The organism is Synechocystis salina LEGE 00031, from assembly GCF_015207985.1.
Classification (GTDB): Bacteria; Cyanobacteriota; Cyanobacteriia; order Cyanobacteriales; family Microcystaceae; genus Synechocystis; species Synechocystis salina.
Genome location: NZ_JADEVV010000031.1, coordinates 1 through 50,198, shown reverse-complemented (window position 1 = coordinate 50,198; position 50,198 = coordinate 1). Strand labels below are relative to the sequence as shown.

The following is a 50,198-nucleotide window of genomic DNA, read 5'->3' as shown; positions in this document are numbered from 1 at the left end:
TCTATCAATCCAGCCACTATCCCTAGATGATCTAGATTCTCTACTTTCATTGCAGGCTCCATACACCCTCTTCATTATTAATACATCCCAATTATATCAGTCCCCGCTTTTAATAGCGGAATGTAAGGTGTAATCTTCAATTTATGGCTCCCAACACAATGGCGCTCAGGAGAGAGCCTATGTTGGCGATCGCCATTTGTCAATATTGAGAGAAGCTGGGGGCCACAGTAGACGATTTAAAGTAAAGACCGTAAACGTTGTAAACTTTGAGTGAAATCATCGTCATAGCGAAAAGTAAAGACAAAATAACCAAGTTCTGTTTCTAAGTCTGAACGTATTTGATGATCTTTTTGTTTTTGGGATTCAGAATCATGGACAGAGCCATCACAGAATACAGCTATTTTTTGTTCCAAATAAATAAAATCTGGTTTACAGTTGACTATTTCAATATAGGTTTGACTAGAGTCGGGTAAGGGCAAGTTACTATCATATATTAATTGAAGAAAAGTTTTTTCTAGTTCAGATTGAGGGTCGGTTTGTTTCATCAAGACTTCAAAGTGTTGTTGACGATCGCCGTATTGTTGATTATGTTCTGCCAGTTTAATTTGGCTATGGCTAAGTTTTTCGAGGTAGGAGTGAATTAAATAACGATTGATGAGGGGATGATCAAATTGATTGCGATAGGATAATAGGCATTCATAACAAGCCTGAATGCAACTCTCTTTGGGCTTGTTGAAATGACAAATGTCTAGGGCCGTAGCGGCGATCGCCTGGAATGCGGTGGGATTGTCAAGGATTTGGGAAAGGACACCAGCCCCTCCCTCGGCAGATTCCCAAAACATTAGCCAGTGCCCTTTGCCTAACCGTTCTGAAGCGAGTTCATCGGGTTCAAGACGATAAACAGTCTGGATTCCCCTGGCGATCGCCTGTTGGAAGGTGACCAAAAATGCCTCGTTGTCCTCTTCAGGAACTAGTTGAGGTTGGATAATTAGGACGTTAGAAGTATCTGCAACCTGTAAATAAATTTCTCGATCAGTATTTTCTGGATCAGTGCTGTAGTTTTCATTCTGGGTGCCATTCCATTCCCCTGTGGTGCGGTCAACAGCAAAGCCCTTATCTTGAGAGCGTTTTAACCCTTGATTAATACGCCAGATACTAGCAGTATCACCATAGGATAGGGTTAGTAAAATCTGCCCTTGTTCATCGATAACAGTGGCATTTTTTCGTTGTCCTTGGGCAAAGCGATAGTGGGTTTTAACATCATAACCATACTTTAATCGTTCTTCTTCATCACAAGTAATGCGCTCCCGTCGGTAGCAAGACATGGTATCCATAGTGAGGATACGGTTAATTTTACTAGATATTCCTTCGTTGCTGGTAATGAGCTTAGTCCCACAATTTTCACAGTAATTAATAGTTTCACTGTGTTCCCCTTCATGAAAATAACCACATTCATAACAAATAGCCGCTTTATGATAATCGGCTTCCACCCCCCGAATGGAGAATTTTGTTTTGGCAATTTGAAAAGTATTGCCCTCGTAGTAAAGAATATTGCGAGGGGCTAATTCCCGAATGGCGACAACTTTGGGACGGGAAATAAAATTCCCCCCATTTTTAGCAGGAATAAAAGCTCGCACTGGGAGACGGGGAAAGTTAAAACCTGGCAAAAATCCTTCCGCCGCCAAATAACGATAGGGATAAAACTCAAATTCGCTAACAGACCTGTTTTGGCTGGAATGTCCCACCAATAGATCAATTTGACGTTGAGCTTCTTTTTGTTGACGCTCTGCTTGATCCCGTTCCTGTTTGGTCATACTGCCAGAAGCAGACTTGGCAATAATTTGAATAGCTTCATCTCGTTGGTTGACAGCATCTCGATATAATTTGCGCCACCGATCGCCAGCTCGGTCAAAGGCGTTAATAGCTTGACTCAGGATTTGGGTAATATAGCTAGGGCTGTACCATAGGGTTTTATTTAGGTCTTGGTCACAAAAGTAATCCGCTAGAATTTCGGCGATCGCCTGGGCGCAATTATCCAAAGCAGTTTGATTAAGGGTTAATTGGGATTTTAGATCTGGTTTTAGAGGATAATCATGGATCTCCAAATTTAAAATTTCATTCATGGAATTCCCCAACCTAGCCCCAGTGTGGGAAAGCCAAACGGAATAAATATGGGAGCGGATTAAATCTTGATTACCTAATTCCAAAGTTGGGGGAGCCACTGACCCTGCCACCATCTGGGCCTGACGTTGGAAAAAATATTGATCATGGCCACTGCCCACGGATGAATAGGTCATCACCAAAGCGGCCTGCCCTCCCCGACCAGCCCGACCACTGCGCTGGGCATAATTAGCAGGGGAAGGAGGCACATTGCGGAGATGCACAACGTTTAAATCGGCAATGTCAATCCCTAGTTCCATGGTGGGGGAACAAAACAAACTGGCTAATTTACCCGCCCGAAATTCTGTTTCCCGTTGCTGGCGATCACCGGAAGTAACTTGTCCAGTATGTTCTCGCCCTTCAAAATTACGAATAGCGGTCGCATTGCGCTCATAGAAATCTTGGAAAAACTGGTTTGCTGGAAGAGGACGGGACTCACTACCCTCAAGGCTTTTGCGGTTGAGAGGGTCTGATTCAATCACTGGCACTTTTTGGGATTGCCAAACCATGGTGCTGACACAAAGCTGTACCCGTTGATTTTCCTGGTCATAAAGCAAATAGCCTGACTTAGCCAGAATCATGATAAAGGTTTGAATTAAGCTTTCGTAGTCTATTTCTGATAGGGGTTGAGTCAAACTAGACCAGGTAGCCGGGTCGCGTAAAAAACGCCCCAGTTTACTGCGGGGAGTTAGTTTAATAGTTTCTTTACTCCGTCGAGGATCATTATTAGTCGTTAAAGAGGCCCAGATTGCCGAGCGTAATCGTTCTTGGTCGCCAAATTTCCATTGGTCATTTAATCTTTGATTAATTTCTTTGGTAAATTGCTCTGTTTGCTCCGGTTGCAATAATTCCGCATCCACCGCCAATTCTCGCCGTAGGTTATCAAGAAGAACTTTTGCAGTTTGATACCTTTCTTGGGGATAACTTTGTTGCAATATGGAATTAGGGTAAGCCTCCCATGGTTTAGGATCATGGCAAACATCTTCCAAACCAGAATAATCAATCTTGAGCAAACCACATTGCTCTAAGTTAGGTTGGACAATACGCCAACCCCGCCGTAAATCTTCATAGAGACGATATTCAACCAACTTTTTGAAAGCCTGTTCATTTTTCTTAACATTGACACCAAATTCCACCACTTCCTTGGCGTAATCAGTTTGGCTAATCTCCATCGCAGAAACCACCGCCGCCGCTAACTTTTCATGGGTGAGTTCACCATGGTTTTTCAAGGCACGGTTAAGACTAGCTCGAAGAAAGCTGGTTTGAACAAAATCGTTAAAGTGCCCTGCTTGTAAGGATGCGTCTTGACGATTATCCGTAAAACTCAGAATTTTTGCCGATTCGGGTTCAATGGCTGGTTCCTCTTTTAAACGGCTAACAGTGGAAAGACAGAGGAGCGTAGTGGAGGTACTGCGGCCTTCGTTGCTGAGACGGGCTAATTTACTATATTCATTTTTCTTTTTGGTATGGACAACACCACAATTAAGGCAAACCAGAAAGGGTTGGGCCACAAACCAAGCGGAAACAATATCTTGATCCTGTTCCTTGGCCACTGCCCCTTGAACAACCTGCCCATTGTTGTGGAGCCATAGTTTTTGGGGAATGTGATTGAGATACTTATCTTTGGGAGTTCTGCCATTACGTCTGGTGACGTTAAACCAGGTATCTGGTAAGCGGTCCATACTTTCTTCGTCCCAAATTTCAGGGTCATTGAGGGCTAGGTAACCCTGGTGCTGGTCTGTTTCGATATCGTAAATATTGGGGAGTCGAGGAGTGACAATGTTGCGAGTTGCGTCATACTGCACCATATAGTAGTCTTGACCGCATTCACGACAAAATACCAGGGGATAGAGGAGGCGATCGCCGTCGGTTTTGTATTGTCCTTCCAGAGTCAGTTGCCGTTGTGAGGGTTTTTCGAGGGTGGTATAGACACTGCCCCCTTGAGAGATAAATTGATGAAGGCGAAAGGCTAATCCTTTGGTTTCACTGCCCCAGAGGAAATGCTCTCGCAGTTTTTGTAAACAGGTTTCGAGATCAATGCCCGTTTCTTGATGGAGTTGACTGGCCCCTTCCATGAGGGTTCTAGGAGTACGGCGGACAAGGTGTTTATTTTCCCCTTCTTCTTGCAAACCGAAATTATTCTCTATCCAAGCACTGAGAGGATAGCTTAAAAAGTTGGCTTTCGTTCTCTCTGACGGTATTGGTTCCTTCAACACTGCTTGTAATTGACCAATGGAAGGGGGGGACAGGGGAATGGCCTTTTCTAGGGTTTCGTCAATGACCTGCTCTGGTGCAACGGCAGTCCCAAAAAGTTTACTCGCCACCTGGGCTACGGTTTGGCGGCGATCGCCTCTGGTTCCTTCTGTGGCCATGGTTGCCGAAGTACCAATACAGAGAAAATTTTGCCCACACCGCTGCCGTAATTTACGAACCACCATGGCTACGTCAGCCCCCTGTCGTCCTCGATAGGTGTGAAGTTCATCAAGTACCAAAAATTTTAAAATGGGCGATTCTACAAAAGCTTTTTCATCTGTGCGACTTAACATTAACTCCAACATTACATAGTTGGTCAGTAAAATATGGGGTGGATTATTTTGAATCTCATTTTTTTTTGTTAATCCTTCCTGGCCTGTATATTGTTCAACCCTAATTGGTGTTTCACCAGCAATTTGAGCATAGTTTTTAAAAAATTTTTCAAACTCTCCTTTTTGGGAGTTAATTAACGCATTCATGGGATAGACCAAAATGGCTCTCAAACCACTTAAATGGGGGTTACGGTGTAAATCGTCAATAATGGGCACAACATAACTCAGGCTTTTACCAGAGCCTGTTCCGGTGGTTAGCACATAGGGTAAGTTTTGGTGATAAGACCGAAAAGCTTGTTCTTGGTGGTAGTAAAATTGAAAATTTGGAAAATATTTTTGGCATTCAGGATGGAGAATATTTTGAGCAACTAATTGATTAATATCTAGGCTTTTTTTATAAGCAGGATTAATTTGCACTAAAGGGTCTGTCCAGAGTTTTCCTTGTTGTAGTTGTTCATGAACAAAGGCTTCTATTTTTGGGTCTTTAATTTGCAAAAAGCTGGTGATATAACTGTGATAGTCATTAATAATTTCATCCCGTAACTTGAAAATGTCTAGATTGGGAAACGAAGTATTAGAGGATGGAGAATAATGACGTAATGTATTGCTATTCTTTGGATTATTTTCTACTTTTGTTTCTTTGTTTAGTTTTAGCCAAAGTTGTTCCCCTAATTTTTCGCTTAAAGCATCTCCACCAAAGGCAGTAGCAATTTCTTCTATCCCCCAGTTTTTCGGCAATAATGCCAATAGACGTTCTAAATCCTCATCCGCTATCGCCTCATAGCCAGTACAGTCAATAAAAGCTGTTCCTAGGGCAATGAGGTTAATTATTGAAGAAATTTCAACTTCACTAGCTTGAAGTAACGTGGACAGAGGAACTGGGATTTTCATAACAGTTATTTATTTAGGTCAAAAGAGGCGAAATCGTTTCCCAAGCAGGGGGACAAAGATTTTCAAAGAAGTAAGCCGCTCCTTGGGGTAAAGTAACCAGCAATGACCGCATGGCCCGGGAGCAACCAACATAAAGTAATCGTCTTTGGGTGTTTAAATAATCATTTTGTTCTTCTTCTGGCAGGACATAGGGAAGCATTTCTGGAAAAGTACTCCGAGCTAGGGCGATCGCTACAAAGGGAAATTCCAGGCCTTTGGCAGAATGAAGCGTCAATACTTTAATGTACGGTGCTTTAAGGTCAATGTCCTGCCCACTTACAAATTGAGCGGGTAATCCTTCCTCACTGAGTTGTTTGGCGTAAGCCCTCCCGATCTGATTGGTGGGGCAGAGAATGGCGGTGCTGGTGATGGGGAGGCGATGTTTTTTAGCAGCTCGGTGCAGAAAGTTTTTAATAGCTTCGGTTTCGGGATGAGGTAAACGGAAGGGGAGTAATTGAGGTCGATCGCCGTGGTATTTGGAGGGGGTTTGCTTAACGCAATCAGGGTCACCGGCTTCAGAGTTGGCCAGAATTTGTTCACAGGCCAGGGTTATTTCTTGGGTGTTGCGATAGTTGCGTTTCAAGAGCAGAGTGCGCCCCGTTACTTTGAGGTCTTGATGGATTTTTGTCCAACTAAAACCTTTTTGATACAGGGATTGGGAGGCATCGGCAGTAAGGTAAATTGCCTCGAAATTGGGTACTAGGGCCAAGAGAAAGCGCAGGGCCACTGGAGATAAATCTTGGGCTTCATCAATCAAAATGGCTTGGTAGGGTTTTTGGTCAGGGGGAATTTTTTCGGCGATCGCCAGGGCAAGACTGCGTACCTGTTCAAAGGTGACAAGACGATTTCGTTTGAGTAGATCGCCCCAGAGTTCATAAACTATCCAAACTGCTTCTCGTTGCATTTTCTGGAGTGGACGACCTCGACCCCGACGAGCGATCGCCAAATAATCTTCTAAATTTGTAACTCCTTGGTCAAGAATAATAGTCTGGATTTCTTCGAGTAGATAATCAACGCCTAATTTTTCTAGAATTGATCGCCTTGCCCCACGGGTCAAAGGATTTTGCCCTAGTTTATTTTGGCTAACGGCTTGCTTAATGGCTTGTTCCACTAAACTTTTTTGCCGGCCAGATTTAGCAAATTTTGGTTCCCCGTAGCGGCTTTTGTAGTATTCCACCGCTAACCAATCCACCGTATTGACTGCTACGCCTTTCCTAGCAGGATCGACTGCCAATAGTTGGGTCAGTAGTTGTTGGGAATAGTTGACCAGGGCATTGGTGTAGGTGGTGAACAGAATGGATTGATAACCATCTTGGATCAGTTTTTCGACCCGATACAGGGCCAAGGTTGATTTTCCTGCGCCGGGGCCACCTGTGCCAAAATCCTTGAGTTTTTCCTGGTCGGGGTCAAGTTTGAGCAAAAAGTCAGTAATATCCCCTTCAATAAATTTGTCGAGGTCTGTAGAGTTGGGCAAAACCAAACCGGGTTGGGCTTCAATTTCTTCAATGGTGCGGGGGAAAAGGTTATCTAAAATGCGGTTCAAGTATTTTTCGGGTAGGGCGCTATTCAGTAACGCTTCTTCGGTTTGAATTTGTTGTAGTTGCGTCCAGTATTCCTGGGGAATCAGCCATTGCTGGAGTAATTCTTGGCTGAATTGTCGGGGCAGAGAGGTTCCATCCGGTATCGGTTCAGAGTCAGGTTCTGGAGGGGGTGTAGTGGGAATGTCGTCGGGTAGGGTAACTGCTAGGATTTCTGGGTCAGTAATTTTGGCTGTGGGTAGGGGGTCGGTGCTATCTTGGGGATTTCTGTAGGTTTGATCGTCCCGTTTACGGACTGTGAGGACTTTAACCACGTTTTCGCCAATGGTGTAAAAAATGCGGTAATCCCCCACCCTAACCCGATAAATATTCTCGCGGTCTTGAAGTTTTTTTGCGTCTCCCTCGGCGGAATAGGGATCAGTTTCCAGGATTTTTATTTTATTGGACACTCGTTTACTGACTTTGCGGGGTAAGTCTAGTAATTCGTTGAGAAAAGTGGGGGAGAGGGTAGTAATCCAGAACATAGTATTTTACCAATCAATAATTTCAGGAAATTCAATAAAAAAAGGATTAATACTAGGTAATCTTTGCCTCTGTCTCTTGATTTCATACCAAACGCTGGGATAACGCATTTTTTTAAAGTCCCTTACGAAATTATCTAATTTCTCAGACGTTAAGATTGCTTTGTTTGCTTTGTAATCAAAAAGTCTAGCTCTAAAGTTAAGCGCGGCTTCCTTTCTACCAGCTAGTAAATATTCTTTATTAATATTTAAAACGGTAATTGTATATTCTGCCCTAATAAATTCAAGACTATTTTCTTCTAGAAGATATTTAGGTTGATACAGGAAAGTTCCATCTTCAATATCATCCCCCAAATCCAGTTCAATGAAGTCTAATGGATTGTCTAGTCTGGGATTTAAGAAAATATCTACTCCAGATGGCGGCGCTTGATTGGTAGATATAATCTGAAATTTTTGATTATTAACAAAAATGGCATATTGATTATTTTTCTTAGTATTACATTGACCACACGCATAAAGATAGTTATCCCAAACAAAAACAAATTCAGGGTAAAGGGATTTCGGTTTGATATGCTCTACTTCATCAGCAACGGAGTCTTCACAGTAGTTACAGCGTCTATTACCCGAACATATTTTATCTAAAATTTCGCAAACGTGTTGAAAAGTTTTTGTCCGTCTTTTGCTAGCATATTGTTTTTTAGCCTGCTTAACTTTATCGGCAAAGGTGACAAGTTGATCAATTTCAGATTGCCAGGTTTTTAGATAGTTTTCATATCTTTTTTCTAGGGGCAGGGGGGAAATTTTGAGCATAGGTAATCATTGATAGTTTGTTGTGTCGGGGTTAGTGGGCATCATTGCTTTTAATGCGGTTCTTTCTTGAGATTCTTCAGGTGATAAGGTTTCATATTTAGCTTTTTGATTAAGCTTAGCTAATTGTTTTAATTTTTCTTGGGATAAATCAGAACGAGAAACATTTTCACCAAAGGCTTCTGTACCATAGGCATCTAAGACATTGCCATAAAGCAAACGGTCTAATTGTTGCCCGGTAATCATTTCACCATTTTCATTGGTGCCAGGTTTAGGAAGGCGATAAACACTGCCAACTGTTGCGGCTTGGCAAATTAGGGGACTATGGGTAGTTACAATAAATTGGATATTAGGAAAATGTTCTCGAAACCAAAAACCAATCCTTCGTTGCCAAGTAGGATGTAAATGCACGTCTATTTCGTCAATTAAAACAACACCCGGAACAATAATCTTTGTCGCATCTTCAGGATCAAAAATTTGATCTTGACCATAAACTCTAACTAATTGCTGAATAAGTTCAAAAGTCAGACTAAGGATAGAGCGGTAACCATCACTCATTTCTTCTACGGGAATCGTGCAACCGTTACCATCAATAAAGGTAACGCCATCGGACGAAATAGAGTCAATGCGAGCATTAAAAGGTAAAAATTCGCTCTGATTAACAAATTGAATAATTGAATCTAATAATTGACCTTCTTCTGTCCGATCTTCTAGTTGTTTGAATTTTAAGTTTTTTAGCCATTTTAAGCATTCAGTAAATGCAACATTTTCTCCAAAAATTGATAAATGTGCAGCTAGTCTGGGATGGGATTCTACTAACGATTGGTAAACTTCATCACCGCCTGTAAATCTCCTAAAGGGGCCATACGCAGAGGAAAATAAACCACGACTTTTTTGGGCAGAGATAAATCGACAGGGATGGGTTTGATTGTGAGGATCATGTAGGCGATCGCCAGCAATAACTTTGCCATTAATATTTTTCAAAAGTATTTCTAACTTAAAAGGATTAGGTGGAATCAATGCTTGCTGTTCAGATAAAACACTCGTAAAATCATCAAAATCTTCATCATGAATTAAATCTAAAAATATTCGACCATCTTCACTATTTTTGCGTATCCAGTAATCAAAGCTTTCCCGAAGTGCAGGGGATTCATCAAAAATTAAAATTAGAGAGATTGCCCTGAGAAATGTTGATTTTCCTGAACCATTATCACCAATAATGACGTGCCAACCAGGATGTTGATCATTAGGCGGTTCCCAAGTTAGTGATTTAATAGAACGAATATTTTCAATTGAGGCTTTTTTGATATACATTATGTTTACTCCAATAAATTTTGAAAAGGTTGTTTATTTTTCCAACGATAAGTATTAAAATCTCGTTGATCAACAGAGAAAATACGTCCATGTCCTAGATGCTCGGCTAGAATAACGAGGGAAGCATCCGCTAAATCCATTGGCAAGTCTGCGTATTGAGTCATTAATTGACTAATTCTATTGCCATGATGAGGTTCGAGATTAAAAACGCTAAAGAGTCCTTGATTGAGTTGATCGATAAATTTTATTTGGGTTTGAACTCCTTTATGAGTTAGCAATAAATAGCAACTTTCCGTGATAACGCACCAAGTTGTAATTAAAGGTTCGTCATATTTTTTTAATGCTTGATTAGCTTGTTGATGATAGGTATCTTTTTTGTCCAGTAAAGCAACCCAAAATCCTGTATCAGCGATGATCATATTTTTTTGCCCATCCTTCAGCTAATACTTGCTTGTAACTTGTTGATAAATTTTCTTCAATTTCTACGCATCCAATTAATCCACTTTGTAAGAATTTTTCGTAGGTTCCTGTTTCAGGGGCTGTTGATTGAGAATTATTTTCTTGATTGACTTGATCAATAAATTTCAATACTTGATTGAGTTGTTGATCAGAGAGGTGATCAATTTTTTTTAAGAGTTCTTGGCGGAGTTCAGTGGTAGTCATGGCTGTAAGTTTTGGTGAGGTTTGTTTAATAGCCCATCATATCCCAGGCGGCTAGAACCAATCGTTGGGTGCGATATTCGCCGTATTTCTTGATTTCGTTGTTTTTCAGGACTCGGAAGGTTTCGCTGGGGAAGTCTGGGCCATAGACATCGGCGGGGTCGAGGATGTAGCGCAGTTCGTCACGGGTGAGGCCATAGAGTTTGGCGTATTTGGCATCGAGTTCGGCCCGGAGGATCGCCCTTCTGTTTTCATCCCACACAAAGGGATCGCCGTGGTAGCCCATATCCTCTGCGAAGGGTTTCATGTCCCAGGCGGTGTAGGTGAGTTCGAGGACTCGTTTGCTGATGTATTCGATGTCTTGGGGGCTGTAGGCTTCGGGGGGAATAACGGGGAGTTGTCGCATTGTAAAATACTTAAGATGATTTCCTCCCACTTTTTGTCTAGCAACAAAATCGAAAATGATTGTGTTTAAATTTACATATAATAGTCCTAAAAGAGTGATTTTTTTGATATTAGGAAACATTAAAAGGACTGTATCAGAACAAGCTGATTTGGGAAGTAAGGAAGATATGACCGTTCGTTCATTATTTGCACTTGCAATATCTCTCCAAGCTAAAAGATATGATTTATCCCATCTTGAAGAAAGTCTAGCGTACAAATCCTTATAATTTACCCAATAACGAGGCGTAACAGCAAAATTAAAATCTTGTTTCATTTCTGGGGTTGTTTGTGGCAATCTCCCAGCATTCATATCAGCTTGAGTTGCATTTTCATAAGTTGAAAAGCGGTGATCAAATTGGTGGAACATTTTTGCTTCATAGAGAGGTAATAAATTTTCTCCTGGTTCATTTTCAAATAAGCCACTATCATTAGCCATATCAAACATCCGCATAAATGAAATTCCCCAAGGATTAACCCCGGTGGCGTCATTTTCTAAAACTGGAACTTTACGATATATTTTCTTAGTAATTTCTGCATCTGGATTAGTTCTAAAAATTGGACAAGTGAAAGTATTTGGATTAATTAAAGCAATATCTTGAGAGCTTAGGCTAAAATGACGTTTTTTATTATCCACATCTTTAAAATAGCGACAAAAAAAGATAAAATCTGTGTCACCAAATTTGACTGATTTTCCTACCATTGACAAATTACAAAACTTAAAAGCATTATGCACGTCTGAAAAAATAAATGCTTCATTTTCATAGCCGGTTAAACTGGCAAGGGTTTTTGTTTTAATTAAATCTCCAAAGAAGTTTTTAGTCGTGTTATCCGTAGCAATTCCAACAGGGACAATAATTCCCGTTCTCCCATGATCATTAATCACTTCCCGCACCAATTCTGAAAAAATCGCATAGGTATTAATATCCCCCACCGCTGTTAACGGAAACCGCCCCGATTGCCTAATAAATTTGCTTTGGGCCTCCGCTTCATGTTTTGCCGCCTCAAACGCCTTTGCCAACTCAGGTTTACGATCCGGCAACGTTTTAATTAACTTTTCTCGCTCTGCCTTATTTTGAGCCGTTGCAATATCAGGATCACGAGAGCCAAAAAACTCCTTTTCCTGTAACTTAATTCGTTCCCAAGGTGGATTCCCCAACACACAATCAAAACCAGACCGCTCAAACACTTCTGGAAACTCCAATGGCCAATGGAAAAACCGATGATTAGCCGCCAACTCATTGGCCGCTTCCACAATTTGTACCACCCCAAACGGCGTAGACTTCGACGTTTCTCCCCCCGCAAACAACGAACCTTGCTGAACTTCCCGCTGTTCCCGTTGCCCCGCCTCCCGCAATAACCGCTTCAGCGCCTCCGTCGTCGGAATTAACCGCAAATTTTGCTCCGTCAACGGCATAAAAAACGCCGCTGTCCAGAGATTACAAGCCGAAAAATCCTGCCACCATTGGGCATTAGCGCGTAAATGCTGATAACGTTCCTGCTTACGCTTGTAACCCTCCGGCGTTAACTCCTCAATCTCATCCACGGCCAAGGCCGCTGCCGCATAGGAACCCTGACGCACCGCAAAATCGATATCAAACAACGACAACTGCCCTGACTGCTCCCGCTCCTTTTTATTGCGTTTCTTGAACTGCGTCCCCAACGTTTTGTCATCCCCCGTCACCGGCTTAAACGCCTCATCAGGAATGCCCTCCCGCAACACCTCCAAATCCATCACCCCCACCAACGAATTACCACACTTAATGCGGTGATCCAGGAAATTCAACGACATCCCCCGACAAAAGCCCTCAATCCATAACGCCACCTTGCACAAATCCACCGCCAAGGGATTAATATCCACCCCATAAATACAATGCTGAATCACATCCCGGATCGCCTGCCGTAACGGTTCCGGGGGCGGTTGAATTTCCCCCGTTCGTACCCTGGCCAGTTCCTTACCAATGCGCCGCGCCGCCGCCAACAGGAAATGCCCCGAACCACAGGCAGGGTCACAAACCTTGAGGGATAAAAGAGCCTGTTCTTGGGTAGTTTGACCCCCATCCCCAGCCCCTTTTAACCGTTCCTCAATCACCGGCTCCAACGCCGACTTGATTAACTGGGCCACCAACTCCGAAGGCGTGTAATAACTGCCCGTCGTCTTGCGATCGCTCCCCGTCACCAAATCAAAGCAATAAATCCCATCCTTTACCGTCACCTGGGGCGTAAAATCCAGCAAACTTTCATAAACACTGCCCAATTCCTCCACATCCAAAGCTTCATAGTTGACCCGCCGCAACTGCCCCTGATTTTCGTACAACGATAAACCCCGCACCGCCGACAGTAAATAATGGTTATCCAAACCACTGTCATTTAAAACTGCTAACGTTTCCGCTCCAAATAAATCCCCATTCAACGGCGATAATCCCAATAAATTGCCTTTTTCCCCCTCCTCAAATAAACCAAACGTTACCTTCAACCCCTGCCATAAATCCTGAAACCCTTCCGGTCGATACGTCAGGCGATCGGAGAAATCCCGCAATCGTGAAAAACTGTAATATTGCTGATAAATCGCCGCCTTTTCCCTGTCTTCGGCCGCCAATAGTAAATTACGGGACTCCGCCACCATTAAAAACAGACAACGGTAGATCAACATCAGCAACTGTCGGTAATACTGGGAATCCGTCAACGTTCCCGCTGCAAAATGCTCACGTAATCCCCCACTCCGGGGATGTCGCAAAAACCCATTACCCAAAATTTTCAACGCCGCTTCCACCCCGTCCCGTAACTTGTCCCGTACCCGTCCGCCCTGGGATAAAGACTCCTGGTGATAATGCTCCAACAAACACTTATCGGAATCCTCCATGCCCTCCGGTAGGCGTGATCGATGGAATAGGCGGAAAAAGAGCCGAAATTCAGCAAAATTCTCATTCTCAAAAATCTGCCCCAGGTCAAACTCCACATAGGAGAGCCGGGTCATCAAAGAGCAATCTCGCAACAACCGCCATTGATAACCATTGGTGGTAATGCCCCATAAATGCTCGGTGCGGTTCAAATATTCCTGCACCAAACCATGGGCCGATAACCGGGGCGTTCCTGATGGTGGCCGCTTATCCAGACTCAACCGACAACCAATGATGTGAACCGGCGGCGTTTCGCCCTGTCCCTCACCCAAACCCTCTCCTTCGGAGCGAAGGCTTTCCAGTTGTCCGGCTCGGTGGGAAATAGCAAAGGTCTGATTATCAATCAACTCTGCTTTGGCCTGATAACTAGGCTGATAACCCAATAATTCCAGCAACGGCACAACCCACTGTTCCCGGGTTAAGCTCGTCCCGGTTTCTCCCTCTGGCGATCGGGCTAAACGACCTTGAAAAATAGCCCAACGACTTTTGGCTTCTGACCAAATAAAGGCAATTTCATCCTCTAACTTGTCGTTAGCTTTTAAACCAAAATCCTGCGCCTGTTGGCCTTTCACCTCTCCTGCCACAATATCCGGCAAAAGATCCGCTGAAATCAAGTTTCCTTCGATGTGAAAAGCGTTGGTGGTCATAGGGATTTTCAGCAAAAACAGGGATTAAAGGGGAAATGATTTTATTACTGGGGCTGGAAAATATAGAAGCCTAAAATATCCATGGGCAGTTGGGCTTTCACAGTGACCCGCCCCTCTTTGGTAATTTGTCTCACCCGACGGTGGGATACTTCCAGTTGTTTAGCTTGTTCAACGGCGATCTCCATCAAGGCCGGTTCCAGGTCGGGAAAAGCGGTTAGTTTTTGCTCCAAGGTGATTTGTTGACGGGCTAGGGGGTAATCTTTTGTGGGTTTAGTCGTGGCCCAAAGTTGCTGGGTTGCTTCGGGGGATAACCATTGGGGATTGTCAAAACTGCCCGTAAAGGCCCGGATTAAACATTCCTCTGCCAATAATTCAGTCTTAGTTTTGTCCTTGAGCAAATAGCGTGATCGTAACAGTAACAAATTGGTTGGTTTTTGAACCTGATCCGTCACAATAAAGCCACAACGGGCGGCGATCGCTGTTTGATGTTCATCCAAAGCCGTTTCTAGTAAATGTTGGGCTAGACCTTCCACCAGAGGATGATTCCGTCCCACATATTCCACACCGTCCGGGGCTGGGGTGGTGAAGGTGATTAATCTAGGGCGATCGCCTAAGGTGGGTTGCAAAAATGGGGGAATGTGGGGGAGTGACCACCCTTGTTTTTGCTTAACCAGGGAACAATGATGACGGGCACAGGCAGTGATCACAAACTGCTCTACATCCGCCTCACTGCCCAAAATGCGATCGGATTCTTCAAGTTCTTGCTGAACTTCCTCTGGCTTAATGGCCCGCTGGGCAAAACGACTACGATTAAGCTTTTCCCTCTCCACAGAACGATCCCAATTTTTCTCGATTTCCACCAGAGGTTGATTGTTATCCGTAAGCAGGTCAAAAATATTTAATTGCACCGTTTGCGCTTGCTTAACCCGTTCAAAGAGGGATTGAAAAATAGCGGTTTGGATGCTGGTACTATCCATAGGTATCGGCACGGTAATGCCCAGAGTGCGGTGAATTTTGACCGCTTTCCGCAGCAGCACATCTAAAACCGCCCCATCCATGGGGTTATTGTCGCCATAGAGCAAAATGCAATCCACCGTTTGGGCTGTTTGGCCGTAGCGATCCACTCGGCCTTCCCGTTGCTCCAAGCGATTAGGATTCCAGGGCAAATCATAATGCAAGACAGTGGTGAAATGGGTTTGCAGATTAACCCCTTCACTTAAGCAGTCCGTAGCTACTAAAATCCGTTGAGAAAAGGATTTTAATTCCTCTAAGCGAATTTCCCGTTCATCCTCCGACTGTTCCCCGGTAATCCCAATCACCCGCAGGGATTTACCCTTTTTTTCAAATTGTTGGCGTAACTCGGCGGTTACATAATTGGCGGTGGCAATATATCGACACCAAATAATCGGGTGATGGCCCGCCTTGAGCCAATCGGTCACTAATTTAATGGTGGTTTGCAATTTGTGATCCTTTTGTCCTCGTAATGCTTCTGCCCCTTGAATAAATTGCCGCAGTTGTCGTTTTTCCCGGTCACTAAAGGACTGCTTACCCTGCTCAATGACGGCGATCGGTAGACTATCGACGGATTTTTCCTGGTCGGTGTTGTCATACACATGGGAGACAACCCATTCATCATCTAAATCTTCTAAACCGACAGTTTCCGTATTTTTCAGCAGTTGCTTGGACAACGTTAACACCGCCGCCGCCGGGGAAGACATCACACAGCGAATAATGGCCAACGCTGACCAATACCGTCCCCGCTTTTGGGCATAGCTTAAATTTTCTACATCCGTCACTAACCCCCTGGCAAAGTCATAGACATCGCTAAATAGGGCATTGTAGTCTTTGGACAGTTGATAAACGGCTTCTAGAGAATTACGGTCTGGGAACGGGGTATCCGTATCCATCCATTGGGTCACATCCTGCCGCCGTCGTTGCACAAAATGTTGAGCCAGTTCAATCCGTTGTTGTTCATTTAAGGTATCCAATGGCAACAATTCAAACTGGGGTTTTAATAGACCCAATAATGAAAGAAAAGATGCTTCAATACCGTTGTGGGGCGTTGCGGTGAGTAAAACCAAATGTTGATTGGTTTTTTGAGCAATTTCCTGTAATAACTGATGGCGTTGCTGATAATTTCCTTGGGATTTACCACCATTGCTACAGGTATGAGCCTCGTCCACAATGACTAAATCAGGGCAATGGGCAATAAAACTGGCCCGACGGCGATCGCCCTTCGCATAATCCAGACTGATGATGGTGTGGGAAAAATAACTGAAAATATGACTGCCATTGGGGATTTGCCGTTCTAGCTTTGCCACTGTACCCGAACGAATAACCACCGCATCAATGTGAAACTTTTCCTTTAATTCTCGTTGCCACTGGTCACATAATTGAGGGGGGCAAAGAATCGCACTGCGGCGGATTTCCCCCCGGTCGATCATTTCCCGCAAAATTAGCCCCGCTTCAATAGTTTTACCAATCCCGACATCATCAGCAATCAGTAAACGAATGGTCTCCAACCGTAAGGCCATCAATAAGGGGACAAGCTGATAGGGTCGGGGTCGCACCGATAACCGCCCTAAACATCTCAACGGCCCTGCCGCACTCCTCAAGCTCAATCGGGCCGCTTCAAACAGTAATTGACTCGCCTCATGGTCTCCCAACTCCTTCACCCCTGGCATAGGAAATTTTGCCTCGGCGATCGCCCCTTCTTCCAACGGTAAGTAAACACCACACACCTGGGATTCACTACCACTTAACGGTCGCAAACGCACCAAATCCCGGTGGGTGGAGGGCAATACAACCCATTGACGATCACGACAGAAAACAACTTGGCCCGGAGTGGTTTGCATAGAAATAAAACTGGCAGTAGTAACAATATAGAGTTGTAAATATTTTTATTCCTTAGTAAAATTTTAGCGATAATTGCCCTAGTGAAATATTCCCCTGTTGCCTGCGGTGGTAGTGAAGATGACAGGAGGAACAAAGAGCCATCAAATTACTAGGGGAGTTATTACCTGGATCATAATCACAATGGTGAACCGCCATCCTAAGCCTATACCGTTCTTCCTTTAGCAGACCCTTCCCGTCCCCAGGCTTAAGACATTGCACCCCGCACCGTTCACAGACCCAACTAACGGACTGCTTTTTGTCCAGAGCTAACTGAGGCCAGTCTGGGGGATAACGGCTATCTTTCATCCCAAACCCCTAGTAATTTTTGTGACATCGGTCACTATAACCCGTAATAATTTCCTGAAAGCTATATTTGGCAAGACTTTCAGTTAACTGTCCAGTAAGTAATAAACAGTGTCTAGTGGGCAATTGATAGCCCTAAATATCATCGGGGTTCAAGATGCGGGTTGCAATTTTCATCGCCTTTTCATTGACCATAACCTCGATGTGTTTGGGGCCATCCCAGAAAGTATAGCGATAGAGTTCATCACTCACTTCCTCCGGCACTTCAACATTCTCGATATTGCCAGGGTAAACCGTCACCAAAAAATCAGTGATGGATTGAATCTCGTCGGGGGTCAAATCGGGAGAATCATTCATGGAGTTAATCTAAGTATCTATTTGCTCAAACCCTTAATAATCAAGGCTTTCAAGCAAGTATCTAGTGAGTAATATACAGTGTCCAATGGTCACTAGACAGTAACATTACTGGGCTTCCACAGACCGTAAACCGGTAGTAATTTTTGTCACAGACCATTGGGCTTCCCGTCCTGCTTTCCCCTGACGACTGAATAGAAACCCTTGGCGATCAAACTGTTCACCTCTGGGCTTAACCCCTAGTAATTTTTCGATCTGGGTGGTGGTGAGTAACCAACCATAACTGACCGCATCTTCTAAATCTCTGAGATTATCCAACGGCGATCGCCGGGATTCCATCAACTGGATCAGGGCCATCATGCCGGGGTCAAAAGGCAACAGGTCAGACTCGACGGTGACGGGTTCAATACTGCTTCCCACCGTGGTCACTTCGGAGGAAGGTACAAAATTGTTTAGGGTTCCGCCTTCGGCTAGATGTTCATCTAACTGATCAAGTAACTTAACCGCTTCATCATCAAACAAAACCTTATTCCCCTTACGGGTCGGTTCAAGCCCCAAAGCATTAATGCGGTTGTAGAGGCTCTGGCGGGTCTTTAAGTTATAACGGATTAACAAATCGGCGATCGGCAGCATTGGATTCTTACACGGGTGAAATGTCTATTACTGTCCAGTGACTACTAGACACTAGCAATGTTCCGATACTTCACGCTGTCCAGTGATGACTAGACATTTAAAATGCTTGCCCAGAAAAGATTCTGAAAATACACCTCATTATTGTCTCCTGCTTACTAGACAGTTGAGAAAAAATCAAGAATAGACACTATCAAGTAGTTAATAGACACCATACTAGACAGTCTTAAAAAATTACCGAAGCTTACAATCCCGGCGTTGTCTGGGAAAAAAGGCTAGCAAAATCCCTCGTAACAGTGCCCGTAGGATCGGCTTCTGGCTTGGAAATCACATCAAAAGCTTTGTTACGGGCTTGAGGTTCAATAATTGCCCATACCACTAGTTCCGCAACATCAGCACGGGGAATAGAAGTCGGAATACCATCCGGTGGCTCAATCAGTAATTGATCGTCCTTCCCCACCAAAAGCTCTCGCTTACCCCCAGGCTGATCCAATAAACCGCCTGCCCGAATAATCGTGTAATCGATGCCAGAATCAATCAAGTATTGCTCAGCTTTACGTTTCCAGAGCAAGATATTGCCATCACCAATCTTATTAAGCATGTGATCTGGATTGGTTCCTCCCATCGAACCCACCAGAATAATCTGCTCGACTCCAGCCACCTTAGCCGCTTCAATTTGATTCACCTGACCATGATAATCGACATCCTCCGGCATCTCTCCCGTCAAAAAACCAAGGGGAGGGCGTTGCCCAGGTTCTGGTTGTCCAACCACCACAGGAATCGCACTGGTTAAGATGACCAAAACATTACAGCCCCGCAGAGGCTCGACTAAAGTTTCTGGTTTGCGTATATCTCCTACAAAACACGTCGATTGCTCCCCGAGCACCTGTTGCTGTTTCTCCGGTGATCTCCCTAATCCTCTGACAGTAAAATATTCCGGCTGAGCCTGTAATTTTTGGAACACCAATGAACCTGTACGTCCAGTAACACCAGTGACTAAAACGGTTCTGGGAAAGGCAGAAGTGGACATTCGGAATTATTCTCCATACCAAGCTATGGTTATTCTCCAACCATGGTAAGTCGGTTATGTAACCAGACCTCAAAAAATTACTAGGGGTTCACAGCCAGTCCTCGAATTTACAACTGTCCAGCAACTAGTAGACACATAAATCCTGCGGCTACTTCACGATGTCCAGTGCTGACTAGATAACTTAAAAGCTTACTCAGCAGAGATTCTGGAAAAAGCAAAACTAACTGTCTCCTACTAACTAGACAGTTAAGAAGGGAATAAAACTAGACACTATCAAGTGGTTAATAGACAGTTTCCGCAATGCGTTTAGATCCCCCAGACTGGATTCTCACAGCGAATACCGACAGGGGAGATTTTTTCAAGCTTTTCCGTTTGTCGATTGGCCCGCCAGACTTGTTTAAATTCCGTGACCCATTCTGAGTCTGGATCTGTAGTGTCTCCAATAACAAAAATTTCTGGATCTTGTTCACCGTTACGCTCACATCCACGCAAAAGATAAAATTCCCCACCGGGCAGTTGCACCGCATCCAAAACCAAAATGGTTTGATGATTCTTTAATCCTTTGGGGCGTTCCGTAATTACATTAGAAAGAATTTTCTCAAACCACATATAGTGAACATCGCCCAGGCGATACCAGGAAACAGCCAAGGGTTGGGGGATATCAACTTCACCGACTATGGAGCCACCTTCAGAAACCATGCCCGCTGGAAGGTTTTTATAAACCAAGGTTTCAAGGTCGGGATCTGAGATAGCTTCATAGCGTAACCCGACAAATGGGAGGATAACCTGAGCCACCACAGGCAAAGTGGACATTAAAATACTGGCAACAATAGGAAAAATAGGTAAACGCATGGGGTAAACGCTGGGAATATGAACAATTCTGGCAAACCCTGTAACAAAATCCATTGGCTGTCTATTAGGAGCTTTACACTGTCTTGTATCCACCAGACAGTCCTAAAAAAATTACTAGGGGTTTAGAGTCAATCAATCCGCACCAGTTCACTGGGGGGAGTTAACCGATCGCCGTTGTTGGGGTCAACTAGTCCATCACCGATGAACTTGAAAAATAGGGCCTGTAGGATGGCAACATCATTGGCGCAATAGTCCAAGACTTCCTGTTGTTTCCCCAATTGCCAAAGGATAGGAGCCAGGGTCCCATGGCCTGTTTTGTGGAAACCCAGATTAGCTTCCGCTAGGGCATCCAGTTTGTAGGAATAACCGGGGGGTTGATCTTGCCAAGAAGTTGAACCATAGGCCGCTAACTTAACCATTTCCAACAGGTCAACACTTGTCACTTTCAGCCCATGGGCCGCCAGCAGGCGATCATCAAAGCTACGGGAATTGAAACCAATAAGTTGATAGTTCCCACTCAAGGCCATTTCGACAAAATTTAGATCGGGCCAAGACTCTGCACAAGCCGGGGCAAGTTCTACTGCATAGCCAACACAACTAATACCCATATTGGCAAAGTCACGCCAACCGGCACAGACCTCCAGTTCAGGATAACGGCGATCGGGTTGGATTAATTTGATAATTTCCAGGTCAAAAAAGAGTCGTTTCATTAGTTCAAGATTTCTCGAAAAGTGAGCTGTCACCGGCGGTGATTGAGGGAGCTGTGGCAGATAGTACAGACCAGGAAAAATATGGTTGTCTAACGGTGACTTTACATTGTCCATCAACCACTAGACATGGAGTTGAGTTTACAGTGTCCATTGCTAACTAGACAGTCTTGCCAAGGTATTGCAGAATGAAGGTTACATCGAGTTTTTTTCTATCCCATTCCTGCACCACATCAAGCTTATCCTTGGGAATATAGGCAGAGCGTTTAACCCGTTTTCCCCCCACTTCAAGCTCATAATGGTAATAGTACTGCTCATAGGATTTTTTGCCGGAGCTTTAGTGAGGAAGGGGGCAAAATAAGACTTTATAAACACATTGTAATAATCAATTGATTGGACTAAGCATCAATACTAGTACACTAACAGACTCATCAACAAGACTGTTAGTATTAAACAATACCTAATTTGCCACTACTGACCGGCAGATATCATCTTGTTGATGCAGTGGAAAGAGGGTTTTCCATAGCACGGTTTAATGAAAGGTGTTTCTGCCAATTTAATCTAGCCCGTCCCCCAGAGGTTCCACGCCAATGTCTAGTATTGTCGTCACCCGCCATGCCATCCAACAACTAAGAAAACTGCGCTCTGCGATGAACAATCGAGTTATCCCAGAGATTTTTGGTCAATTATCCTTGGATAACACCGCAGGGAACCAAATTCTACGCGATAGTCGGTGTACTGAGTATCAAAAAAGAGGACTGGGGGGAGGCGGTTACCTACGTCTATTTTTTGACGACCATAGTCCCAGCCACTATACAGTGATTGCCGCCGTCCTGCGGGATGATCACACCTATGACCAAGATTTTGATGCCCTACCTAGAAATCCTTGTTACCAATGGCATGGGGAAACCGGTGTGGAATGGGACTGGTTTATCAACGACGGTTACCTCTATTCGGCCCAACGCAGTGACCAACAAATCAAGGATGCAGACGAAGCAGTCAACATCTACCACCACCATCCCTACGATCGCCGTAACCATCCTGATTACCATTACGTCCCCTACCATTCCACCATTCATCAATCTGCCCCCGGCACTGGCAAAACCCTAAACGCCGCAGAGAAAGCTTGTGAATTAGCCTATGCAGGACAAAATGTGGTCTTTCTTTTGCCAGAAGCCTTAATTGATCAACAGGTAACTAAATACCGCTGTATTCGTCAAATTCGCCAAGAATCGGCCGGGGAAAATTTATTTATTGGTACTTTTCAGCAATGGTTAGCGGAAGCCTTTCCCCAATTGCCATTCCAAGCCGCCCCCCCAGCCAAAGAGTTGCAAGTTCTGCAACAAATAGCCCAGCAACATCGCCATTGGGGAACCAGCGGCCGGGACCCCATTACCTATCGAGATGTTTTGCTTTACCAGCTTTACGTACTCAATGAAAATTATCAGGAGGATGATGTTTTTAATGATAATAAGAATCGAATTAAAGAGTTACAAGATATTCGACCCCAATGGTGGCAAGAAGCATGGTCAAGGCAGGAGTTATGCCGTCGGGATTACACCCTAGAATTACTGCAATATATCCAGGAAAATCCCCCTGGTTGCCTTATTCCCGGTTGGAGCACCACTATCATTGCTGATGAAGCCCAAGATTACTTGGTGGAAGAAATTGAGATTATCAAGCAACTATGCCACCATTGGCAAACGGAAGTGAATCATCCAGTTAATCTATGGCTTTTGGGCGATATTAACCAACGGATTGCCCCCGTTGACTTTACCTGGGGAGGATTGCACCTTAATAAAACCAAGGAATTGCCATGGGATAACTACCGCACCACCGAATCGATTCTGACTTTGGCTAACCGCTTTCAGTTAAGGGCAAACGATTCCAGACCATGGGGCGCAAGACAGCTACCCAAACCAACAGATCCTAAATTCTGTTTTGAAAAACCTGGTGATGCAGTCAAGCTTTTGGTTTACCCTGATCGAACTACGGCGGAAACCTTTTTAGAGCCCCTGGTGGCGACTGTTTCCCAACAAATCAGCGAATGGCAGGAAAAACATTCTCTACAATGGCGTTTAGCGGCCCGGGCCAGGCTATTTTGCAGTGACCATTACCATGTCAGCCCGGACCGGGTTAGATTTCTAGAATTTATGCCCGTTTCCCAAGCTAAAGGGCGAGAATTTGACTCCTGCATTGCCTTTTGCCCCTTTGATCTACCTCAAAACGGTGGGCGCATGGAGGCCTATACAAAATGGTACACTCAGCTCACCCGAGCCCGTTCTCGTTTGCTGATTGTCACCACGAAGGCACAGTTAGCAGAACTGGGAGAAGAAATTTTTCAGAATCTTATTATCAGCAAAGATGGAGAAACTTTTAATGCTGTCGAGCAACTGAATTATCAAAATCAGGAGCAGGTTATCGAGGCTCTACGGTGGATTACGGAATTAACCAGCAGTCTGGACACCTCAGAAACAGGAAAACAGGGGCTCAAAAGCATTATTCTGGAAGGCGCTTCACAAGCAGATCCAATACTTTATTATGACCTCTATAACATACTGAAAAACTATGCCACTAGCAGTCAAGATACCATGGCAATCGAGGCAGATATTGTTAAGCTTTTCTTCGGAAATTTAGAATCGCATGCGCCATTAAAAGCATATTTTGAACAACCGGAAGTACGAGAAGTTCCCCGCCTACAAACATTAATTTATCGTTGTCTTGGCCAATCTTGGCAAGCAGCAGAAGTAGCCCAGTCCCTACGGCAGTCTGATCCTAGTATTTATGAAGAAGTTATGGCCGGTATCCAAGAGGATTTACGTCACCGCTGTTTGCCTTTAGAAGCCGATCGCCTGGCAAGCTTTTATGGACTAGTAACCACCAATCGCTGCAATAACTTCCCTTGGCTCAAGACATCAGACAACCTCCTGTCCATACTTAAAACCAGAACGGAACAACGGCTTAAGGTTGGTTAACGTCAATTTATTAATATTTCCCTAACCATTAATTTTGATCTAGTAAACTAATGAAAAATCAAAACTTCACTTCTGACCAAGATACTATTAACGCTCTGGAGCAATTAACTGATTTAATTCGCCAGGGGCTAGAAAAAGCCTGGGATCCGAATATCATTACCCAAGCCAAAGCTGACCTTAGTCAGACCACGGAAACTTGTAAAAAACAGTTTGATACTATTCATCAAGAGGTACAAGAGTTACAGCACTCCTTGGTGGCAATTAACCAAAGAAGTGAGCAGTTAAGGGATGGCGTTAAAACAGCAGAAAAGGTAACTGAAACCATTAACCAGATGGGTGGGCCCGACCAACTGCGCCAAGATTTTAATCGCTTGGAAGAACTACGCTCCGTAACCGGGCAGATTGGCGAAGCTCAGGCTATGGCCCAGCAGTTGCAAAGCCAAACGGAACAGTTACGCACCGATGGCGATCGCCTGGGACAAACCCTAACCCAGCTAGGGGGGGCGGAAGCTTTGTTGGCCCAATTGGCCCAGTTGCAGGACATTGCCTCCCAGTTGGCCGGTTTAGACGGCCGCATTGACCAAACCACAACGGCAGTAATTGACCGTTATGTACCGGATTTTGAAGCGGGAAAAGAGCTCATTGCCCAATGGCGATCGGACATTGAAGGTCAGTTAGGTTCTACGCTTACCACCATAAACCAACAAAAGCAAGAACTAGAAGAATTAATGGGGGATTTGACCGCCCAAAGTCAGCAAATCCGTTGTCAATTGCAGGAATTAGAACAACAACAGCTCAGATTAGAACCCCTACTAACGGCGATCGCCCAACTGGCCGATCAGTTAGGGGAACAGGACTTATTGCAAAAGGTAGCAGCGGATCTCAAGCTTGTAGACGAAAGCATTGCCCAACAACAGCAAGAATTAGTTAGCCTCAAAGCCGATCTGCGGGCTGAATTTCAACGGATGTTTGATCAGGAATTAGAACAATTTAAAAACGAACAACTACAGGTTAATCGACGTTTGCTCTCAGAAAATCGTCAGCTCAAGGAAGAAATTGCCCAAATGTTCCAGGAGTTAAACTACAATGCCGATCAGCTACGCCGTCTCCAAGCAGTCAAATGTGATCGCCCAGTCTGGACTTTGAGCAACCTCCGTCGTCCCACCCTTCCCTACACCGAATAATTGATGGATGTCCCTATGGTGGATTTGTTCACACAGAGGGCATTGGGAATATCTAAACGTGGACTATCTGAAGCCCATGGTTCTGATCAAAGGTCATTAGCCGATGGATATCCTCAACTTTTACCGTCCAATCATCCGCACTGTTCTGCAACCTGATCAAATTCGTACCTGAGACTTGAGCCAACGCTGGTGGATCAGTCGAGGACAAATTATACAAAGTATAATTAAAGAAAAATCCTGAGGATAACGTTATGGATATTCCCCTCAGAAAGTGGGGTAATAGTCTGGGACTCCGAATCCCCCATAAGTTAGTTGAAAGCCTAGCCTGGGAAGAAAATTGCATCGTCGAGCTACAAGAAATGGAGCAATCCCTCGTCATTCGTAAAAAAACAGCACCCCTGGAACTCGATCAACTCCTAGCCAGTATCCCCGCGGATTTTCAATATCCTGAAGATGCCCAGGACTTTGTTGATAGTCCGATGACGGGCCAAGAAATGATATGACAGAACTGATTTATCCCCAACGGGGGGAAGTCATTCGGGTTCAGCTTAATCCAACCCAAGGAAGAGAACAAATGGGAGAGGCTCGCCCCTGTTTGGTGCTTAGTCATACCGCTTTTAATCAGGCCAGGAACGGGATTGTAATTGTTTCCCCCATTACTGGCACCATTAAACCAGAAGTAAAAACTTTGCTCCCCATCCCCGCAGGCTACAAGATAACGGGCTCAATAATTGCTGAACAAATTCGCACTTTAGACCTGAGCCAACGCTGGTGGATCAGCACGGGGGAAATCATGCCAACACCATTGATTGAACAGGTCTTAACGGTTTTACAAGTAATCATCGCCTAACTTTAAGCAATTACTTTCCATGAAACTTACTGAGTTTCCAATCAATTAGTTTCTCCTAGGAATGGAGAAAAATGGTAGTCGACTGCCTCGCGCGGTGGGCTATCGAGTTTCCAATCAATTAGTTTCTCCTAGGAATGGAGAGCCGCCAGGGGTTTTTCATGGAAGGCTGTGTTAGTTACGTTGGTTTCCAATCAATTAGTTTCTCCTAGGAATGGAGAGCAAAGATGTCAGTTACCCTGATTACCATGGACAAGAGTTTCCAATCAATTAGTTTCTCCTAGGAATGGAGAGAACATGGAGATGCTACCGCTCTAAAGAGTAGATAATGTGTTTCCAATCAATTAGTTTCTCCTAGGAATGGAGAGAACTTCTATAGCGCGTGCTGAAAAGTATGCTGACCAGAAAGTAGTTTCCAATCAATTAGTTTCTCCTAGGAATGGAGAGTAAGGATGTAACTCCCGGTTAAACGCATTAATCGGTTTCCAATCAATTAGTTTCTCCTAGGAATGGAGAGCTGTGGTGGTCTGACAGTGTTGAATACTGTCCTGAGGCCGTTTCCAATCAATTAGTTTCTCCTAGGAATGGAGAGTAAGCAACAAACCAGTGTACCGGGTGAGCGAGGTTTCCAATCAATTAGTTTCTCCTAGGAATGGAGAGTAAAGGATTGATTTTCATGAAACACGAAATAGTTTTGTTTCCAATCAATTAGTTTCTCCTAGGAATGGAGAGTTGTTGACGCTTTAACTATTAACATCGATCCCCAACATGTTTCCAATCAATTAGTTTCTCCTAGGAATGGAGAGCTCTCTCTTGAATTGGTATTCATCCTGAAACAAAACAAAGGGTTTCCAATCAATTAGTTTCTCCTAGGAATGGAGAGACATATCCTTTGAACCTGCCTGGCCCTGCTAGGCATTGTTTCCAATCAATTAGTTTCTCCTAGGAATGGAGAGACGCGCGCCTAACTCTGTCCAATCAGGCAGCTATTTGTTTCCAATCAATTAGTTTCTCCTAGGAATGGAGAGTAAGCAACAAACCAGTGTACCGGGTGAGCGAGGTTTCCAATCAATTAGTTTCTCCTAGGAATGGAGAGTAAAGGATTGATTTTCATGAAACACGAAATAGTTTTGTTTCCAATCAATTAGTTTCTCCTAGGAATGGAGAGTTGTTGACGCTTTAACTATTAACATCGATCCCCAACATGTTTCCAATCAATTAGTTTCTCCTAGGAATGGAGAGCTCTCTCTTGAATTGGTATTCATCCTGAAACAAAACAAAGGGTTTCCAATCAATTAGTTTCTCCTAGGAATGGAGAGACATATCCTTTGAACCTGCCTGGCCCTGCTAGGCATTGTTTCCAATCAATTAGTTTCTCCTAGGAATGGAGAGCCCCGAACGGATCAAAGTGGTCAATGACCACATCTGGATCGAGTTTCCAATCAATTAGTTTCTCCTAGGAATGGAGAGCTTGCGGGTCGCCCAGTACAGTTCGCCCTACGGCAGGTTTCCAATCAATTAGTTTCTCCTAGGAATGGAGAGGCCGAGGAACAGAACGCCAACCGTCGCCCCTACTGGGGTTTCCAATCAATTAGTTTCTCCTAGGAATGGAGAGTCAAATTCTATTGTTTCCTTATTGAAAGATCCCTCCACCCGAGTTTCCAATCAATTAGTTTCTCCTAGGAATGGAGAGCCAGATTTATAACGGCACCCCAATTTCTTTACAACCTGTTTCCAATCAATTAGTTTCTCCTAGGAATGGAGAGTAGTGTTCGCATCAGCCGTTTGACCATCACCTTGGGGGTTTCCAATCAATTAGTTTCTCCTAGGAATGGAGAGAGGGCGGTTGAAAATTGCTTGCCGGTCAATTTATGACGTTTCCAATCAATTAGTTTCTCCTAGGAATGGAGAGTAAGATGAAAGCGTCATCGTTATACGATATACAGAAGTTTCCAATCAATTAGTTTCTCCTAGGAATGGAGAGAATAAGGGTAGTTACAAGTGTCGCCCACGGAAGAAGTTTCCAATCAATTAGTTTCTCCTAGGAATGGAGAGTTAATTAAATTAGAAGGGGTCGTACTCAGTAGCCGTTTCCAATCAATTAGTTTCTCCTAGGAATGGAGAGATTCTGCGTTAACGTTGCCCATTCTCAAGCAATGGGTTTCCAATCAATTAGTTTCTCCTAGGAATGGAGAGTTGACGTACGTGATGGATTTACTGTGATTACATTTACCCTGTTTCCAATCAATTAGTTTCTCCTAGGAATGGAGAGTAGTCTCCCTCCAAGGTACGGATACTATCGTTCACCTGGTTTCCAATCAATTAGTTTCTCCTAGGAATGGAGAGGTGTCCATACTTCTGGGCTAAGTCTTCCAGTGAGCCTCCGCGTTTCCAATCAATTAGTTTCTCCTAGGAATGGAGAGCCATACAGCAGGCGGGTTACAGGGTGTTACCCTTTACACTTGTTTCCAATCAATTAGTTTCTCCTAGGAATGGAGAGACAGTAAGGGTTCTTACCCGTGGGGCGTTGCACCAGTTTCCAATCAATTAGTTTCTCCTAGGAATGGAGAGTAACCGGGTAGGTTTTTTTGTGTCCTAAAATAGTCGGTAGTTTCCAATCAATTAGTTTCTCCTAGGAATGGAGAGTCGCCATGAAATGTGACTGTGGAAGCCCTGACCGATGGGCATGTTTCCAATCAATTAGTTTCTCCTAGGAATGGAGAGTCGCCATGAAATGTGACTGTGGAAGCCCTGACCGATGGGCATGTTTCCAATCAATTAGTTTCTCCTAGGAATGGAGAGAACTAACACTAAACAAGGATGAATTATGTCTAATCTAATCGGTTTCCAATCAATTAGTTTCTCCTAGGAATGGAGAGAACTAACACTAAACAAGGATGAATTATGTCTAATCTAATCGGTTTCCAATCAATTAGTTTCTCCTAGGAATGGAGAGCCCAAAAAGCCGCTGAAGTCAAAGTCAATAAGTATCGGATCAGTTTCCAATCAATTAGTTTCTCCTAGGAATGGAGAGCCCAAAAAGCCGCTGAAGTCAAAGTCAATAAGTATCGGATCAGTTTCCAATCAATTAGTTTCTCCTAGGAATGGAGAGTTTTTTTGCCTTTTGTATTGTATGGAATGCCGGTTGGGGAGTGTTTCCAATCAATTAGTTTCTCCTAGGAATGGAGAGGACGACATCATGGTCGGACGTGGATTCCCTGCCGTGTTTCCAATCAATTAGTTTCTCCTAGGAATGGAGAGTCAACGAAAGCAATTCCAACTTCGTCCGGTGTGAATGCTGGAAGTTTCCAATCAATTAGTTTCTCCTAGGAATGGAGAGATGATTAATTCAAGCGGTCAAGGAACCGCCCAGGGGGTTTCCAATCAATTAGTTTCTCCTAGGAATGGAGAGACGTCTACAACGAAATGACCGCCGGCCTTGCCGAGGTAGGGTTTCCAATCAATTAGTTTCTCCTAGGAATGGAGAGTTACTTGGTACGAAAAGATCCTTAGTCAAGAAGAAATGTTTCCAATCAATTAGTTTCTCCTAGGAATGGAGAGTTCCCAAAGGGTCACAATCCCCAAGGTAACTATAAATGGCCATGAGTTTCCAATCAATTAGTTTCTCCTAGGAATGGAGAGATTGCAATGGACAATTAGTGGCAAATTTTGTCACCTATGGGGTTTCCAATCAATTAGTTTCTCCTAGGAATGGAGAGAGCCTGATACTTCCCCAGCATGGGCCACACCGATCAATGGTTTCCAATCAATTAGTTTCTCCTAGGAATGGAGAGCACTTTTGGAATGTCGTTGCAAATGCGGGGCTGTCAAGGTTTCCAATCAATTAGTTTCTCCTAGGAATGGAGAGTCGCAAAAAAGTGATTCTTGTTAGCCTTAGTTATGGGTTTCCAATCAATTAGTTTCTCCTAGGAATGGAGAGAGGAATGGAAGGATCAAGACAACCGGGCTTCTTGGTTTCCAATCAATTAGTTTCTCCTAGGAATGGAGAGCCGGTATCAAGGTATTAGTAGGGGACCTTGATTGATCGGGTGGTTTCCAATCAATTAGTTTCTCCTAGGAATGGAGAGCCAACAGACATACCCAAATGTCTAGGTCAGGCCCTGACAAAGTTTCCAATCAATTAGTTTCTCCTAGGAATGGAGAGACTACTACCCGTGATTGGTGTGACGGTTTCATCATCACGTTTCCAATCAATTAGTTTCTCCTAGGAATGGAGAGTGCGGAGCTTATGCTTCCTGGCATCCCGAATACGGATCAGTTTCCAATCAATTAGTTTCTCCTAGGAATGGAGAGAGGCTGAGTGTAGTCAATGACCACATATTCCGCGAGGTTTCCAATCAATTAGTTTCTCCTAGGAATGGAGAGTATGCCATGTATGCCTGGGAGTTAACCTTTAGCCAGTCGGAAGTTTCCAATCAATTAGTTTCTCCTAGGAATGGAGAGAGGAGATCAAGACATGAGCAAGAAGAAGACCACTGCCGTTTCCAATCAATTAGTTTCTCCTAGGAATGGAGAGAAGGGGGCTGTTCAGTTTGATAGCTGCGACCAGCTTCCTGTTTCCAATCAATTAGTTTCTCCTAGGAATGGAGAGTTCTCCTATTGCCCAGATGAATAGGCACTCACCCCAAGTTTCCAATCAATTAGTTTCTCCTAGGAATGGAGAGCAAATGTCTCAATCAAGCCTTGGTCAACTCCCATGAGTGTTTCCAATCAATTAGTTTCTCCTAGGAATGGAGAGTCATGCCTCCTGCCGCACGTAGCGGCTATATAGGTCAGTTTCCAATCAATTAGTTTCTCCTACGAGTGGAGAGACGTTATCTCAGTGGGTCTAAACGGATCAGCCACGGCAGTATTTGTTTCCAATCTATTAGTTTCTCCTACGAGTGGAGAGTAATACCTGGAGCAATCAACCTCCCTTCCTCAGGTGTTTCCAATCTATTAGTTTCTCCTACGAGTGGAGAGTTAATGGAGCAATGTTAGCTGATGTCGCATTTAATCAAGTTTCCAATCTATTAGTTTCTCCTACGAGTGGAGAGTGGGCCTGGGCCAGGACCCGGGTCAGGTCGGGTCGGGTTTCCAATCTATTAGTTTCTCCTACGAGTGGAGAGTCCCCCAACAAGACCCCCAGAGGGTCTTTTTTTTTGTTCATTTTTCCTGTTTTGTTGTTTCCAATCTATTAGTTTCTCCTACGAGTGGAGAGCAGCGTCATGCTTTTCCTCTACGCACGGAACAGGTAATGGTTTCCAATCTATTAGTTTCTCCTACGAGTGGAGAGATATTAGTAACATTACCAACATTCCAACTGTCCAACGGTGTTTCCAATCTATTAGTTTCTCCTACGAGTGGAGAGGAAGATGATTTTGAGGAGGTTATTAATATTTCCTTAAGTTTCCAATCTATTAGTTTCTCCTACGAGTGGAGAGCTTTAAGCAGAAGGGATGCAGGTGATTGTGTGAAACGATGTTTCCAATCTATTAGTTTCTCCTACGAGTGGAGAGAAATATAGTTTCTCTGCAGGATAAGGCTGCTTGTCTTCGGGTTTCCAATCTATTAGTTTCTCCTACGAGTGGAGAGAGAACTTCTACGCCGTTAAAGCCGGTCATAAGTTCAGCACCGTTTCCAATCTATTAGTTTCTCCTACGAGTGGAGAGTTCATGAACTATACCGCCCTTAGACACCTAGGGGGTTTCCAATCTATTAGTTTCTCCTACGAGTGGAGAGAGAGTGGTTTGACCAAGTGGTTGCTCGTCGGGCTGCCCGTGCCGCTCGTGTTTCCAATCTATTAGTTTCTCCTACGAGTGGAGAGATAGAGGACTTTGTAGCTATCGTCTATGACGAAATAGTTTCCAATCTATTAGTTTCTCCTACGAGTGGAGAGTGATTACAGGAATTCTATCCACATAACATTATAGATTAATTACAGTTTCCAATCTATTAGTTTCTCCTACGAGTGGAGAGGGGGGATGAAGTCTGCGTGGGTAGCCACGCAGATGGTAGTTTCCAATCTATTAGTTTCTCCTACGAGTGGAGAGTTGTAGCGAAGAAAATAGTACTCAATCGCACTGGCAGGGTTTCCAATCTATTAGTTTCTCCTACGAGTGGAGAGAGTCGTTGACGAGATTCCCGATGCGGCGATCGCCAAGTTTCCAATCTATTAGTTTCTCCTACGAGTGGAGAGCCCGTGTTAGTTCCCCCCACCAGGAAAACCCGGACTGTTTCCAATCTATTAGTTTCTCCTACGAGTGGAGAGCGCCGTGGTGTTCACATCCGCCGCCGATAAGGCATTGGGTTTCCAATCTATTAGTTTCTCCTACGAGTGGAGAGTTGCTGTTGTAGCAACGGTAATGTTTGCAGGCAAAGTTTCCAATCTATTAGTTTCTCCTACGAGTGGAGAGTGTCGGCTAAAGCATTAGTGGCTTGTTGAAGATCTAAGTTTCCAATCTATTAGTTTCTCCTACGAGTGGAGAGAAGCATCACAGTAAAGACCGAATCCGCCTCACGCCCTTTTTCTGTTTCCAATCTATTAGTTTCTCCTACGAGTGGAGAGCCAGTTGAGGGATGTCACCGGACTACCCCTCAACGAGTTTCCAATCTATTAGTTTCTCCTACGAGTGGAGAGCCGCAAGGTACAGCGTCAATCCGCTGAGTACGCAGACAGAGTTTCCAATCTATTAGTTTCTCCTACGAGTGGAGAGTAAAAAGCATGAATGTGTTATTCGTTTGCCAGGAAGTTTCCAATCTATTAGTTTCTCCTACGAGTGGAGAGTTCCCTAGGGAAGACTTTCGAGTTGAATACAACGAAGTTTCCAATCTATTAGTTTCTCCTACGAGTGGAGAGCTCTTTTGTTAAGATTAAAGGCAATCATAATGCGCTAGTGTTTCCAATCTATTAGTTTCTCCTACGAGTGGAGAGCGCAGCGATTGGCGGTGCCGAAGGGCTCCACCGCGGTTTCCAATCTATTAGTTTCTCCTACGAGTGGAGAGTCGTGGCTATGGCTGATTTTAAAAAGCGACAACACGGTAGGTTTCCAATCTATTAGTTTCTCCTACGAGTGGAGAGGTCAAGGGATATACGTACCCCTACGGCCCGTGCCGGTTTCCAATCTATTAGTTTCTCCTACGAGTGGAGAGAACATAATTATCTCCATTGTGGACACCTTTCTCCGTTTCCAATCTATTAGTTTCTCCTACGAGTGGAGAGACTGGGTTTACCCGTGGTCGTCTTGCAGGTCATGGGTTTCCAATCTATTAGTTTCTCCTACGAGTGGAGAGTGCTGTTTTAGCTGTTGTACGACCAGGTGCCTCTGCTTGTTTCCAATCTATTAGTTTCTCCTACGAGTGGAGAGTTCCTTTGGGCTATCACAGGTGTTCCGAGTAGCCAAGTTTCCAATCTATTAGTTTCTCCTACGAGTGGAGAGTTGGAACGTTTCTGTCTGTCTGCTCGCTTTGTTCTGGTTTCCAATCTATTAGTTTCTCCTACGAGTGGAGAGCCCAGGAAAAGACAGAGTACAAAGCAAACGGGAATGGCAACGGGTTTCCAATCTATTAGTTTCTCCTACGAGTGGAGAGAAAATTTATGACCTCGGAATGAAAGGGGAATATCCGTTTCCAATCTATTAGTTTCTCCTACGAGTGGAGAGATTATATGTAGAAAGCCCGCTTCTAAACCTGTCTCTGTTTCCAATCTATTAGTTTCTCCTACGAGTGGAGAGTAATAAAGGACTAATAAGCATTGAAGAGATAGTAGAGAGTTTCCAATCTATTAGTTTCTCCTACGAGTGGAGAGCACAACGTTCTGCCATATCCCATACAGCTTCACCGGTTTCCAATCTATTAGTTTCTCCTACGAGTGGAGAGCTACTGGGCCTGATACCCAAGACGCTTTCCCCGCCAGTTTCCAATCTATTAGTTTCTCCTACGAGTGGAGAGCTACTGGGCCTGATACCCAAGACGCTTTCCCCGCCAGTTTCCAATCTATTAGTTTCTCCTACGAGTGGAGAGTCCCCCGAACGCTTCAATTATTTGGCGCACTAGGTAAGTTTCCAATCTATTAGTTTCTCCTACGAGTGGAGAGCATCTGTAGTCTGATGGACTGGGCAGATGAAGCCTATGTAAGTTTCCAATCTATTAGTTTCTCCTACGAGTGGAGAGCCCCGAGGTAGCCACTCAGTGGTTGTACGATGAGTTTGTTTCCAATCTATTAGTTTCTCCTACGAGTGGAGAGAAGGCTTTCAGCTTTGCCTCAGGTTATACCAAGAATAGTTTCCAATCTATTAGTTTCTCCTACGAGTGGAGAGTGACCCCATTTTAAACCCTTATGGAGCAAGGTATCCAGCCACCATCTGCGAGGCTCAGCAAAAATTGACCATAATCGGAAAAGCTCAACGCAAAAATAGCGGCTGAAACCCTTATACAGCAAACCATCGAGGCTCCCAACGAAAAACGGGCATTACAGTGATTTTCCACCAGCTTCATAATAGTACACCAATAATTAGCATAGATTTTAAACAATGACCGAGCCGGGGGGCTTAGTTAGCGGTGGTCCCCCCCAAATATCAACCTGGGTGAGGGTATGTCCAGACAAAGGATAAAAGCGTAAACTATCCTCCTCCGATTGATAAATTTTGCGGAGACGTTTTTGCAATTCATTAAACTTAGACTTAGACAACGTACATTCAAAAACAGAATATTGCACCCTTTGGCCATAACCCTCCAATAAATCGGCCATCTTTTTACGACGGCGATCATCAGGAATATCGTAGGCAATAACATAGAGAAACATCAATTAGCGAATTAAAAAAGGAGAATAACTGTTAGAAGGAGAATAAACAAAAGCCTTATATTTTTTCACTTGATCGATTAGACAATGCCAGCGGGGAAAATCACCCTGGTTAAAAGACAAAACTTCCTCCATTCTGCCCACAAAAGCGCCTAGCCATTTTCTTCTACCGGAGCTATTGAGAAAACAACCACCATTTTGGAAGACAAAATCCTCTCCCGCATTGATCAAACGACGATTGATCATATACAAAACCAAAGAATCCACTATGGGGGCTCGAAACTCCTCAATTAGATCTGAAGCCAAGGCCGCATGACGTTCCGAACCTTGATGTAGACAAGCTTGATAGGGGTCTAACCCCTGCAACTCAATCAAAGTTAGTAAATGGTTCCAAAGCACCTGATAGCCAAAACTAAGCATGGCATTAACTGGATTACCAGGGGGACGACGGGAACGACCAAAAAAGATAAAGTCAGAATTTTCGATGCAGTCTGCCCAAGCTTGGAAGTACAGATTAGCCGCTGTGCCCTCATAGCCTAATAATTGCTGCAAGTGTTCTGCCTTAGCGGCCAATTCTACAAAGTGCTTTAGTCCGTCGATCGCCAACTGGAGAGCCGGAGTAGGCTGTTTACGATGCTGACGTTGCAGAAAAACTCGACTATTTTTAACCTTAGCCGCCACAATGGTGCGAGCTGTAATCAGCCGTTGCTCCCAGCCTAGTTCCTGCTGGTAACGGGTGAGATGACGATAACCCCGTTCAATGGCGATGATGCGGCCATAACAAAAGCCCATGCGGGAAAGATAAAGGATGGGAATATTACGACCAAGACAAGCGTGGATGGCCTGGGTAGTAATCTGGGCCTTACCAAAAATCAATACCTGTTCCAAAAAAGGCAGTTGCACCTCCGCCAGAGTCTGATCCTGACGTTTCACCAGAAGAAACTCTTTTTTCAGGCAAACATAACAATCAGACTGGGAAACATACAGAGTTTTCACCAACGATCCGGCCTTTGGGTAGGTTGATGGGAAGTCTGAGGCTCAATGTCAGCATTACGGTTAGCAGTAGCAGATAAGCCATGGGGATTAGTGCCCTGGAGTAACCAGCGCACCGCAGCATCACCGAAAATACTAAGAAAGAAAGTTGAACAAGCCACCAATAGGGTATTAATGATTACCGCCGCCAAACCCAAAGGGGCAATGAGCAAAATCACCAAAGTAATTAGACCGTTGGCAATGGCCAAGACGAGATTACGGGCAAACAGAAGCCGGGAAGGGGAATACATGGCAGGAGTACTGGCGAGGAAAGTTGCCGAAATTCTAACCTCCCTGCTTCCATAATAGTATGAAGTTTTTTAAAGACAAGTATTAAGAAAAGCTAAAATTCGTTCTTTTTCCAGGGAAGTCCGCTAGGCTAACGGAATCAAAGTTGCCTAATTGTTTTGAACTCTTTATGCAACCCAAAACCAGAAGGAAATCGGCCTGTGTCTGAAGTTTACTGGCAAGCAAAAATTTGGGGTTTACTCCACGACCCCGCCCTCAAAGCCCTGCATAATAACTCTGGAAGAGGAGGCGAGGGAGTTTGGCAATCTTTAGCCTGTATGCAGAATTGGGTATCGCCTAAATCAAGCGAAGAAAAAAAAGAAGGTGAACTAAGCAACACTTGGCTTGATCATGTTGGTCTGTCCGACTTAATTGCGTCTGCTAGTGATCGGGGTGCTATTCATCATATTGGTACGTTTATAGACTACGACACCGACGGGCTAAACCTATGCCACCTGCTATCTGGAGCAAAACTGCCGTTAACATTCACGAATCACGACGAAATTTTGGGTCAAAGCAATCGTCGTCAATATTTAAATCAAAAGGAGCAAACGCTAATCGAACAGATGCCTACCCAACTGCGTCAGGCTCCCGAAAAAGCGCAAGATTGTTTTTGGTGGTTGTGGCGATGTTTGCCGGAAGCCGTTGCTCAAGAGTTTGGGGCAGAAAGTTTATTAATGCCAGCGGAAACTCGTTTACCTGATGCGTCCATCTGGAGTCATGCCAGTATGACGGCGGCTTTAGCAGGAGCTTTGGCTGGATACGACACCAATGCCGAGGACATTGCCAAAGGATCACGAAATACGCCTAAATCCCAGGCTTATCTGGCGGTATTTACCTTTAGTCCTGTTCAAGAACTGATTAAAGCTAGTCGCAAGATAAAAGACTTTTGGGCTGGATCATGGGTCTTACATTATTTATCCGCTAAGGTGTGTTGGGAATTAGCTCAGCAATATGGCCCGGATTGTTTCCTCTACCCCAGCCTCTACGGTCAGCCATTAATTGATCATTGGTTACTCGAAAAATACGGTGATTATGGGTTTGACCAGTGGATTACCCAACCCAATGATCGCCAACTGTTAACCGCTGGCTTTCCCAATGTAATCATGCTGGTGCTGCCAAAAGAGAAAGTTGCGGCGGCCATGCAATCAGCCAAGAATTATTTACTGAGTGCTTGGCGCGATATTGCCCAGCAAGTATTTGAGGAACTTCAGGATAATCGATACTGGCAAAAAGACTTAAATCCGAACGATCCGACTTGGAAAAATTGGCTAGATGCCCAGTGGCAGACTTATTGGAGTGCGATGGCGATCGGGAGTGATGCGACTAATGTCAGCTTAAAAAGTGCGGGTATTCCGACCCAAACTCCAGAAAAAGAACAGGAATTAAATAATTGGATAGATCAACAAAATAAAGCGTTTAATGCTGATTTATTTAAGCAAGAAGAACTAGCATTTATTAAAAAATCGACTGAGCAATTTATTAAACAACGCAACCGTAACTATGCAGGCAGTTTAAATGTAGGTTCCTGGTGGGCAGACATCTTTGGTCAAACCAGATTTACCCTCAGTGCTGTTAAGAATGCCCGCAATTGGAAATTACCAACGGCCTTTGGGCCACGGTCAACTATTTCTGGCATGGGGCCAGTGGTTCATCCTCAATCAACTCAGCATCAACGGGATTGGGTCACAGAAGGGGAAACCCAACACTATTGGCAAAGACAGGCTGGATTGTTTGATGGTAGTGAACAATTGAATGCCACGGAAACCGTCAAACGAGGGTTGGAAAAGATTTTAGCAAAACTACTCCATCTTAAAAATGATGATGAGGAAAAACTCAAGATTATTGCCGCTTCCTATCCTGATTTAACCTCTGGTGTTGCAGGTTACCTTCATACAGGCAACGATCTTAATCGCCAGCAATTTGATCGGGCTTGCCAAACGATCCTAGATGAGTTTTCTTGGGCGGAAGATGTTATTAATGGCATGAAAACTAAGTGGGGGATTCCATTAATGGATAAAAAGCCCCAAAAATACCATCCTCGATTATTGAATGCGGGTTGGCTAGTGGAAGATGTAGAATCGGAGAAATTACAGCAACTTCAAGATGAGTTAAAGAAAGCTAAACAGTCCCAAGATAGTCAGGAGGTAGCACAAATACAAAATGCAATTAGTCAAATTAAAGTTCAATATCGAAGGAATTTACAAAATTGTCTTGATCGGCTGTTTCCTAAAAATAATCCAGCCAATTGGTATGTGTTAGCGGCTGGCGATGGAGATGGGATGAGCGAATGGTTGAAGGGAACAAAGATGAAAAATTATAAAGATTATTTTCCTCAAACATTATTGACTTACTTTTCTAAGACTTTATCTTTATCGGAAGAGTTTAAAAGGATTTTTGAAGCGTTCAGCAATGAAAAAAAACGTATGGGGCCCGCTACCCATAATGCTCTTAGTCGTGCCTTACTGGATTTTTCCAACCAGTTAGCGCCCTATCTGACAGAACAAAGATATGCAGGCCGATTAATCTACAGCGGTGGGGACGACGTACTGGCCTATAGCAATCTGTGGGAATGGGATAGTTGGCTCTGGGATATTCGTCAGGCTTTTCGTGGCGATCGGGATGAGCAAGGAGAATTTGATCATACGGGTCACTATTGGCGATTAAAAGACCCCTGTGAGGGCTTTCCCAAACGACCTCTCTTTACCATGGGCAATGAAGCCACCATTAGTTTTGGCATTACCATCGCCCACCATTCGGTTCCTCTGGCGATCGCCTTAGAAAATTTGTGGAAGGCAGAAGAAGGGGCCAAAGACCATGAATATGATCTTGATGGCAAACCCAAAGGCAAAGATGCCGTGCAAGTCCGGGTGCTTTATGGCAACGGTAATGTCCTCAAAGCCACCTGTAAGTTTGAGACGTTCCAACAATGGCAAGCCTTACTCAACATTGAAGACATTGATGCTTCCACCTGCGAAACAGCGGCTACCCTATTAGACCAACACCCTATTCCCGTTTATGACGCCATCATGCCCTGGGTCAATGCATTTACAAAACGTCGCAGTAACCTCAAGGAAGGTCTGGAGCCAATTTTGCGGTCTCGCTTAGCTTGTTTTTTAATTAAACTTTGGCAAACCACTAATCACACCAAGGATAATGAATGGGAAAAAGAAGCTAAGAACTGGCTCAAAGTCGCTGCTTTTGTAAAACGAAATCGTCAAATTGTCTAGGGGAAAAAGACCATGCAACTATTAACCCGAAAATTTACCGTTGAACAATATCACCAAATGGCAGAGCAGGGAATTTTAGATCATCAAGAGCATCTTGAGTTAATTCAAGGAGAAATTATCACCATGTCTCCAATAGGTTTTCGTCATGCTTTTGTGACCACCTATTTATCTAATTGGTTTATCCGTCAGTTAGGCCAAAAAACTATTGTCTACAGCCAAAACCCAATTCAACTTAACAACAAGTCTCAACCACAACCTGATGTAGCTTTGCTGAAACCCGTTGATGATTTTTACGATTATCGTTTACCTGGTGCAGAGGATATTTTATTGCTTATTGAAGTGGCAGATTCCAGTCTCACTTGTGACGAAATCATTAAAGTACCCCTCTATGCTCAGCATCAAATTCCAGAAGTTTGGCTAATTGATTTAACCCAAAATATTTTGCAATGCTATCTTGAGCCAGAACACAATAGCTATAAAAGCCAAAGACAATTTTCCCCTGATCAGAGTCTTTTTCCAAAGACATTTCCTGAATTAGAACTAACCTTAAATCGTATTTTCACTTAATTTTTATCTAATTCTTACTTCGATATTTTTAACCAATCTTAATCGAAATATAACCAAAATGTATTGGTATCGCCTCACTCCCCTTGACATTCTTCTCTTGCGAGATGCTAAACCCTTTACCCCCGGTGAAAGGGCCTGGGCTGGTAGTATTTTTCCGCCCAATGGTCACACCTTAGCCGGTGCAATTCGGAGTTTATTACCCAAAGACCAAACCATTACGCTAGCTGGGCCATTGTTGTGCCGGGAACAGATTCTCTATTTTCCTCGCCCTCTGGGCTTTGTGGGCAAAAATCCCTTACTGCCTTTAAAGTGGCATCCCGATGATAGTCCGCTAAAAACTCAAATGCTGTGGGATAAAACCCAACCAGCCCCTTTAGCTCCCCTAAAACCCGTTTCCCCAGCGGACAAAAAGCGGGAAGAAAAACGATTTCGCTCCTGGCTACCGACTGAGGTAATGGCGAAGTATTTAGCACAAGGCCAGATTGAGGAAGAAGATTGGCGACGACCAGAGGATGAACCTGAAAAACCTTGGGTCACAGAAAGTCGTCCCCATAATTCCATTGAGGCGGGAACCCGTCAGGTCAAAGATAGTGATGGTTACTTTGTCGAGAATGGTATTCGCTTGCACAAAGATTGGTCGTTGGCGATCGCCGTTGATCAAGCCACCCATCAACAGTTACAAGCTTTACCTCAACCCCTTTCCATGCGACTAGGTGGCGAAGGGCATCGGGTGACCCTTACCTATGAATCAGCCTTGGATCGGCAATGGCAAACCTTACAAACGTTGTCTGAGCAAAACAGTAAACAGCAGAAAATGGCGATCGCCTATTTGATGACCCCCGGCATTTTTGAACGAGGACAACAAGGCGTTGCGACGTGTCGCCCCTATCCTTGGGAATGGAAGTTAACCCACAACAACGGCCCCTTTATTTCCATGGCCACTGACCGCGCCATTCCCATCAGTCCCCGCATCCGAGACCGCAAACGCCATCACGGTAGCAGCATTCCTGGGCCCCAAGTCTTTGCCGCCCCACCGGGAACACTTTATTACCTCACCCACCCCCAAGGTTTATTTGCCGACCAGGACAATGCCCCAAGGCATCTCAAACAAACCCGACAGTTGGGTTACTCCCATTTGTTGTGGGTCAATGCAGAAAAGTTGGCAGTTTAGTTGGCAGTTTAACTATGGCGATCGGCTCTAAGCATGAGCCACTAATGGATTGACTAACTTACTTTATAAAATTAAGAGAAATGTCTGATTTTCACCTTGGTTATTTATACAGTTTGTCTCCTATTCACTGTGGTGGGGAAGGAGACCTCGGCAATGTTTTAGATATTGTCCGAGAAGCCCATACTGATTTTCCTTATATCCCAGGTTCCTCTCTACGGGGTAGCTTACGTAATGATTTGGCTAATTTAGATCAAAGTGTTGCAAATACTTGGTTTGGTAAAGAACTAGACAGTGCAGGACAAATGGGTGTTCATCAAGTATGGTTTGGTGACGCACGATTACTTTGGATTCCCATGCGGACACTATCTTTAGCCGGGCAAGGTAATATTTTTACTTGGGTTAGTTGTCATTCTCTTATCCGTGATCATGCAAATCTCGTAAATTTGGATTGCCCAGAATTTTCTAATCAAGCTGTTGGAATACGAGCAGGAAACTATTCTGTTGCTGACGCTCAAATTAATGTCTTGGCAATGAGTGATGAGCAAAAAGCTATTTGTAGCTTAGTCTCTAATTTTCCTCAGCAATTACAATCTACTGTAGAAACTAACTGGAGTAATAATCGAATTGTCTTATGTGATAGTGATTTTTATACCTTAATGGAGCACTCTCTTTGGACACAAATTCGTAACAAAATTCAGGATGGTGATGGCATAAATCCAGAAGGTGCGGCGGAAGTTTTTTGGACAGATATTTGTATTCCACGCGATACAATTTTCTATTTTCCTTGGGGATATAACATATTAACAAATTCTTCCTTAACAAAAGAAGATCACACTATATTGATATCAATTCTTCAGGGCTTAATTCAAGTTGGTGGTCAAGCTAATGTGGGTCGTGGATGGGTTAAAAGTTGGATTAATAATTCAGCTTCACCAATTACTGTTGTCAATTAAAATTATTTTGAGGATGTTAAATTATGTCTGAAATTAGTTTAAAAGCCTACGATCATATTCAAAGCTATCTAAACAATCGCCAACAAGCACAGATTTCCCAAGAAGATTTAAATGCAATTCTGCGTTTATCTCAGCACTTGCGAGTCTTTGGTTTACTTTCAGCAGTTGGTTATATTAATCAGCAAAATTCTCAAGAAGGACAGATACGGACTCGAACAGTTCCTGTCTGGACTAGCCTATTAAATCAACTTCTTTGTCCAGATCAACAATTAAATAGGCAACAATTAATGGCATTGGTCATTGATTTACAACGGAATCAACCAGCTCAATATTTATCTCAATGGCGACAGTCTATGACTCTCAGTAAGCATTGGAATTTCTGGGCAAGAGCCTGTGCTAATAACTAAAAATAGAGGTTATTTATAATCATGTATACTCAGATTTTACTAACATTGTTGCTGAGTCAACAGCATTCACAGCGAGGCAACGTTAAGTTATTTAAACAAGGTCAATTTATCCTTGAAGAACGAGCAAAAGTAGGGTCTTTTCCTCATCCTGATTTAGAAACATTAGTTTCGGCAGGAGAACTCTGTGGAGCTTGGCAACCTCAAGCAGGTCGTCCTGAAGATAAGCGTAATGTAGGAGAAAACTTTCAGGTAATGCCTGAGTTACCATTAAATGGTTATATTCCAGGTTCTTCTATTCGTGGAATTGTTCGCGCTTGGGCAAAAAAATTTCCTAATATTTTTCCTCGAATGTTAGAACTATTAGGAAATCAGACAAGTAGGACAATTACAGCAGGCAAAATTGAATTTTTAGATGCTTGGCCAATAGAGCCAACACGTCTTTCTTTAGATATTGTTAATCCTCAACAAGAATTTCAAGTATTACACCAAGGTCAAGGAACCCCAGTTTCTCATTACACATTAGGAACAGGAGAACAAGTAGAGTTTACAGTTGCTATTCGAGGAATTCCAGGTCGAGCAACACCTGAGGATGTAGAAGAAGTTTGGGGTTGGGTTGAACAAGCTCTCTGTTTTTACGGTGTTGGCAGTCGCACAGCCTCTGGTTATGGCTTAGTAACTACTGAGAATCAGATTACTGTTAAAAATGTTCCTAATTATTCTAAGAAATCTTTTCCTTTTTCTCTATATAGCCAGGGCTGTTATGGCGTTTCTATGCAAAGAGGACAAGAGGAATTACGACCATCTCATTGGCGGGGATGGTTACGCTCTTGGACTTGGCGTTTTCTATTAGGGGTAATGTCTGAAGAAAATGCCCAACTAACTCTATCAGAATTATTTGGGACAATTGAACCACAGGCACGTTCTGGTTGTGTTCGCATTAAAATGAAGCCGAGTAGTGATTGGGGAGAAAATTCTAGTAATAATCCCCGCATTTTTGAATGGTCAGGAAAGTTTGAAATTTATGCTCCCTCTGATATTTTATCTATCCTAATTCCCATTATTAAAATTGCCGCTAGTGTAGGTGGATTAGGTCGAGGATGGCGCAGACCATTACATATATTTAGAATGAATAATGGAAATGCAGCAACAAGAGGAACATACTTGAGATTAAGCCATTCTGTCAGGAATCAAACCACAGGAAATATAGAGTCAAGAAACTTTTTATTGCCTCCACATCGCTCAGAAATCTGGCAAAATCAATATACGAATTGGTTAAACAAAGTGACAGAAAAGTGGAGAGAAAGAATAGTACATGGAATTAACAATAATCTTGTTGCTGAAGTTTTTTCACCGACTACTTGTGCAATTTACTCAGTTTTTGGTCCAAGTGTAAAGCCTGTTAATTTTCAAGATTTACGTTGGTTAGAAACAAATCCTAATAATACTCGTGGTGATGCAATGAATCTTGTTTATCAGCAAAATTTACCCAGAAATTACAAAAGAAATCCTGAGTTAGGAGGGTCCGCTGCTGGTGGCGGTAATTCTCACTGTTCTTGGGTCTCTATTCGGCGTTTTGATGCTCCTCGCCCTGAAGGTGATGTTCATTGCCAAGAAGTTGCCTGTTTATTTTTGGGGGGTCAACAAAATAATCACAATCATATTCGCTCTCGATTTCTTCGTGACTTAAGAAATATGGAGGGATCGATTCACTTATTTGGTATTTAATTAATGAAAAATCTTTTCGTTGCTACCATCGGCACCCGCGACCTGATGTTTCAGGTATCTTCTGGGGAATGGTTTAATTTGGGTGATGATCAAATGCGAGACGACATCATCTCTGAACAGAGTGAAGTGGTTAGCGATCTGGAACTACCGGATTTAACAAATCACCGTGAATTGACGGAGTATTTACTACAATCTGGAGAGAAATATCTTGCTAAAATTAAACCAGTTATCCTGGGTCAAATTTTTGCCGAGAAGTATGACCAATTAGAAAAAGTTTATCTGATTGGCACTGATCAACAAGAAATAGTTAAAGAACGCAGTAAAGACACCATTTATTCTGCTCAGTTAATTGAAAAGTGGCTAAATTTTAACTACCCAACTATCAAGACCGAAATAATTCCTTTGGGACAGGCTGGGGAAAATCCCAGTGATTTTGAAGCGATGTTTCGCTGGTGGTTAAATACTTGGCAAACCCAAATTAAACCCAATCCAGGTCAAAAACTCTGGGTCTGTTTGAAAGGAGGGGTCGGGCAGTTTTCTGAGGCTTGTCGGATTTCTGGCTTAAATTTATACGGCGAACAAATCCAATTCTTTGAAATTCATCGTTCGTCTAAAGATAATCGTCAGGGGATACCATCAGGCTATACAGGCCCCTTCTTAGGAACCAATTATTTATGGTCAGGGGTGCAAAAACAAGCCTTAGAATTATTGAAAAATCATAATTATTTAGCAGTACAGAATCTTCTTACTCCTTACTTTGAACAAACACCAGAACAATGGCAGAAAGCCCAACAGCTTCTTAATGGAGCAATTGCCTGGAACCAAGGTCGCTTTGATCAATTCTATCAGCAAGTTCAAAGCTATTTAGATCAATCCCAAAGACAGCAGAAAGCTCAATATTGGTGGCAAGCTTACGAACAAGCTTATATTGCGGTTATTCGCCTTGAACAGAATAATACTACCGAAGCAATGCTTCACAGTTTTCGGGCGATCGAAGGATTGATCGATTTATGGATTCGACAGAATTTTAGTGAATACTTGGCTAATAAAAATACACAAAGCGAATTTTTGGAACTCAAATCAAGTATATTAAAAAAATACTCATCTCTAGGTTCTTTTTTTAACAAGTACGGTAAGAGCAATAAGGAGACGATCCAAGTCAGGGGGGAAGTACAGTCTGCGTTAATTAGGGTATTGATTCCAGAAGCACAGCATGACAAAGGGTTTGTTGCTTGGGATAGCAAAAATGCTAGGGATACACGTAATTCGTTGTCTCACAACTTAGGTGGTATTTCAGAGAAGGATTTATACAAAGCTTGGGGAACAGACATTGCTAAGTCGGACGAATGGCAAGGCAGGATTTTACAGTGTATTAATCTAATTACGGGGGAACAATTTTCGAAGTTTAATAACGCTAGCTTTTTTCCTGGCATTCATCATGCATTGAAAGCAGAAGTTAAAAACTATCAAGTTTAATCAATTACGGCAAGCATCGTTCTTTGTATGACCCGAATTCTTCTGATCACCGTTGGCGGTTCTCACAAGCCGATCATTACCTCCGTTCAATCCCTCAAACCAGACCGTACCATTTTTATTTGCTCCAATGGTAAGCGGGGTAGCATTTCCCAGGTCACTGGGGAAGGGAAACCCTGTGAAGTCAGACAGGGCAGTGAAGTGCTCGAAAAATTGCCTAACATCCCTAGCCAACTTAACCTGGGCGACAAATTTAATCCTGAAACTGATGTGATCGCCGTCGATAATCCCGATGATGTGTCCAGCATTTACCTCAAAATTAGCGATTGTATTCACACCCTTAAGCAAACCGAGCCAAAAGCAACTCTGTTAGCAGACTATACCGGCGGGACCAAAAGTATGTCCGTTGCCTTGGCCCTAGTAGCCCTTGATGAAGAGTGCGAACTCCATTTAACTACCACTTCCCGTACTGACCTGATCAGGGTAACTCGGGGCGAAACTGTGCGTCGAGCGGCCACCAGTGACTTAACCGTGCGGCGGTTATTAACTCAGGAAATTCCCACCCTCCTCGCCCAATACAACTACCCAGCGGCGATCGCCGAATTAGAAACCTGTTTGCGGGATTTACCCCTGAGTCATCCCCAACCCGTAGAGCAGTATCTGCGCCTGTGCAGAGGGCTTAACCATTGGGACTGCTTTGACCACGAAGAGGCTTGGTATGACCTGGAACCCTTCATGAACCAAGCCCCCCTCCGTCCCCTGCTGATGTACCTCAAGCGGGTGATGGCCAGCCGTCAGGCGATCGCCCCGGCCATGAATACGGCATTCAATGCCCCAGATCAGATTCCCGGCCATGGTTACGAACTGGTGGAAGATTTATTGTTCAATGCGGAAAGACGAGCTGCCTTAGACCGCTATGACGATGCGGTGGGGCGTTTATATCGGGCTTTGGAACTTTTAGCCCAAACCCATCTCTGGTTACGGTATCAGATCAAAACCGACGATGTGGAGGTTGAGCAAATTCCCCCAGCGTTACGGGATCAGGTGCAGGCTCTCAAAGGTCGGGACGGCAAAATCCAACTGGCTTTGCGGAATAGTTATGAATTACTTAAACAATGGCCAGCCGACCCCTTGGGAGCACTTTACCAACCTGCCGCGGAACGACTTTTTGATCAGCTACAAGTGCGAAACTACTCTATTTTGGCCCACGGGTTACGCCCCGTCACGGCCACTGATTATAAACAGCGCTTCCAAACTGTGATTATTCCCTTCATAGAAGCCGGACTCAAAGCAGTCATTGGTAATCAATCTAGATTTGATCCCGTACAATTTCCTAGCCAAATTACCATCAATAAATATAATGCTTGAGATAAGCACATAAAGGCAATAGGGTAAAGGGAATTCACTCTAGAAATCGTTGACAGATTTACAATACTGAAAAAACTTTTAGGTTAATAAATTAACATCATACTGACTAAATTTACTGTCCTGGGAGATGAGAGTTAATCCTTCCGTCTGGGCTTGGACAATGAGCATCCGGTCAAAGGGGTCTTTGTGATATTCGGGTAAATTGGCGATCGCCAAGCTATGTTCTGCGGTGATATCTAGTACCCGAAAATTGTTGGCCTTGAGGACAGCGAGTAAGTTATCTGGAGTCGATAATTTCCCTAACGATTTTTTAATTGACATTTCCCAAATGCTAGCGGCACTAACAAAGACAAAGTATTCAGGGTTGGTAATGACTGTTCGCTCATCAAGGGTTAAACGACGGTCATTGCCGAGCCACCACAGCAGAATATGAGTATCTAACAAAAGTTTCATATTTCGTCGCCGTAAAACAGAGCGTTGATCTCTGAAGATTCTTCGTCAAAGTCGTCTGCCATGATAATTTGTCCTTCCCAGGCTCCGGGTTGACGAGGTTCCGATGGGCCCTCATAGGGAATTAAGCGCACTAGGGGCTTGCCGGCCCGGCTAATGATGACATCTTCCCCGGCTAACACCGATTTTATGAGTTGGGATAGATGGGTCTTAGCTTCGTGGATATTGGCGTTACGCATAATTATTCAAATTTAGCTAAGCTTAGTCTAGTTTATCCTAGCCAGAATCGAAACCGACTCGGATAAAAGACTATGCACCTAAAGCTAGACAAGCTTTCATTACGGCGGTGAGAAGGCAAGCATTTCCGGGGAGTACTTGGGAAGCGTAGGATAAGTTAGGCGATCGGATGTTGAACAACCCAGAGGGACGGCTAAAGACGGAAATTTGGGATTATGCGGCGGAGGCACTAGGTATCCATTAAGCAATTGAGGGCCGTACCTCTAAAAAAATCTTTAGCTAAATTGGCCGGTACTTTAATAGTACAATCTTGATGCTCTTCCCTGAAAATTTCATGGCCATTATCTTTCACATAGCAGAAGCCCCACAATGGGCAGTAGCACAACAGCAGGAACAATACGAAGCTCATTCCTTGGCAGAAGTGGGCTTTATCCATGGTGCCACCTTTAGCCAACTGCCCAAAGTGGCCCATACTTTTTATGCCGGTCGTGATGACCTTTTGTTACTAGAGATTGATTCAGAAAGATTAACGTCCCAAGTTCGATGGGAAGCACCAGTTCATCCCCAAACCATTGAGGATGTGAACCATTTAGACCAGAAAGTTTTTCCCCACATCTATGGAAGTGTCAACCTGGGGGCAGTGGTTTCAGTTCGTCCTTTACAGTGGCAACAAGAAGGGTTTGATATTCGCTAACGTTTTTATCCCAAGCACTCTCCCAACACCCCAACACACAAAAAAAGACAACAAAAGACAACAGTGGACAGATAACCTAGAGGAAGAACGTAGGCTAAGACAACCATGTTACTAATTTTGGGCTATCCTGAAGAATATTCTCGACCGCACACCACGCAATGGTCAACAACAGACCAAAGGAATCCCTGCCAAGGATACTGGGCCATGGCCCAGCAGTGGGAAGTGGTCAATTTTCAGTAATTTTTAGCACATTAAGCGAGGTATATCATGGCTCAGCGGCAATCCCAGCCGCTTCCTGCAGCCCCCCAAAATGACCAAAACCTAAATTTCCTGTGTGCTTGCCGGCTCCGGAAATTTAGGCTATGTCGGGTCACCTTCTGGGCGAAGGAAGTATTTCTTTCAAAAATCCCCTCGGCAAATCCCTCAGAGAGAGAAGAAAAGAAAAGGAGGTCTTTGTATGTCTAATTATAGCGTAAGACCTCTATCAGACAACCCCCCCCTGGGAAATCCTTATCAGCAAGGGGTTATCAGTGCCCAAGCCGTGGAGGAAAACCACCATGGCTAGGTTCATTACCACCAGTAAACAAAGGGCTTGCCCCGTCTGCGCCAAAACCAATGGCAACTGCCGCATAGCAGAGGATAAGGTGCTCTGCATGACTTTTGCTGATGCCGTAGGAGATAACCCTGATTACGGTTACGTCAAGCCATCTAGGGATGGCCTATGGGGCATTCACGTTCGGCAAAAGGACAGGGACAGAAACTTTGACCGGGCTGAATGGCAACGCCGCCAGTCTGAACGGAAAGACCGGCAACTGGAAATTGAGCAACAACGGCGGCAAAAATGCCTCAGCTCTGACCAACGCCACGCTGAAATAACCGCTATCCTCCAACAACTCTCCCTATCTTCTGAACATCACCAATATCTACAACAGCGGGCAATACCGGAGCAGATCATTGAGCGATGCCGCAGTGTCCAACAATGGCAGAAATTAAGGCATCCAGCCCACATCAATCTACCGGGCATATGGAAGGATGGTCGGGGTCTGACCAATGGCTGGGACGGTATTCTCATACCGGTAACAGACCATCTAGGTCGATACATCGCCCTCAGGCTACACAACCCCCACGCTTCCACTAACGGTAAGCCCAAATATTGCTGGCTCACTAGTAGCAAGCGGGGCATCGGACCCCAACTCAGCCATGGTGAATTGCCCGTGGCACTCCATGGACCGGAGGTTACCACTAACCAGGGCTTTATCGGACTATGTGAGGGGATGGAGTTCAAAGGGGCGCTGGCAGCTCGCCGGCTGGGGCATCCGGTGATTGGTTTTAGTGGGCACCATGCCATGGCCCAGAGTCCAGAACAGATACAGGGCATCATCGACCATTACGCCCAACAATGGGCCATGGAGCCGGAGGCAATTACTTTAGTTGTTATTCCCGATGACAATTGTCTCAGCAATAATGCTGTGGCCCGCTCCCTCATCCATACCCTTGATTATTGGCAGGGGAGGGGACAACCG

Annotated in this window: 34 protein-coding genes, 1 pseudogene and 1 CRISPR repeat array; of the genes and pseudogenes, 15 read left to right on the top strand and 20 right to left on the bottom strand. The window is 44.0% G+C overall.

All coding sequences use genetic code 11. The features are described 5' to 3' along the window. Nucleotides 1–236: 236 nt before the first annotated feature. The 15 genes from IQ217_RS11680 to IQ217_RS19260 all read right to left on the bottom strand — a co-directional run bounded on the left by IQ217_RS11680 (nt 237) and on the right by IQ217_RS19260 (nt 21,560). Nucleotides 237–5,636: a DEAD/DEAH box helicase gene (locus IQ217_RS11680; protein ID WP_194020073.1), complete on the bottom strand. Its 5,400-nt coding sequence runs from the start codon at nt 5,634–5,636 to the stop codon at nt 237–239. A 13-nt stretch (nt 5,637–5,649) separates the two neighbouring features. After that, nucleotides 5,650–7,737 (bottom strand): 3'-5' exonuclease, encoded by a 2,088-nt coding sequence (locus tag IQ217_RS11675; protein WP_194020072.1) that lies wholly within the window; start codon nt 7,735–7,737, stop codon nt 5,650–5,652. 6 nt (nt 7,738–7,743) lie between these two features. After that, nucleotides 7,744–8,544, bottom strand: coding sequence for an HNH endonuclease (locus tag IQ217_RS11670; protein WP_194020071.1), 801 nt, complete (start codon nt 8,542–8,544; stop codon nt 7,744–7,746). Nucleotides 8,545–8,550: 6 nt separating this feature from the next. Continuing rightward, entirely contained in the window at nt 8,551–9,855 is a 1,305-nt protein-coding gene (locus IQ217_RS11665) for an AAA family ATPase (protein WP_194020070.1), read from the bottom strand. Nucleotides 9,856–9,860: 5 nt separating this feature from the next. After that, nucleotides 9,861–10,274 (bottom strand): type II toxin-antitoxin system VapC family toxin, encoded by a 414-nt coding sequence (locus IQ217_RS11660; RefSeq protein ID WP_194020069.1) that lies wholly within the window; start codon nt 10,272–10,274, stop codon nt 9,861–9,863. Further along, nucleotides 10,261–10,518 (bottom strand): DUF2281 domain-containing protein, encoded by a 258-nt coding sequence (locus IQ217_RS11655; protein ID WP_194020068.1) that lies wholly within the window; start codon nt 10,516–10,518, stop codon nt 10,261–10,263. The genes IQ217_RS11660 and IQ217_RS11655 overlap by 14 nt, the downstream gene beginning before the upstream one ends. 25 nt (nt 10,519–10,543) lie before the next feature. Then, the gene (locus IQ217_RS11650; protein WP_194020067.1) at nt 10,544–14,503 is read right to left on the bottom strand and encodes an Eco57I restriction-modification methylase domain-containing protein; all 3,960 of its coding nucleotides are present in this window, start codon (nt 14,501–14,503) and stop codon (nt 10,544–10,546) included. Between the two features lie 44 nt (nt 14,504–14,547). After that, a complete protein-coding gene (locus IQ217_RS11645; RefSeq protein WP_194020066.1) occupies nt 14,548–17,358 on the bottom strand; it encodes a helicase-related protein in 2,811 nt (936 codons plus the stop codon). Nucleotides 17,359–17,410: 52 nt separating this feature from the next. Then, on the bottom strand, nt 17,411–17,704 hold the full coding sequence (locus IQ217_RS11640) for an HNH endonuclease family protein (protein ID WP_194020065.1): 294 nt from the start codon (nt 17,702–17,704) through the stop codon (nt 17,411–17,413). 132 nt (nt 17,705–17,836) lie between these two features. Beyond that, a complete protein-coding gene (locus IQ217_RS11635) occupies nt 17,837–18,058 on the bottom strand; it encodes a hypothetical protein (protein WP_194020064.1) in 222 nt (73 codons plus the stop codon). Nucleotides 18,059–18,163: 105 nt separating this feature from the next. Then, nucleotides 18,164–18,688: a hypothetical protein gene (locus tag IQ217_RS18945; protein WP_228024224.1), complete on the bottom strand. Its 525-nt coding sequence runs from the start codon at nt 18,686–18,688 to the stop codon at nt 18,164–18,166. Between the two features lie 241 nt (nt 18,689–18,929). Further along, on the bottom strand, nt 18,930–19,715 hold the full coding sequence (locus IQ217_RS11625) for an SDR family oxidoreductase (protein ID WP_194020063.1): 786 nt from the start codon (nt 19,713–19,715) through the stop codon (nt 18,930–18,932). Nucleotides 19,716–20,021: 306 nt separating this feature from the next. Further along, nucleotides 20,022–20,567, bottom strand: coding sequence for a hypothetical protein (locus IQ217_RS11620; RefSeq protein ID WP_194020062.1), 546 nt, complete (start codon nt 20,565–20,567; stop codon nt 20,022–20,024). Between the two features lie 128 nt (nt 20,568–20,695). Beyond that, a complete protein-coding gene (locus IQ217_RS11615) occupies nt 20,696–21,277 on the bottom strand; it encodes a 3'-5' exonuclease family protein (protein WP_194020061.1) in 582 nt (193 codons plus the stop codon). Between the two features lie 157 nt (nt 21,278–21,434). Continuing rightward, nucleotides 21,435–21,560: a hypothetical protein gene (locus IQ217_RS19260; protein WP_265583635.1), complete on the bottom strand. Its 126-nt coding sequence runs from the start codon at nt 21,558–21,560 to the stop codon at nt 21,435–21,437. Between the two features lie 304 nt (nt 21,561–21,864). On the opposite strand from IQ217_RS19260, the gene IQ217_RS18940 reads away from it, so the two are divergent. The 4 genes from IQ217_RS18940 to IQ217_RS11590 all read left to right on the top strand — a co-directional run bounded on the left by IQ217_RS18940 (nt 21,865) and on the right by IQ217_RS11590 (nt 26,283). Beyond that, complete coding sequence (locus IQ217_RS18940; protein WP_228025750.1) at nt 21,865–24,249, top strand: helicase domain-containing protein; 2,385 nt, start codon at nt 21,865–21,867, stop codon at nt 24,247–24,249. Nucleotides 24,250–24,299: 50 nt separating this feature from the next. After that, nucleotides 24,300–25,433, top strand: coding sequence for a coiled-coil domain-containing protein (locus IQ217_RS11600; RefSeq protein WP_194020060.1), 1,134 nt, complete (start codon nt 24,300–24,302; stop codon nt 25,431–25,433). Between the two features lie 251 nt (nt 25,434–25,684). Then, nucleotides 25,685–25,936: an AbrB/MazE/SpoVT family DNA-binding domain-containing protein gene (locus tag IQ217_RS11595; RefSeq protein WP_194020059.1), complete on the top strand. Its 252-nt coding sequence runs from the start codon at nt 25,685–25,687 to the stop codon at nt 25,934–25,936. Beyond that, nucleotides 25,933–26,283 carry a type II toxin-antitoxin system PemK/MazF family toxin gene (locus IQ217_RS11590; RefSeq protein WP_228024311.1) on the top strand — a complete coding sequence of 117 codons (351 nt, stop codon included), beginning with the start codon at nt 25,933–25,935 and terminating at the stop codon, nt 26,281–26,283. Before IQ217_RS11595 ends, IQ217_RS11590 begins: the two co-directional genes overlap by 4 nt. A 33-nt stretch (nt 26,284–26,316) precedes the next feature. Next, nucleotides 26,317–34,598: direct repeats of the CRISPR family, unit length 36 nt; unit sequence GTTTCCAATCAATTAGTTTCTCCTAGGAATGGAGAG. 206 nt (nt 34,599–34,804) lie between these two features. Here the strand turns inward: IQ217_RS11590 and cas2 are convergent. Genes cas2 through csx18 form a run of 3 tightly spaced genes read right to left on the bottom strand, consistent with a single transcriptional unit; the run spans nt 34,805 to nt 36,363 of the window. Beyond that, nucleotides 34,805–35,083 (bottom strand): CRISPR-associated endonuclease Cas2, encoded by a 279-nt coding sequence (cas2, locus tag IQ217_RS11585; protein WP_194020058.1) that lies wholly within the window; start codon nt 35,081–35,083, stop codon nt 34,805–34,807. A gap of 3 nt (nt 35,084–35,086) precedes the next feature. Continuing rightward, a complete protein-coding gene (gene cas1, locus IQ217_RS11580) occupies nt 35,087–36,076 on the bottom strand; it encodes a CRISPR-associated endonuclease Cas1 (protein ID WP_194020057.1) in 990 nt (329 codons plus the stop codon). Further along, nucleotides 36,073–36,363, bottom strand: a complete 291-nt coding sequence (gene csx18, locus IQ217_RS11575; protein ID WP_228024218.1) for a CRISPR-associated protein Csx18 — start codon at nt 36,361–36,363, stop codon at nt 36,073–36,075. The genes cas1 and csx18 overlap by 4 nt, the downstream gene beginning before the upstream one ends. 198 nt (nt 36,364–36,561) lie before the next feature. Here csx18 and cas10 point away from each other — a divergent pair, with 198 nt between their 5' ends. The 8 genes from cas10 (at nt 36,562) to IQ217_RS11535 (ending at nt 47,294) form a co-directional block, all read left to right on the top strand. Next, nucleotides 36,562–39,630 carry a type III-B CRISPR-associated protein Cas10/Cmr2 gene (cas10, locus tag IQ217_RS11570; RefSeq protein ID WP_194020056.1) on the top strand — a complete coding sequence of 1,023 codons (3,069 nt, stop codon included), beginning with the start codon at nt 36,562–36,564 and terminating at the stop codon, nt 39,628–39,630. 12 nt (nt 39,631–39,642) lie between these two features. Next, nucleotides 39,643–40,197 carry a Uma2 family endonuclease gene (locus IQ217_RS11565; protein ID WP_194020055.1) on the top strand — a complete coding sequence of 185 codons (555 nt, stop codon included), beginning with the start codon at nt 39,643–39,645 and terminating at the stop codon, nt 40,195–40,197. A gap of 58 nt (nt 40,198–40,255) precedes the next feature. Continuing rightward, nucleotides 40,256–41,368 carry a type III-B CRISPR module-associated protein Cmr3 gene (locus IQ217_RS11560; RefSeq protein WP_194020054.1) on the top strand — a complete coding sequence of 371 codons (1,113 nt, stop codon included), beginning with the start codon at nt 40,256–40,258 and terminating at the stop codon, nt 41,366–41,368. An 80-nt stretch (nt 41,369–41,448) separates the two neighbouring features. Then, nucleotides 41,449–42,321 (top strand): type III-B CRISPR module RAMP protein Cmr4, encoded by an 873-nt coding sequence (cmr4, locus tag IQ217_RS11555; RefSeq protein ID WP_194020053.1) that lies wholly within the window; start codon nt 41,449–41,451, stop codon nt 42,319–42,321. 23 nt (nt 42,322–42,344) lie between these two features. Next, nucleotides 42,345–42,728, top strand: a complete 384-nt coding sequence (locus tag IQ217_RS11550; RefSeq protein WP_194020052.1) for a hypothetical protein — start codon at nt 42,345–42,347, stop codon at nt 42,726–42,728. A 21-nt stretch (nt 42,729–42,749) separates the two neighbouring features. Beyond that, nucleotides 42,750–44,453: an RAMP superfamily CRISPR-associated protein gene (locus IQ217_RS11545; protein ID WP_194020051.1), complete on the top strand. Its 1,704-nt coding sequence runs from the start codon at nt 42,750–42,752 to the stop codon at nt 44,451–44,453. Between the two features lie 3 nt (nt 44,454–44,456). Continuing rightward, nucleotides 44,457–45,929: a hypothetical protein gene (locus tag IQ217_RS11540; protein ID WP_194020050.1), complete on the top strand. Its 1,473-nt coding sequence runs from the start codon at nt 44,457–44,459 to the stop codon at nt 45,927–45,929. Between the two features lie 27 nt (nt 45,930–45,956). Further along, nucleotides 45,957–47,294: a TIGR02710 family CRISPR-associated CARF protein gene (locus tag IQ217_RS11535; RefSeq protein WP_194020049.1), complete on the top strand. Its 1,338-nt coding sequence runs from the start codon at nt 45,957–45,959 to the stop codon at nt 47,292–47,294. 78 nt (nt 47,295–47,372) lie between these two features. Here the strand turns inward: IQ217_RS11535 and IQ217_RS11530 are convergent, their stop codons facing one another. Continuing rightward, nucleotides 47,373–47,747: a type II toxin-antitoxin system VapC family toxin gene (locus IQ217_RS11530; protein ID WP_194020048.1), complete on the bottom strand. Its 375-nt coding sequence runs from the start codon at nt 47,745–47,747 to the stop codon at nt 47,373–47,375. Continuing rightward, nucleotides 47,744–47,983 (bottom strand): type II toxin-antitoxin system Phd/YefM family antitoxin, encoded by a 240-nt coding sequence (locus IQ217_RS11525; protein WP_194020047.1) that lies wholly within the window; start codon nt 47,981–47,983, stop codon nt 47,744–47,746. Before IQ217_RS11525 ends, IQ217_RS11530 begins: the two co-directional genes overlap by 4 nt. A gap of 332 nt (nt 47,984–48,315) precedes the next feature. On the opposite strand from IQ217_RS11525, the gene IQ217_RS11520 reads away from it, so the two are divergent. The 3 genes and pseudogenes from IQ217_RS11520 to IQ217_RS11515 all read left to right on the top strand — a co-directional run. After that, nucleotides 48,316–48,675, top strand: a complete 360-nt coding sequence (locus tag IQ217_RS11520; RefSeq protein ID WP_194020046.1) for a DUF952 domain-containing protein — start codon at nt 48,316–48,318, stop codon at nt 48,673–48,675. Between the two features lie 105 nt (nt 48,676–48,780). Continuing rightward, a complete protein-coding gene (locus IQ217_RS19255) occupies nt 48,781–48,915 on the top strand; it encodes a hypothetical protein (RefSeq protein WP_265583634.1) in 135 nt (44 codons plus the stop codon). A 317-nt stretch (nt 48,916–49,232) separates the two neighbouring features. Continuing rightward, nucleotides 49,233–50,198, top strand: a pseudogene (locus IQ217_RS11515) (hypothetical protein); the annotation flags it as partial.

Excerpts from the sequence above, each read along its gene's own strand:
- IQ217_RS11680 (WP_194020073.1), bottom strand. The coding sequence starts at position 5,636 with ATGAAAATCCCAGTTCCTCTGTCCACGTTACTTCAAGCTAGTGAAGTT.
- IQ217_RS11655 (WP_194020068.1), bottom strand. The coding sequence starts at position 10,518 with ATGACTACCACTGAACTCCGCCAAGAACTCTTAAAAAAAATTGATCAC.
- IQ217_RS11525 (WP_194020047.1), bottom strand. The coding sequence starts at position 47,983 with ATGCGTAACGCCAATATCCACGAAGCTAAGACCCATCTATCCCAACTC.
- IQ217_RS11675 (WP_194020072.1), bottom strand. The coding sequence starts at position 7,737 with ATGTTCTGGATTACTACCCTCTCCCCCACTTTTCTCAACGAATTACTA.
- IQ217_RS11560 (WP_194020054.1), top strand. The coding sequence starts at position 40,256 with ATGTATTGGTATCGCCTCACTCCCCTTGACATTCTTCTCTTGCGAGAT.
- IQ217_RS18940 (WP_228025750.1), top strand. The coding sequence starts at position 21,865 with ATGTCTAGTATTGTCGTCACCCGCCATGCCATCCAACAACTAAGAAAA.
- IQ217_RS11535 (WP_194020049.1), top strand. The coding sequence starts at position 45,957 with ATGACCCGAATTCTTCTGATCACCGTTGGCGGTTCTCACAAGCCGATC.
- IQ217_RS19255 (WP_265583634.1), top strand. The coding sequence starts at position 48,781 with ATGTTACTAATTTTGGGCTATCCTGAAGAATATTCTCGACCGCACACC.
- IQ217_RS18945 (WP_228024224.1), bottom strand. The coding sequence starts at position 18,688 with ATGCTGCCGATCGCCGATTTGTTAATCCGTTATAACTTAAAGACCCGC.
- IQ217_RS11640 (WP_194020065.1), bottom strand. The coding sequence starts at position 17,704 with ATGAAAGATAGCCGTTATCCCCCAGACTGGCCTCAGTTAGCTCTGGAC.
- IQ217_RS11565 (WP_194020055.1), top strand. The coding sequence starts at position 39,643 with ATGCAACTATTAACCCGAAAATTTACCGTTGAACAATATCACCAAATG.
- IQ217_RS11645 (WP_194020066.1), bottom strand. The coding sequence starts at position 17,358 with ATGCAAACCACTCCGGGCCAAGTTGTTTTCTGTCGTGATCGTCAATGG.
- IQ217_RS11650 (WP_194020067.1), bottom strand. The coding sequence starts at position 14,503 with ATGACCACCAACGCTTTTCACATCGAAGGAAACTTGATTTCAGCGGAT.
- IQ217_RS11665 (WP_194020070.1), bottom strand. The coding sequence starts at position 9,855 with ATGTATATCAAAAAAGCCTCAATTGAAAATATTCGTTCTATTAAATCA.
- IQ217_RS11540 (WP_194020050.1), top strand. The coding sequence starts at position 44,457 with ATGAAAAATCTTTTCGTTGCTACCATCGGCACCCGCGACCTGATGTTT.
- cmr4 (WP_194020053.1), top strand. The coding sequence starts at position 41,449 with ATGTCTGATTTTCACCTTGGTTATTTATACAGTTTGTCTCCTATTCAC.
- IQ217_RS11595 (WP_194020059.1), top strand. The coding sequence starts at position 25,685 with ATGGATATTCCCCTCAGAAAGTGGGGTAATAGTCTGGGACTCCGAATC.
- IQ217_RS11600 (WP_194020060.1), top strand. The coding sequence starts at position 24,300 with ATGAAAAATCAAAACTTCACTTCTGACCAAGATACTATTAACGCTCTG.
- csx18 (WP_228024218.1), bottom strand. The coding sequence starts at position 36,363 with ATGTATTCCCCTTCCCGGCTTCTGTTTGCCCGTAATCTCGTCTTGGCC.
- IQ217_RS11545 (WP_194020051.1), top strand. The coding sequence starts at position 42,750 with ATGTATACTCAGATTTTACTAACATTGTTGCTGAGTCAACAGCATTCA.
- IQ217_RS11670 (WP_194020071.1), bottom strand. The coding sequence starts at position 8,544 with ATGCTCAAAATTTCCCCCCTGCCCCTAGAAAAAAGATATGAAAACTAT.
- IQ217_RS11550 (WP_194020052.1), top strand. The coding sequence starts at position 42,345 with ATGTCTGAAATTAGTTTAAAAGCCTACGATCATATTCAAAGCTATCTA.
- IQ217_RS11590 (WP_228024311.1), top strand. The coding sequence starts at position 25,933 with ATGACAGAACTGATTTATCCCCAACGGGGGGAAGTCATTCGGGTTCAG.
- IQ217_RS11625 (WP_194020063.1), bottom strand. The coding sequence starts at position 19,715 with ATGTCCACTTCTGCCTTTCCCAGAACCGTTTTAGTCACTGGTGTTACT.
- IQ217_RS11635 (WP_194020064.1), bottom strand. The coding sequence starts at position 18,058 with ATGAATGATTCTCCCGATTTGACCCCCGACGAGATTCAATCCATCACT.
- IQ217_RS11530 (WP_194020048.1), bottom strand. The coding sequence starts at position 47,747 with ATGAAACTTTTGTTAGATACTCATATTCTGCTGTGGTGGCTCGGCAAT.
- cas2 (WP_194020058.1), bottom strand. The coding sequence starts at position 35,083 with ATGTTTCTCTATGTTATTGCCTACGATATTCCTGATGATCGCCGTCGT.
- IQ217_RS11660 (WP_194020069.1), bottom strand. The coding sequence starts at position 10,274 with ATGATCATCGCTGATACAGGATTTTGGGTTGCTTTACTGGACAAAAAA.
- IQ217_RS11620 (WP_194020062.1), bottom strand. The coding sequence starts at position 20,567 with ATGCGTTTACCTATTTTTCCTATTGTTGCCAGTATTTTAATGTCCACT.
- IQ217_RS11615 (WP_194020061.1), bottom strand. The coding sequence starts at position 21,277 with ATGAAACGACTCTTTTTTGACCTGGAAATTATCAAATTAATCCAACCC.
- IQ217_RS11520 (WP_194020046.1), top strand. The coding sequence starts at position 48,316 with ATGGCCATTATCTTTCACATAGCAGAAGCCCCACAATGGGCAGTAGCA.